We start from the raw sequence: 49,503 nt of genomic DNA, 5'->3' as shown, positions 1-49,503 counted from the left end.
GTGGGAGGTAAAAAGAAACGGAGAAGCAATGCCTCTCCGTTTATCCTAATTTAAAATTGAAGTATCTATAAATTCACTTTACAAATATACAACATTGCAAAGGCGATGTCAAGAGTTTCGGCAATTATTTTAACGTGAGTTCAATTAAATCTATTTACAGTTCTTCTTCTCTATATAATAGCAAAGAATGTGTGGAAATAGAATAGGTTACTTCATAAATGGTACCCGCTGTTAAAGTCCCTTTATAGTTACTATCTTGTTGCATGAGCTCATTATCGCTATTTGTAGCGGATAGTGAATATTGCAGTTTTGTATTACTGTTTTCTGGCAGTTCGAAATAGGCGGTTTCACCTTCTCTTAATGTTACTGTACGATTGTTTATTTGAGCGGAGAATGTGTAATCGGTGAACCAATTGCTGAAATCTTTGGGCAATATGAATTCCACACCAATATTTATCATAGGTACTTGAATGGAAAGATAATTTACTTTTTCTGCCACAATCGTGAAACTTTGTTCTTTGTAGTAGACAGGTTCACCTTTCTCATCATTCTGCCAGGTAGTTCCATAATTAGGAGAGTATGCTTTGAGTTTGTATTCTCCGGCTTCTAACTCTATTTTTGCGGATGCTTCTGCTGCTCCTGCATCGTATTTGACTACGGGAGTTCCATTGGATTTCACTATCTCGATGGCTAGTTCGGGGGTGACGGTGCGAGTAGATATTTGCGTGATATTCTCTTTCTCTACCTCAATGGAAGAAATCGAGAGATAGCCTTTATCTGATTCTAATGAAAGGATGTAATCTTCTTTCTGACAAGAGGCTAATAAAATGAGAAAAATAATGGTGATATATACTTTTATTAATTTCATATTGTTCTATTTATTTTGTGTATTCCAAATGAAGATCATCAATATAAAGCATACTTCCTATATGGGCATTCCAAGAACCCATTACTGGAAATGTAATAGATTTATTTTTATCAAAATCATCTGTAGAGAAAGATGTTTTTGTTGTAGAAAGAAACTGAATATAAATGGAAGTTGCTTCCTTCTCTATATCAATATAATCAAGTTGAATATTGGCTTGTTTGAACTCGCTATCAGCATTTGAATATGCAGCTGGAATAAATGTTCCTGTGGCTATTATATCATTTTGATTTTTTAGTTCGATATATGCTTTAAATTGATCACTACCTTTAGGCGCATATTTATACCAAAAAGAGAACTCTTGGGGACGTGATGTAAATGCATGTCCGGTGCTGATTGTTTCGCCCTTATCCCATTTGTATGTTCCGATAAATAGGCTTCCTGCAAATGCACCATCAGGGAGTACTAATAATGAGCTAGAAGCATAGGTTCCCCCATGTCCTGAAGTATAAATTAATGCAGCACGGCTACCTTCATGTTTATTATTCTCTGTATAACTGACACAGGCGCTCGAGGTTATTTTTACGCGTGAAACAGAATAATCTCTTGCACGCTCATTGTTTGTAGTCCACCAGATATCGTTATTATCTGAATAGGGTAGGAAATCATAGAATTTCTTACTACCGTCAAGGAATCCTGTTTTGCCAAGTTCTTTTGTTTGCCAGATCTCCATATCAGAATTAGGAATCTGAGTCAAAGGGGCTAGTATAACATCTGCTACATTACTTGCATAGGCGTAATTGCGATAGCATGCTTTTACTTTGTAGTTCCTATTTGTTGGAATAGTGTTGAAAATCTGTTGACGCGTATTGGAACACTCTTGCCAAGTTATGCCATTATCTGCGCTATACAAATAGACCAAAAAAGGTTTCATCTTTTCTATATTGCCGGAAGTGACATTTATTTCGTCAATAGTGAACTCTTTGCACCATATATTCCCTGGTCGTACGGTAACTGTAAATTCTGGCTTCACCACTTTTATTTGATAGTTTTCTCCTTCTTTACTGCTCCAACGATTATTGGCTTTTACTTTAAACTTCAAAGTGTTTGTAACTTCTGTTCCATTATCTGTTAGTAAATTGGCAGTAAGAGCAGATAAGTCAAGTTGTCCTTCTTTGGAAGTATTATCTAATTCAGGCAGTTTGATTCCAATGCTAGACAACGTAGTACGTTCTTCTTTCGTGAGCTTGGAAAGTGTATAAGTCTTATTATACCCAGTATATTGCGGATCTTTAAAATCGAGTGTGAACTCTACATCCTGTACAGGCGATGAAGCTGTATAGTTGATAACAGCCTCTGATGGCGCATCTGCTGTTTCTGTATAATTGAATACTGCGTTTCCACCGAACCCTGTAACTTTAGGTTTCGGTAACCACTCTAATGGAATTGTTTGAGTCACCGTTACTTTTTCAACTTCTACCTTATCGACTTCTAGGATAGTTCCCGATGTAGGCGTGGCAGCAGTGAGTGATAATTTGGTATGAGTACCAGCTGCAAAGGTTTGAGGCAAGCTTTCATTCTCTATCACCATTGAAACGTCTTTTCCGGTTTCTTGCAAGGTGGCGTAGAACGTTAAACCTACTTGGGATTGGGCACGGAAATAGGCACTCTTCTTTGTTTCACTATTTTCAAAGATGAGCGATGAACTGCCTACTTTTACTTTAACTCCATAGGAACTGTATAGTGTAGCAAACTTTTCCGGATTACTGAACTTTATGGAGAGTAATGCATTTGCTACTCTACATGGAATAGTGACAGAAGTAGTCTGATCTGTTTGTACCTCTGCTTCCGTTGTTCCTTCATAATAGGGAGTATCCCATGCCAATTCAGGGTTATCTCCACAGAAAGCTGTTAAAGTGTAGTTACCGGTAGAAGCTTCTATGATGCCTGATTTATATACACCATTGTATATAACGTTGTTCGTTTCTTTTTTAGTTATTTTCAGTTGAAACATATCGGCAACCGGCTTGCCTAATTCTGCGGGAGTGGCACGTGAAGTGATATTCGCTTGTTCCTCTCCCAACGATATAAGAAAGCCACTGTTAGTCATAGTCCATTCTTCATCGCCACGGCAAGCCGTGAAGAAGATCAATGAGAATAGGATGAGAAGGTTAATATATCGTTTCATAAAAATGTGTTATTGGTTCTTTTATTCGTAAATCAGCTCAAAATTATCAATCCATAATTTACTGCCTGTACCTCCGGTGAAGTAGTCACCGTATTTGCTGGCACTTGCTACCACAACAATATACTTAGGTGTACGATTGCTGTAGCGATATTTCAAAGGCAAGTCTATCTGTTGATACGTAGATATTGTCTCTCCTTTTATTAACTCAGCGTATGCTATTACATGCGAATCACTCTTGTCGAACAATTGTCGTTCCGATGGGCGGGTACGGATTTCAAGTGGCTCGTCCCAGTCAGTCAGAGCAATGTAGATGTGACAAGAATCAGGACGCCCTTTCAGATAAGAATAGGCATCTTCGCCCACTTTATCAATGTTCACTGAGGTATATTTATAGTTGATACGCAATTTCGAAGGGAAAGAGGTGAATGGACGACCAAAGCTGAGTACGCCATTCGTTCCTACTGTCTTCAGATAGCTGCCTGTAAAGATATTACCGGCCGCAAACTTCAACACTATATATTTAGATTCTAACAAGGCTGCCTGTCCACTACCCTTGCAAGTTTCGTCAGTCGGTGTGGAGTTACTCTCGCCGACGGTTGTAGCACCACGATTTCCCGTATCCCAAAAAGAGGTACCATTTGTGGTCCATGGATTCCATAGTTTATCGACTTTATGCCAGTTGTCGAAACTGCCGTCAGTCAAAGCTGTAGCGGGGGTAGTATTGAAGGATTGTGTATCTCCTGCACTGCCATTTATACTGATGCGATATTGATAGGATGTACCAGGTGCAAGTCTATCTATAGATGCAGTATAGCTGGTGCCACTGACTTTTATGGCAGATGCAGCTAAAGCTTTCCAATCGTTTTCACTCTCTTTTTTATATTCTACAGTGGGTTGTTTTCCACTTTGAATACTTCCGGAAAGAGTGGCGCGAGTAGCCATAGGGAATACATTGGACGAAGAAGAAGTTTCTTCATCTTTCTGATAGACATAAACAGTCCATTTGTAACTGACTTCTTCCCAAGCTCTTGAAACAAAGAAGATATTCGGCTTTGAGAAGTCAAAGGTTTCGGAAGCAGTAGGGTCGGGCACAACACTGCCACGCACGCCACCTAAATTGAAAGCAGAAACTTTAATCTTATCTAATGGCTGACTTTTTGAAACATAGATAATCACATTTCTATTGACATCGTCTATAACTGTTTTACCAATCTGGTTCTCCAAAACAATGTCGCGTTTGATAATTTGCTCTATTAATACCTTCCATTGATAATCCTGATAAGTTCTTAATGTAACTATTACGGGATCGGAAAAGTTAACACGTGTATCGGAGGATACAGGTATGTTTTCTAATGACTCAAATCCTTTTTTGGGGAATTTAGAGTAATTGTTACAAACAGCAGAATCGAGGACGAGTGAAGCATCGTTGCTTACCGTCAGCTTTTTGATGCGAAGCTTCTCTAAATCAACCGAATCGTCCACATATAAAGTTATGATACGGCTGGTCTTATTAATAGTAGTTTGTGTACTGCTATTCCCTTCGGCGTCACATTGACCTTCTACTTCTAGAGTAAGGATGCTGCCGTCTACAATTGGATAAGGTATATCATTCTCTATTGCACAAGCAGCAAAAGCCAATACACACAACAAACAGTATATAAATTTCTTTATTGTCATTTCATTTACTAATTTGAGACTATTTACAATTTGTTATTTATAAGTAGAATGTCATACCAATATTGATGGAGAACAGGTTTATCTTGAAGTTACCCGAAGAAGTTCTTCTTTTGCCGGATTCGATTTGATTTGTTTTCTGATCCTGCCATTTGAAATTATACCCCATTACTCCAACAGATACTTCTACAGCTGACCAATCAGTAACAAAGGCTGTCATACCCGGAGCAATACCTAACTGCAAGTTATGTGCCCGCTCAAAGGTTCCATCATATTCTGTACCCGATCCGGTAGAATTCTTTCCTTCGCTATAACCGTAAGTCAGTCGCACTTCATTGAAAAGGCCGAATATCTTGCTTCTACCAATAGGCGTATAAGTGCGTAGGAAACCGGAAACTTCATATTTATGTTCCAGATAATAAAGGTTCTTCAAGCTGATATTGAAGTCCTCACCCAGATTCAGATCAAAGTTATCCATATCAAGATAGGTTCGATTATATGCAAAGCGCATACCTGCCGATACATTGTCTTTAAAGAAATAACCCACGTAAGGACTAATACTAAAGGTATATCCTAAACCTTGTACATCTTTTAGAACCAAGAAATTCAAATTATCTTCGTCGTGTTCAGAGTAGGATACCGTTCCCCCTGCCATCCACTGTCCTTTTGGGATAAATACCGATTTCATTATTTCCCGGTCTATACGTTTGGGACGTTGTGCATTGACAGAAACAATTCCTGCAAGTAACAGTAGTATGGATAATACTATTTTAATCTTCATAAATAAAAATGTGTGTACCCGGTAGAAAATTCGCATGAAAGGAATAATCTTCCGGGGTAAAGTTATAATTTTCTTATTATATTACTTGATAGTAGGAGTAGTACCATATATTAATTCAAAGTCATCTAAATACATAATACTATTCTTGCTTCCTGTAAAATAATCACCATACTTACTGGATGAGCAGACGATAATAATATGTGTAGGTTTAGTCGTAATACTATGATATTTGAGCTCTATGTTGAATTCTTTCCACTCTCCGTTGGTTGAACCACATTCAGATAGTGGGAGCTCTCCATAAGCAACAATGCCAGGATCGTTTTCAAAGTCTATAAATGTACTTGTGTTTGTATTATCAACGAGGTATGTTTGTGTTGATAATGCAATGTAAATTGAGCATATGTCAGTACTTTGATCTTTTACTATACCAGCACTTGCCGGAGTATTGCTACCTACATATTGAATTGTTCCAGGTGCATATTGGAAAAATCCATGTAACTGGGTCGGGCGCGAAGTAAACGGTTGTCCAAAGTTTATTTTAGCACCTTTAGTTGATACCAATCCGGCAAATGAACCTGTATATAAACTTGCAGCAGCAAATTTTACTACAACATATTGTGATACTAATTGGGCTGACTGACCTCCTGCACTATGAATAGTTCCGGAATTACCTGTAGTTGGATTTATTCCAAAAGATCCTGTACCGCCATTACTCGAGTCCCAAAAACTACCCTTTTCAACTCCTTCTTTAGTATCTGCATACCATGTGGATCCGGATTTATACCAATTATCAAAATTACCATTGTATAATTCAGTAACAGCTTCAGTTGTGAAAGATGCAATATCGCTAGAGTATGTATCATTGTCTTTTTTATATACTAAACGATAATCATATTTTGTATTAGGTGTCAAACCAGTCAATGTTGTTTTAAATTTCTTTTCTTCCTGTGTCGCAGATTCGGATATCCATGTTTCGGTTGTGGATAGTTTGTATTCAAAAAACATGTGGGTTTCATCAAGGTCTCCTTTTGAAGAACCAACTGTTCCTTCCAAGTATGCAAAACTACTCCATGCATTAGCTGGTTGAACTTCTAATCGGGTAGTTGTTTCGGTAGAAACATTAAAAGTAAATGTATAAATAGTTTCTGTATCATCTACTGTAACATCTACACCACCTACTGAACCTGATTCTGCAATCTTGTAATTCAATATATAATGGTCACGAGCTTTAACGTTATTAATCTCATTTGTCTGTGAAAATTGTTTCCCGGATTTGTTAGTTACATTAATGGTTGCTGAAAGATTGCCTACAGGGAAATAGGCGGATTTATTAGCTTTCCCCATAATGAAGTTTAGAGAACCAACATTGGTTAGTTTTGATGTAATAGTTGATGAAGCAGATCGAAAAGCATCAATAAATGTTGGGTCAAAATTGACTGTTACTTTTACATTAGCTAATGTACAAGTGATATTCACAGTCTTTTCTTTTCCGCTTTCAATCGTGATTTGCTCTTCTCCACTGTAATAGGGTATATCAAAGCCTGACTCTGAACCGTCAAAACCATTGGACGATGCTTGGATTGTATAAATTCCTGGCTTTAGTCTTAGCTGTTTACCTGACCAAGTTTCCCAATCATCAGTTTCTTCAACAATGTTTCTTTTAGCATCAAGTATTTGAACTGCAATTTGCTTTGGATTATAGCTGTCAGCAATTCTTGTTTGTGGTTTTGTATAAGAATTTGTCCCAATTTCCAATCGTAAATAGCCTGTACTATTTACGGTTTCTTCATTTTGGCATGAAATTATAGATGTCGAAATTAGGAAAATAAATATTAGGTAATATAATTTTCTCATTGCGATTATTCTGTAATTGTTACTTTAAATACTCCCTTAGTTTCGTTATTATTATTGTCAACCACTGTTATTGCAAACTCATGTGGATTTTCTGAAGAACCTGTAATTGTTAGAAGGCTAAAGAATGCACCTATTGGAAATGAATATTCAATATCATTTGAAACAGGTGTTTTGACTTCTTTATTCAAACTGGTGAATAAATCATCAATCTTAGTATTATTAACTAAATTAACACCATTGATGAAATCAATAGCACCACCATCTTCATCACTTCTAGTTTGGAATTCTTTTAAAGCTTCATAAAAGCCTTCGTTTCCTGCTGTGATTTTCACAAACATCTCTTTGATACCAGCTGAAGTTGTAATTAGTGCATCAGCAGAGGGTAAATCAGACATTTCATAAGCTTTCAAGATAACATCTTTGGGTAATTTCAATGTAGGTCCATCTCCTGGATTTTCTCCAGGGTTATCACCACCGCCTTCTTCTCCACCGCCGGGTTCTTCTTCTCCTCCTACCGGAATCTCTACCGATTCACTTTCATTTTCAAAAGTAATGAATGCCTTAATCGTAATTCCAGATACACTGCCTGTTGATGAAGATACAGTTCCCATATTGATATCTAAGGCATCACCACCATTGAAGAACTCGTTTTCATCTTCATACTTGTTAGAAGCATCACTTTTCTTGAAAGTGCGACTTTCACTAACAGTGTTCCCTTCGGTAGTTACTGCTCTGATATTAACAGTAATAGCAGTAACCGAACTATCATCAAAATTCCAGTATATGGCAGATGGAGCTACTTCAGTTTCGTCAAAAGACAAGGCTGTATTGGAACCGTCGTCAACTGTGATAGTCCAGGATTTGAATGAAGACTGAAAGTCGTCGCCATACTTAATTTGAATTCTGCTGTTCTGCATCTTACATACAACGGAGGTCGAAGTTGTAATGCCCTTAGTGATAGACATGGTAGTACTTCCACCATAATAAGGAGCACCCATTTTCTTTTCGAGCTTTCCAGGAGTATGCGACGTTACTGTATACTTTCCTACCGGCAGTGATACGCTTGATGGCATATCTTCAACAGTAGCATATTCTTTCTTTACATCGGAAACTTCAGTGCTTGCACCTGTTATGATAACAGGGAAACTATTGGTTACTACACCGGCACGTGTCTGTGAAACAGGTTGTTTAACAGAAACACCTAATTCTAAAATACCCATTTCCGTTTTTGGAGATGTATTTCCCGTCAATTCGTTCTTCATCTCACAAGATGCTAAACTTAAAATTGCCAAGATTCCTATGGATGTGATATTGAATAGTTTCATGTCTGTACTTCTTTATTTGTTTTTTATGTAAGATTAGAGCCACTCTGATGGAACTACAATGTCAATTTCATGATCATTGGTAGATTCATCAATTGTTATTGTAATACCCAGATTACCATTGTTATCTTGCGGGGCGATGTTTAATGTCCAGGACTTGTTGGGAGATAATGCATAAGTCTTTTCAACAGAGCTTGATTTGTTGTCGGATTTTCTAGTGACATGGATGGTCGCTTTTACTGTTTCACCTTTCTTGTTAACTTTCAGATACCAAGGTTCCGTATCCATTTTGTTCCAAGTGGCGGTAGAACCGCTTGCAGTAAGAGCTACAGTCTCATAAACTACAGAATAATCGCTGAAATAGGTAGCCATTTCTTCGGCAAAGTTAACTACAGCCTTACCGTGAATCGGCGTACAATCTACTGATATACTTTTGTCATTACCTTCTACAGCAAAAGTAGTAGTACCTTCTACATAGAAAGACTTTCTTGATGCATTGCTATCTTCACCATAAAAAGCTTTCAAGGTATAAGAACCATTGTTGAGATTGATTTTTTCAGGAACTTCATTATATATAAACTCTTTTTCTATATTGCCTGAACTATTTATAATCTGAACAGTGTAGTTATTCACATCCGCATAACTATTTTCATTCACAGCGCGTGTGTTGGGCTTGAACTTTGCGTCCGTTGTAACTGCTAAATGAATAGAACCTTCATTGGTATTAGTAGACACCTCATTCTCTGATGAGCATGATGTTGCGATAAAGGTTGTGCCTATTATGCAACTTAACAAAAATGTTTTCATATTTGTCATATTGATACTTTGAAATAGTTTATTTGAATTCTCTCGAATTAGATTGATAGAAATATCTGCCGTTGCAGAAAATACTATCTATTGACAATACTTATTATCTTTTTAACCTTGCTAATTTTTAAAACCGAATGCAAAAATATAGTTTTTGTCCAATAATAGATGTATATTCTATGCTGTTTATTGCCATAAATGAAAAATGGGACATAAATAGTCCCATTTTAAACAAAAAAAGAATATGCTTTAAGTATCTGTTTTGTATTATATTAACTGTTTCTTTATGGTTCAGGTAATAAAACCACTCCCTGTTTTTTCTTTCCGTCCATCTTCACAACAATAGGCTGATTGAAGTGTACATGACGCAGATATTTAGTTTCATGGACAGCAGGTTGAGTATTTAGAAATTCCTGATTATACACTCCATCATTCATAAAAGCATTGATTGTAAAGTAGCCTACACCAAAAGATGTTAGGTTCTGGAAGAAATGAGTTCCTTGGCTGGGATCGACACGATAATTGGTTAATCCGGCTTCTACAATAACACGGGCGGCACTGATATGCGGCCATTTCACAGGGATACCTAACCATGTGTCGCTACTTCCCCAACGTCCGGGACCGACTAATACGTAATTCTTTCCTTCATTCAGAAATTGTTGGTTCAACTTTTCAATCTCCCAAGCAATATCTTGATTGTGGGAAGCACTGTAATCATCTGTTTTTACGTAGATAATATCGTGAATATCGTTCATGATGCCATGTCCTAATGAGTTGTTAGAACGTAGCAAAAGCTTCTCGTCAGGAATAGTGGTAAGATCTTCGTCCAACATTTCTTTGGTGTCGACAATAGGACGAATTTGCAGTAAATAGAAAGTGCCTGTCTTATCTTTCTCCCGACTCATGGTAGCAGCAAACTCTATTTCTATGGGACGACGCATCTCTTGTTGTCCGTATTTCAATACTAATTGCAAAATCTTGGATAATGGGAATACATCGTGCTGTAGGATATTAGCAAACGTGATAACTTTACGACCTCCCGGATATAAACCATCTCGGATAACCTGATCGTATGGATCGTATGTAGAAGCTATATAGTTTAAAGAACCGTCTTTTTCCGCCTCTTTGACGTGAAGTTTTAATAGGTTAAAACCATCATCGATGGAAAAATCCTGTCCTACATTCCTTAAATCAAGGGCATAGAAACGAGTTTGCGTTTCTTTAAGTGCAATATCCAATTCGCTGGTTTGCAAAATCTGATTCGGGTGATAGGGAGAGAATCGAAGAGTCATTCCGCCATCCACAATGTATTTGCCTAAGCCTAGAGCCAGGTTTACAATACCTTCTTCAGCTTTCTCATCGCCAAGAGGATAATAGTTCAGCGAACGTGCTACGCCGGACATAGACGGATAGTAGCGGTCGCCATATTGGTTGCCGACTACTTCTTGCAGGATAACTGCCATCTTCTCTTGGTCTATGACATTGCTGGTAGCTTGCATATATGCTTTAGAATCCCGGAAAAAGACCGAAGCGTATACACCTTTGATGGCGTCGCTAAGCATACGCAGCATTTCGTATTTGTCATCCAGATACGGAATCATATAGGTGTTATATATGCCGGCAAATGGTTGGTAGTGCGAGTCTTCTAATAAAGATGACGAACGGATGGCGATAGGAGACTTCACTACATCGAAGAAAGTGAAGAAGTCCTCCACCAGACTGTCTGGTAGCTTGGCTTTTAGAAAATATCGCAGGATAATATCATCATCTGCATCCGAAAGAGCAATCTGATACAGGTTATTAGTATCCATGAACTCATCGAATACATCTGTACAAAGCACCACGGTCTTAGGAATGGCAACACGGGCATTCTCAAACTCGTCAAATTCGGGATGGTGTTTTACCATATTATCAATAAATGCTAGGCCACGGCCTTTTCCTCCTAACGAGCCATCGCCGATACGGGCAAAGTTGGAGTAGCGGTCAAAGCGATCGCGCTTGAATACTGCTACCACACCTTGATTTTTCATCTTACGATACTTCACGATAGCCTCGAAGATAATCCTCCGATGAGCATCCACATCCTGTAAACTGTTCCAGGTGATGGGTTTTAGGAACTCAGCTACCGGGAACATGGCACGTGAATATAACCAGCGGCTTACGTGATTGCGGCTAATATGGTAAAGGAATGATTCTGCCGGTACGGCAAAAAGAATATTCTGCAATTCTTTCAGGTTCTTTACGCGGGCAATCTCTTCTAAGGTGTTAGGATTGCGGAAGATGAAATCACCGAATCCAAAGTTATCAGATACGATACGCCGCAAATCCACATCCATCTTCTTGGAGTTCTTGTCGATAAAAGCAGCATCGTATTTAGCTGCATACGCTACGTTATCCGACTCGGAAGACTGAATAATAAGAGGCACAAACGGATCTTCTTTACGTATGGCTGCACATAGCTTGATTCCTGCTAATCCATCTTTTTCTCCACGTTCCACTCGTGGAAAGCGGACATCGGTAATGACACCTAATATATTATTCTTGTATTTCTCGTAGATATTGATGGCTTCTTCATATGTACGTGCCAGCACAATTTTAGGACGACCTCTCATACGAAGTGTACGCTGATGTGCATTCAACGCTTCCGTAGAGAATTCCTGGCTTTGCTTCAACACAAATTTATAGAGATTCGGGAGGATGGAAGAATAGAATCGAATACCATCTTCTACCAACAATATAAGTTGTACACCCACTTCGTTGACATCATGTTCCAGATTCATCTTGTCCTCTATCAACTTGATGATGGAAAGCAATAAATCGGTATTTCCCAACCAACAAAATACATATTCAAAAGGACTTAGATCTTCATTAGCTATCCGTTTGGTAATGCCGTGGCTGAAAGGAGTCAATATCACCATGGGAATGTGCTCGTATTGGCTTTTAATATTTCGCGCTACATCAAAACCTTCATTGTCTCCTGTTCCCGGCATGCAGATAATAAGGTCATAGGGCATGGCGGATAGTTGCGCTAATGCTTCCTCACAGGTTGAAACCTGAGCGAAACGGGGAGGATAACGTAGAGAAAGAGAAGTGTATTCGTTGAATATCTTTTCATCAATACGACCATCATCTTCGAGCATGAAGGCATCGTAAGGATTCGCTATCAAGAGCACGTTAAAAATGCGTCGCGTCATGAGGTTGGCGAACTGTGTATCCTTGAAATAGAGCTGATTTAATTTATACTTGCTGAGCATTGCTTCTCCTGATTTGTTGATTCTGGTAGCAAAAGTAATAGAAATCAAACCTATTCGGATATTTTTTCGACCACTTTTTTTATATTTGTGTGTAATATTGCATGCATGAAACTTGTGCCAGTATTGAAACTTGCAGATAAATCCCAATTATGACAAAATATATTTTAATTTACTTGTTGCTTTTTCTTCAGTGCCTGAATTCGTTTGCAGGTTCTTTTCGCTCACTGAGTTTAAGAGAAGGATTGAGCAGCCGACAAGTATTTCAGATAAATAAAGACTCCGTAGGTTTTATATGGGCTTACACTCATTTCGGTATTGACCGTTATGATGGAAATGAAATAAAGCATTATCGGCTGGATGATACGGTTGAATCTAAAGATCATATTTTATCTTCTACGATAATGACTTGCGATAAGTTGGGTAATCTTTGGATTGCATTAAAGAATGGGAAGATTTATACATACGATTATAAAACAGATTCATTCTTGTTGCGTATTGATTTATCTGTTTCCACTCCATCTGCCGTTATTTACAATATTTTATTGGATGATGACAATCATCTTTGGATTTGTATGTCAACCGGAATATATAGTTGGGAAGAAAAAATCGGGTTGACTTTTGCCGGACTTAAAGACCGGACTGTAACCTGCCTTATTCAAGCAGATAAAACAACGTATTTTGCCGGAACGAATAAGGGTGTCTTTCAATTAAATAGAAATACAACAAGTAACTCTTTTACCGAGAAAGCTATTCGGCTCCCGATGGAGATGCATATTGAAGCGCTGTATGAATTTGCCGATAAGCTGTTTGTTGGTACTTTCTCTGACGGAGTTTATGTCATTGACAGATCAACTGGTCAAATTCGATCATTAGATGCATTTGTTCCTCATGTTCCTATCCGTACATTTGAGAAAACACACGATAATACCTTATTGATAGGTGCGGATGGTGCCGGAGTTTTACAAATTGATGGTAAAGCTGAGCAGTTGTTACATCATTATATGACTGACGAAGATGATGAGCGTAGCTTGAACGGCAATACCGTCTCCGACATCTGTGTAGATGAACATAACGGTATTTGGATCAGTACATCTACTAATGGTATAAGTTATCTGGACCCGAATATGCCTGATATCAGAAGAATCAAGCATGAACGGAATAATACTAATTCTTTAAAATCAGATCATATAAATGTCATCTATCAGGATTCTGAAGGCGATTGTTGGTATGGCACTAATAATGGTATCAGCCTTTATCAATCCAAACAGAATAAGTGGACACATTTTCTTGACGATGCAGGCCATAGTGGGAAGGTGGTATTGGCTCTTGCTGAAGATTCTAAAGGAAGTGTCTGGGTAGGAGGCTATGGAATTGGACTTTATCGTATCAATAAGAAGACCGGTAGTGTACAGAAAATAGCGAAAAGATCTGCGCAATCGGATAAAGGTGTAGCTACAGATTACATTTACGCTATTTATGCCGAGGGGGATAATCTTTGGTTTGGAGGTATAGAAGGAGAGTTTACGCGCTATAATATGCAGACTGATACTTATGCCTATTATCCTATTGATTGTGTTGGAGATATCAAAGCGGGAGATAAAAGTACATTACTACTTGCCGGTTGCGATGGATTGGCGATATTTGATAAAGTGACCGGGAAAACACAATGGCATCAACAGTTTGGTAGTTTTACTTTGCATTATCCTATTCGTTGTCTTTTGCAAGCTTCGTCCGGAGATATTTGGATGGCTACAGATGGTGAAGGGCTTATCCGCTTTAACTCGGTTAAAAAACAAACTCGTGTTTATACCACAAGTGATGGGCTAGCGTCTAATTCAGTGAACAGCTTATTGGAAGATAATGCCGGACATATTTGGGTAAGTACGGAGAAAGAGCTTTATTATTTAGATTCCTCGAGAGATATTTTAGTAAGCGCCAATGACTTTTTGGATATAACATGGGGATTCTATAATCCTAATGCTGCTTTGAAGCTGGCAAATGGATCTTTGGCTTTTGGTACGGCAGAAGGTATTATCACTTTTTCTCCTTCGTTGGACTTCAATCAACATGCTCCTATTCATTTGATATTAACTGATTTCAAGTTACTTTACGAATCCGTAAAAGCTGGTATGAAAGGTTCTTTGCTGAAGACCAATATCAATGATACACAGAAGTTGAAACTAAAATACAACCAAAATTCATTCTCCATATCTTTTTCTGCCATTAATTTTATAGCTCCCCACCGTATCAGGTATGAGTATATGTTGACGAACTATAATGAGCAATGGGAACATTCTAATTCAGTGCAGAGTGTGAATTATATGAACCTTTCTCCCGGTAAGTATACTTTCCGTTTACGTGCTTTTGATAAATATACCGGGCAGCAGATAGGAGAGCGCGATTTGGAGATCATTGTAAATGCTCCGTATTGGATATCGTGGTGGGCATTGTTAATTTATTTCGTCTTTTTGTCTGTTTTTATCTATATGTTTATACAATATAGAAAGCATAAAGCTAATGAAGACAAGATAAAAGAGAAGATACGTTCGTTTATCAGTATAGCCCATGATATACGTACTCCTATTACTCTGATAAAGGCTCCTTTGAGTGAACTGGAAGTACAGGAAGGACTCCCGGAAAACAGTAAGCGAACGGTTGGAGTGGCTGTGAAGAATGTAGAGAAACTACTGACTATGGTTACCCAATTGCTGGATTTGCAGAAAGCAGAGCTACATGCCGAATATCTGAAAGTATCTCAATATGATATTAAAAACTATCTGGAGGAGAAAATAGCAGAGTTTCATCTGGCGGCTATGCAAAAAGGCGTAGAGATGCAACTGGAAGTTGAGCCGGATATGCCTAAAGTATGGATTGACAGGGAAAAAATGGATCATATCATTGATAACCTACTTTCTAACGCATTGAAATATACGGAGAAGGGGATCATACACATTCTTGTAAAAACAAATAAGAAAAAGTGGGCAATCGAAGTAAGAGATACGGGTATCGGTATCCCTGAAGAAGAACAAAGTAATATTTTCCATGAATATTATCGCGCACAAAATGCGATGAATTATGAAGAGACCGGTTCAGGTATTGGATTGATGATAACCCGCCGGATTGTTAAACAACATCATGGTAGTATTTCGTTCAGTAGCGTAGAGGGAAAGGGCACTACTTTTACAGTTGTTTTTCCACAAAAGATAAAATCGAGTGTAGTTGTTGAACAACAAGAAGATAACCAGGAGGCACAAATCTCTACTGACGCTGCATTTGAACACTCCGAAGATGCTGGTAAAAATGTACTTTTGTTGGCAGAGGATGATCCTGATATGCGGGAATATCTGGTGAATAGTCTCTCTTCTGAATATAAAGTAATAGGTGTGCCCGATGGAGGAAAAGCTTTGGAAATGGCGAGAGAAATTAATCCGGATCTTATCATCTCAGATATAGTCATGCCGGTATTGGAAGGGGATGAGCTATGCCGCATCTTGAAGTCTTCGGTAGATACGAGTCATATCCCGATTATTTTGCTTACTGCACTTAGTGAGCGGGAGAATATAATCTTCGGGTTGCAAGCCGGCGCAAATGACTATATTATCAAACCTTTTGATTTGTCAGTATTGAAGGTGCGAATACGGAACATTCTTCAAAACAGGCAACGGTTACGTGATACCGTCTTATCTATGGAGTCCCAACCAGAAGAGATTGATTATACCAGTCAACTGGATAAAGAGTTTTTAGATAAAGTAATGGAGGTAGTTAATGATGAATTAGCTAATTCAGAACTTTCTATCAATGATTTCTGCCGAAAGTTGGGTATGAGCCGTACTTCTGTTTTTAATAAGATGAAGACATTGACCGGTCAAGGACCTAATGATTTTATCAGAATTGTACGTCTGAACAAGGCAAAAGAATTGTTGGCTTCACGGAAATATTCGATTGCCGATGTAGCAGGTATGGTTGGTTTTGCTGATCCTAAATATTTCAGTACATGCTTTAAAAAGCAGTTTAATATTAGTCCGAGCAAAATTTAAAGCTATAAAAACAGCTTTTCGACTCTTGCGGACAAGTATCGAACCTTTTTTGTTAAAAAATAAACCCTTGTTTCCTTGATAGTGCGTAATATTGTGAACAGAAAACAATATTAAAAAACGCATATAAAATGGAAACTTATTTAGCTCTTGATTTAGGTGGTACCAAGCTCTTGATTGGCGAGGTAGATAGTAACGGTAATATTTTGAAATATAAGAAATATGATTCCGGTTACTTTAATCAGCAGGCCGCACTGGAAATTATTAAATCATCACTTGATGATTATATCAGAACTGTAGGTTGGTATGACAAGAAACCATTAGGAATGGGTGTCGGTTTGATAGGCCGTGTCGATCCTAATAAAGGTATCTGGTTGCAAATTGATCCTAGTCGTACACAACCGATAGCATTGGCAAAGGAATTATCAGAGATATACGATATTCCTTGCCATATTGATAATGATGTAAAGAGTGCTACAAGAGCCGAGCGCGTTTGGGGCTTCGGACAGATCTCCAAGAATTTCATCTACGTAAATGTAGGTACCGGTATTGCGGTAGGTACGGTAATAAATGGCAGACAGATACGAGGAAGTCATTTTAATGCCGGTGAAGTAGGGCATGTACGTGTAGGCGTGAATATCGGTATCAAGTGTGGATGTGGAAGAATGGATTGCGTAGAAGCTATTGCAGCAGGTATCGGATTTGATAACTGTGCACGTTTGTTGCGTAATCAATATGAAACGAACTTGCATATACCTGCAGAAAAGGGAGAACGGGTGCTTGTCAGCGAAGTATTTACGCTTAGTCAGAAGGGCGATCCACTTTGTAAAGTTCTGGTAGATAATGCTGCTGAAGCTATTGCTAATCTTATAATGAACTTGGTGCGTGTAATTGATCCTGATACAGTAGTACTGGGCGGTGGTATCGTAGCCGATGGCTATATGCACGAAAAGATTTTGGAAAAGCTTCATCCCACTACTATGCGATTTGTGAGCAACGGAGTAGTTATTACAAAACTGAACCCCGGTTTTATTGGTTTGTTGGGTGCAGGTGCAGTAGCCATGAATATGTAAAACAGTAATCTTAATACCTTATATATAGTATGAAAATAACCGTCGCAAATAGCGAGAGAGAATTCGATTGTACTGCTGCTTGGCGTATTATTGGCGAAATATTGAATAAGCCCGAAAGTGTTATCGGTCTTTCAACCGGACGTACTACAGGAAACTTGCACCGTTTGATTGGAAAAATCTATTCGGAATATCCATTTAATGTTGCATCTACTACCTTCTTCGGACTTGATGAAGTAACCAACGTACCGCGTGAATATGTAGGAGCATGCTATACGATGCTTAAAACCGAATTAATGGATAGCCTGGGTATTAAAGAAGAAAACTTCTTGATGCTGCCTACTGTCTCCGATGACTTTGACAAAGCTTGTAAGGACTTTCAGCAAGAGATTGCCAACCGTGGAGGTATTGACCTGCTGATTCTGGGATTGGGAGAGAACGGACACTTAGGTTTCAACCAGCCTCAATCTCCTTTTGAAGGAGAAGCTTGGGTAACCAAAATGAATGTTGAATTAGAAACACGTATCCGTAGAGAGACAAACACGCCTGCGGATAAGGAGTTGGGTGGTGCTACCCTAGGAATAAAGAACATCATGCAAGCCCGCAAGATTGTATTGGTAGCCAAAGGTGCAAACAAGGCGGATATAGTTAAAGAAATGCTCGAAGGACCTGTGACAACAGACATTCCTGCTTCTATCTTGCAACTTCATCCGAATTGCGAGTTTCTGTTTGATAACGCAGCTGCTTCCAAACTTTCCTGCTCCTATTAAATTCTTTACAATTGCAAAATATCAGTAGTTAGTAAAGAATGGGGGAATTTTCCGACACCGAGGAACATTGGGCTCGACACCGAGGAACACATTGTTCGACACCGAGGAACGCATGGCTCGGCACCGGGGAACATTATCTGCCTCCTAAAGCAGTTTACGTGCGTAAAAACATTAGTTAATATCTAAATACTTTAAATTAATTATCATGACACAACAAGAAAAACAAATAAACTATATGGGACCATTTATAACAATGGTATTCCTATTCTTTATTGTCGGTTTCCTTACTACTGCCAATACTCAGTTTCAAGGTCCTCTGAAAGAAACATTCCTTGCAGAAGTGGGGGGATTGAAAAATACATTTGCTACTTTAATTACCTTTTCATGGTTTCTGGCTTATCCGGTCTGTGGAGGAGTTGGTTCATCTTGGATCAGCAAACATGGTTACAAGGGTACGTTGATGCGTGGACTGCTGGTAATGATAGTCGGATTAGGATTATTCTTTGCTTCTTCCTACTTTACCGTGCACTTTCCCGGAGCCAATTGGCATGTAGGTGAAAATGTAATTCCCGGTGGCTTTTTGATATTTCTTTTAGGTTCATTTGTGGTTGGAGCATCTGCTACTATTTTGCAGGTTGTTATTAACCCTTATCTTACGGCATGCCATGTGAAAGGGACACAGTCCATTCAACGCTTGGCAATCGGTGGTTCTGCCAATTCTGTAGGAACTACCCTTGCTCCTTATTTTGTAACAGGCGTTGTTTTTGGAGGTTTAGCAATGGAAGATATTCAAATCGATCAACTGATGATTCCATTTTTTGTGTTAATGGTAGTCATATCTTTGATTGTTTTAATATTAATGAAGCTATCTTTGCCCGATATACAAGGAACCAGAGTTGAGAAAGGAGAGAAGCTTGAAAAAAGTGTCTGGTCATTCAGCCACCTTACTTTAGGAGTAGTAGCTATTTTCTTTTATGTAGGAGTTGAAGTCTGTATAGGTGCCAATATAAACCTATACGCTATAGAAATGAATTATGCTTCACCGGCATTGATGGCTACCTTATATTGGGGTGGCATGCTTGTAGGTCGATTAGTTGGTAGCTCCTTGAGCAAGATTTCTCCCCGTGTACAGCTTATGGTTACCACCATATTAGCGGGAATACTTGCCGTTTTGGCTATTCTTTTGAATAATCCGTGGTTGCTAACTGCAGTAGGATTGTTCCATTCTATTATGTGGGGTGCCATATTTACCCTATCTGTAGCACATTTAGGGAAATATACTTCGGTTGCATCCGGTGTGTTTATGATTGGAGTAGTAGGCGGCGCTATCTTGCCTTTATTGCAAGGTGTACTTGCTGATGTGCTCGGAGGTTGGAGATGGTCTTGGTTTATTGTAATTTTTGGTGAAGTATTTATGCTATATTATGCCTTGATAGGTTCACGAGTTCGTCAAACTGCTGATTAAATAGAATGCTTATGAAAAAACTTAAATTGATTTTGGTCACCATCCTGGCTGTATTAGCTTCGAATGGTAGTGCTAAGTCGGGAGAAAATGTTGCGAAACCTTTCGACTCAAAAGTGATAGTTGCATACGTTACTTCTTGGAGTGACGTTATACCCGAACCTCAATACATGACACATATCAACTATGCTTTCGGTCATGTAAACGATACTTTTAATGGCGTCAGAATTGACAATGAAGAACGATTGAAACAAATTGTAGCCTTAAAGAAGCAGAAACACGAATTGAAAGTACTGCTTTCTATCGGTGGTTGGGAAAGTGGACGTTTCAGCGAAATGGCTGCCAGCGATGAGAATAGGTTGGCATTTGCCAAAGACTGCGAACGCGTAGTGAAAGAGTTTGGTTTGGATGGTATAGATATCGATTGGGAATATCCTACCAGTTCTGTGGCAAAGATATCTTCTTCGCCCGATGATACGAAGAACTTCACACTTTTGATGCGTGATATCAGAGCAGCGATAGGTGATAAGAAGGAACTGACACTGGCTACTGCCGCTTCTGCGCAATACATTGATTTTAAAGCTATACTTCCTTATATTGACTTTGTGAATATTATGGCATACGATATGGCAAATGCCCCGAAACATCATTCTGCACTGTATCCTTCGGCAAATAGTGGAGATATTACTTCGGACCAAGCTGTAAATGCCCATCTGAAAGCTGGTGTACCTCCTTCTAAGTTAGTGATGGGGATGCCGTTCTATGGTCGTGGCGGTGCTAACTATCCCAGCTTTCAAGATTTTAATAAAGTGGGGAATACCAGTAAAGACTTTACAGAAAAGTGGGATGATGTAGCACAAGTGCCCTATTTGGTGAATAAGAATGATACACTTGTCTTTGGATTTGAGAATCCTCGTTCGTTGGCAATTAAATGCCAGTATATCGTAAACAGAGATTTGCTAGGAGGTATGTATTGGGATTACAGCGGTGACAACGAAAAAGGTGATTTGCGTCGCACAGTGGCTGAAGTCTTATTAGGCAAGCCAAATAAGACGAAAGTACTTGTATTGACCGAAAGAGGTGGACAACATGGCGGATTTACCGATGCCGGAATGAAATGGTTGGCAGATGAAGGTAGAAACCTGAATTTCAGTATTACGGAGATTAATAATGCAACTCCCATTACAGAGGCTTATTTGTCACAGTTCAGCCTGATTATCCAACTGGACTTTCCGCCATATACGTGGCCAAAGGAAGCGGAAAATGCTTTCATTAACTATATAGAAAAAGGTAAAGGGGGCTGGATTGGTTTCCATCATGCCACATTGCTGGGTGAGTTTGATGGTTATCAGATGTGGCCTTGGTTCTCCGACTTTATGGGCGGTATCCGGTTCAAAGGTTACATAGCTCCGCTGGCAGATGGTACGGTTATCATAGAAAATAAAAAGCATCCTGTAATGAAAGGCGTACCTTCTTCGTTTGTCGTTCCTGATGACGAGTGGTATACATACGATAAGAATCCCCGTCCGAATGTACAAGTGCTGGCTAGAGTAGATGAATCAACTTATACTCCTGCATCGGATATCAAGATGGGTGACCATCCTGTGGTTTGGGTTAATAAGGATAAGAAAGCACGTAATGTTTACTTCCAAATGGGACACAGTAAGAGGCTGTATGATACGAAGGAATTTACGACTATGTTCAGAAATGCCATAAATTGGACTTTGGATAAATAGTACTAAAGTCTCTGATTTGCTAATTAGGTATATAGCGGTTACACACCAGTGTAGCCGCTTTTTTTTGATAGGTTTAAAATTTATCACCTTAAGTTTAAAATAAAACCTTTTTGATTTGAATGATAGGAAATGAACCTCTTATGAGAAATATTCGACATTGTTCTTCTATGGAATACCTATTTTCGCTTATTGAAAAGTTACACGATTATTAATACTTAATTAATCTTTGGCCTATGCATATATTTTAAATGACTATTCATTAACAAGAATTCAATTAGAGAAATAACCCTTAATTTATCAACTAATACTACTATTTATGAAACGAAAGAAAATCCTAATGCTGCTTTGCGCTATCTTATGTTCCTTGCAGCTGTTTGCCCAACAAATTAATGTACAAGGAGTCGTATATGATCCTACGAATGAAACGGTCCCCGGTGCTAATGTATCAGTAAAATCTAATCCGGCTATAGGTACTGTGACTGATGTTGACGGACGTTTTAGTCTGAAAGCTTCTGTAGGTGATGTGCTCGTCTTCTCCTTTATCGGTTACGAGAATGTAGAACATAAACTTACGGCTGGTGATACTAACCTGAAAGTTCGTTTTGCTGATTCTTCCGAATTGTTGGACGAAGTGATCGTAGTTGGTTATGGTGTACAAAAGAAGAGTGTACTTTCTTCTGCTGTGAGCCGTGTTACCAGCGAAGAACTAGACAGAGGAAATCCTACAAACATTCAGAATGCTATGAAAGGCAAGGTTTCGGGTGTACAGATCATCTCTAACTCGGGTCAACCGGGTGCGGAATCTAAAATCCGTATTCGTGGTACAGGTACGGTGAACGATGCCAATCCGCTTTACATTGTCGATGGTATGCCTTCGGAGAGTGGCATCAATCATCTGAACCCTTCGGACATCGAGTCTATTGAAGTATTGAAAGATGCCGCTTCTGCTGCTATCTATGGTGCTCGTGGTGCTAACGGTGTAATATTGATTACTACTAAGAAAGGTGTTAAGGGTAAAGCAACCTTGAACTATGAGTTTACATACGGTATTCAGAACCCATCCAAGAAGATCGATTTGTTGGGTAGTTCGGATTATCAGATGTTGATGAACGAAATGGCGAAGAATTCAAATAAAGACCCTTACTTCCCAACAACTTCTAATGTGAACACAGACTGGCAGAAAGAACTTCAAAACAAGAATGCACCTATCACTAATCACAAAGTATCTTTGAGTGGTGGTAGTGAGAATTCTACTTACTATGCTTCTTTTGGTTATCTGAAGCAGGAGGGTATTTTTGCCAAAGGACATTCTGACTACGAACGCTATAACGTACGTTTGAATTATAATAATGTATTGCTCGATACAAAGTCACGCAACTGGTTAAATAAAATCAGCTTCGGTGCTATTGCAAGTTACTCAAAGACTATCCAAACGGGTAATACCATTAATAATAGCGAATCTTCAGGTATTATTTCTTCTATGAACATGCTGCCTCCTACAGAGCCTGTTTATCAGACTGACCCTACTAAACTGGCTGAGTACGACATTACTTATCCTAATCGTGTGATTGCCCCCAATGGTCAGTCCTATAACATCATTGAGATGCGCGAAATCACCAATCCGTTGGCTGCCATTCAGGTGAATCATAACCAAAGAACGATGCCCCAAAACTTTGGTGCAAACTTTAATTTAGATGTAGACCTGCTACCGGGCTTGAAGTTCAAGACTACCTACGGAGCCGAATGGGTATTCAACTCTATTAAGAATGTTACTCCGGTTTATGAACTGAATGCCACCAGCAAGAACTCTACTTCTAAAGTAGAAGACAAGAAGCGTGAATCTTCTTACTGGCAATGGGAAAACGTCCTTTCTTATAACAAGTCCTTCGGACGTCATAATGTAGGTGCTTTGCTAGGTACGAGTATGTCTTCCTACCATTATTCCAATTTGGAAGCAGAAGACTATAACCTCTTGATAGTAGACATTGACAAAGGATATATTGATACTGCTACTGCTCCCGAAGAACAATCAAAAGTGTGGGGTGGAGCCGAAGATCATCGTATTGCCTCTGTATTTGGACGTATCAATTACAACTATGACGAGAAGTATTTGCTGGAAGCAGTCGTACGTCGTGACGGTTCATCGAACTTCGGTCGCTCTCATCAATATGCTACATTCCCGTCGGTATCAGTAGGATGGGTACTGACACGCGAGGAGTTTATGGCTAACAAACCGTCTTGGTTTGACTTTGCAAAGATCCGTTTCAGCTGGGGGCAGAATGGTAACGAACGTATCGGTGCATTTGCCTATACAAGTATGATGAGCCAAGGTAAGAATGCCGTAATAGATGGTAAAGTATATACCGGTATGTTGCCAAAGGGCTATGCCAATGCCGATCTTAAATGGGAGACCTCCGAACAGACCGACTTGGGGCTTGACCTGCGCTTCTTCAATAGTGCGTTGACATTCTCCGCCGACTATTTCGTGAAGAAGACCAAGGATATGTTGCTTTCTATGCCGATTCCTTTGTACACCAGTTACAGCAGTATGACCGTCAACCAAGGTACGGTTAAGAATGAAGGTTTGGAGTTGGAAGCATCTTATCGCTTCAAAGCTGGTGATGTGAACTTCGGTATCAGTGGCAATGCCTCTTATGTGAAGAACACTGTAACCAATCAAGGACCCGACCGGGCTGGTCTCGACGGTATCGGCGGCGGTATGGGCGGTCAGGTGACTTATAGAGAGAATGGACGTCCGTTTGGTTTCTTCTATGGCTACATACACGATGGTATCTTCCAGAATCAACAGGAAATAGACAACTATACGTATGTGAATGCCAATGGCGAAACGAAGAAGAAACAACCGGATGCCAAACCAGGTGATATTCGTTTCAAGGATCTGGATGGAAAAGATGGTATCAACGGCGAGGACCGCACTATGATTGGCGATCCGAATCCGGATTGGACTTACGGTCTTACACTGACTGCCGATTGGAAAGGCTTCGACTTCAATGCATTCTTCCAAGGCAGCGTTGGTAATGATATTTACAAACTGTACCGTCGTTCTAACGCTACCTTCGGTAACTACGATAAATCTTGGCTGAACCGCTGGCATGGTGAAGGTACTTCCAACTGGGTACCCCGTATTGTGGAAGGTGATAACAACAACTACCAGATTTCAGACTTCTTCGTAGAAGATGGTTCGTATCTCCGTCTTAAAGTGCTTCAGATTGGTTACCGTCTTCCGTCACAATTGTTGCAGAAGGCAGGTATCAAGGGATTGCGTTTCTTTGTTCAAGGCGAAAATCTGTTCACGATAACTAACTATACCGGTTATGATCCTGAAGTAGGAACACGCAACGGTCTTGACGGAGGTACATATCCGCAGGCACGTACTTATACTATCGGTGCGAATATCACTTTTTAATTAACCTAAGATTAAGATACAATGAATAAGATAATAAAAATAATGGCTTTAAGTGCGATGGCATTGTCATCCACAGCTTGCTCCGACTTTTTGGGAGTTGATCCGAGAACTCAAGTGTCAGAAACTGAATTCTATAAGACAGAAGACGATATGATGAAAGGCTTGTATGCCGTGATGAACGAAATGCAAACCCGTATGCCGGAAGTATGGTCGTATTCTTCATTGCTGGGTGATGAATCAGAAACCGGTGGTGGTATCGGTGAAGGTTCTTACAAGACGAAATGGGATACATTTACTTATGGTCCGGGTACCTGCTTCGGTGCATGGGGCTACGGTTCATGGTGGAATGAGTGGGACTTCGGTTTGTTCAACGGCGTCATTGCTGCTAATCTGTTGATTGATAAATTGGCTGGTTGCAGCCTTAGTCCTGAGTTTGTGAACGCTACTTCGGCTGAGGCACGTTTTTATCGTGCGATGTTCTACAATTACTTGTTTATGGGTTATGAACAATTCCCGCTCATAAAGCACTACTTGGCGGCGAGCGAGATGTATAGTGTAGCTAAAGGTACTCGTCAGGAGATCTATGAGTTCATAATGAGTGATTTGGATGATGAAGTCACCAAGTATCTGCCCGAACGTAGCGCTACCAAGCAAGGACGTATCTGCCGTGATGCAGCCAAGTTGCTTCGTGCCAAGCTCATCTTGTTCCATCGTGACGAGTCTAAATATCCGCAGGCGCTGAATGATATGAAAGGTATCATTACCAGTGGAAATTATCAGCTGAATCCTGACTATAAGAATCTGTGGCTGAAAGCTGGTGAATGGGGTTCTGAATCTATCTACGAAGTAGCATACGCCGGTAATAACTCCGGTGAAGGATTCGGGCTTGCACATTCTTTGGGTGGACGTAATATTGTGGATCCCCGAAGTGCGGAAGAAGGTGGATTGTTGGAAGGCTACGGACAGAATACTATGCCGAGCACTGTTTACCGGATGTTTGCCGCAGGTGACTCCCGTCGTGAAGGAACCGTGATAGTATATGCTGATGAAGCTGCCAAGGTTGCCAAAATGGTAGCTGACGGAGAATTGCCTGGGGGAAGTGTGTTCAGCGTGAGTTCGCAACAAGAAAATTACGAAGGATTGGGACATTATAAACTCCATCCTCGTAAGGAGACTACTTCGGCGGTAAATCCGGAAAACAACCATTTCAACTCATGGCGTATTTATCGCTATGCCGATGTATTGCTGCTGGCAGTTGAACTGGATACACGCATCAACGGCACCGTAAGTACAGAGGCTCAGGGTTGGTTTGACAAGATCAGAGACCGTGCTTTCAAAGATGACAAACATCGCATCAGCTTGGCTGGAAAGAGCAAACAAGAGATTTTGGATATTCTCTTTGCTGAACGTGGATATGAATTTATGGATGAAATGCAACGTTGGTTTGATATCCTTCGTTTCGATAAAGGTACAGAGATTTTGGGTAACAAAGGTTGGACAGAGAAGTTCAGATACTTCCCGATTGACCAATCTGAAATGGATAGGGCGAATGGTGGATTGACTCAAAATCCAGGTTGGTTATAAGGTTAGGATTTAGTTTTCTTTGTGAATCCCCGGCATTATAGAAGATAATGCCGGGGATTTGTGTTTAAATTCCTTAGTGTTTCATCTTTGAATGCAGTGGGAATAATATTATTTACAGAAAGAAGGTTGCTAATATTGGGTCGTATACTTAACCTGATTCAGTCGTATACTTAATAGGGTTCAGTATAGGACTGAATCAGGTTAAGCATACGACTGAATCAGGCTTTATTTATATACACTCATAATCAAACAATTACATCTGGTTGCTTGACTAGTAATAAATTATCACAATTTAGCAAGATATTATTTCACTTATTTCTGAAAATATGATGCATCAGTCATTTGATATCGAATTCATTTTTTATAGGCTAAAGCTGAATAGTAGAAAAAAAACATTCTCATGGGAGTTTTCCCATGAGAATGTTAATATGTATTTTAGTAAAATTGCTTTGGAATAGAGCTTTTGATTTCTTTATTTTAAGAACGGATCACCTGCCTTATCTTGGCTAACTACCCAGCGGAAAGCATTCACGAGCAAGAGATTTTGTGTTCCGTCTATAAACTCTTCATCACCGTGTCCCATATTTAGGTAAATCATGCGGTAGTTTTTGTTGGTCCAAACAATGGGGAAATCGCCAAAATTGACCACATCCTTGATACCTAACGGATAATTCTTGGGAGAAATAGAAAGCAGAACTTCCACATCTTTATTCAGGCGCGGACTCGGATTCCATTGATACCATTCGCTGGCAGGTGCCACAAACGATGCAGGCAGATTCTTGGTAACAGGATGTTCAGCCTTATCGACTTCAACCAACACAGGCTGAGGAGGCCAGTTGTTGCAATAGAACACTCCTCCACCCAGGAACTTGACTAGCCAGGGCCAATTGGTATTCTTGTCATTGTAGGCTGCGGCATGGAAACCTACCCAGCCTCCGCCATTCTCCATGTATTTCTCGAAGGCATCGCGTTCATTTTTGTTGCTCGGGGTAGTGTTGAGCATGACAACGACATTATATTCTTTCAATTTTTCGTATGGAAATTGAGAAAAGTCAGTGGTGATGTCTAAAATGAAACCATCGCCGTAATTTAGCTTTTTAATGAATTCTACAGCTTGTTGGGCAAATTCTACGTGTGCCTTTTCGGCATGTTGTGTGTAATAAACCAATGCTTTGAAGCGGGGAGCTCGGGCATAGTTTGCAGGATAGCCTTCAGGGGCTTGTGCATGTACCAGCAATGCACATGCGGTAAATAGCAGAACAAAATAAAGTTTAATGTTTCTCATGGCATATATGTTTTTATGAAGTTAAATGTTTCTTACTTAATATTCGGCAATCAATGATAGCCATTTTCCTGCTGAAGTTACCCACACCTCTTTGTAACAAGCATTATTGGTTTGAGGCCAATAGGGAATGTCCTCATTTCCTAACGTACGGATACCTACGGGCATTTCTCCCGTCATCTCTCCGGAAGAGAAAGTGTTCAGTTGCGGATAATTATGTCCTTCTCCGTAAATCAGGGATTGACCGAAAGGATTCTTACCTACCGTCCAGTACAATTGTTCCAGACCGATGTCGAGTAGTTCCTTATCTTTCAGGAAGTTTCCACAGATGGCGGCCGACTTTCCGGTGGAAAGATGGATCGCTGTATTACCGTTGAATATGTTGAACCAAACGGGGAAGCGCTTCACGTAGTGCTCTTTGTCCAGTTTGACGCCATTTTTAATTTGCTCCGTATACAACTCCTTCGCATTGGTGGGCGGGAAGAGGTGGAGAGCATAAAAGCCGGTGGTGTCTTTGTACTCTTCGGCATGATATACGCCGCTTGGCAACATTCCGTAAGGGCGGGTGTAGTGCATCAGCCCTTTCAGATAGTTGCCATACAGGCGTATGGAACGTGCCCACTGGGGGTAATCGGGGTGTTCCGGTTGCGTCTCGCAAAGCAAGTTCATGGCTTGCATGTAAACCTGTTCGCGTGACTGGTGTATATAATGAACTATTGACTGTTTGTTTTTGTCGCGGTAGAAGAATCCGCATGTTCCGGTTTTGTCTTTCAGTGGTTCGGTACGTTGGCATTCAAGCGTGTAACGAATATACTCTGCGGCTATATTAGCATAATAAGATTTCTTCGTTAAGCGGTAAAGTTGGCTGGCCGACCAGGATATTGTAGCCATATATTGACTTCGTGAAGTGTTGTAACTATGCTCGTAAGGCTGAATAAACTTATCGAATCCATCCTTCTTGAATTTATCCATAGCGAAAGTGAAATCTTCTTCGGCTGTTTTAAGCAGATATTCCTGTAACATCGGGTCGCCCGTCAACGTCATCGAAGCATACGCCTCATATCCGGCATAGAGGAAATTGTCGAATGCCATGTTTTGCACGCGTACGGAGGAGATGTCGTCCAACGTATTGAATACTCCATCTTGCCAAATAAGCAATCCCATACTGCTGGCACGGTAACCATCACCGTAGCGGTTTTTCAGTACGAATTCCAATCCCCATTCGGCTTCTTCACGCAGACGGGCGGCGAGAGCAGGGTTCTTATCTTTCAGCTTGTTGTAAGCTTCGAGCAGGGAGAAGGTTACATCTCCTGTCTGAAGTGTTTGTTGTGAAAGGTCGCCTGCATCGTGCCATCCACCGGCATAGGAGATACTGCGTCCGTCATGCTTGGACATCAGGTCCACATGGCAAGTAGCGTGTTTGCCGGGAACGGGGTATCCACAACGTTGGCAGAAAAGGAAATTGAGAACCTTCCATCCCGAATCTTCCCAGATTCTTTCACCGATTCGGAAGGTGGGGGTTAGAGACTCATTTACTTTCAGCTGATATACACCGGGGCGGTTGAAACTAGTGAAATCAAGAAGGCCGAATTTACCGAGGGTTGTAGTTTCCTCTTTTATTTCTCCTTCGTAAACGGTTTGTCCGCTGGCGGGATCTAATAGCTGAAAACGCTTATCATTATATGTTGAGGTGTTTGTGTTTACAATAGCTGTCTTAGGACTGTTCACGGTATATCCCGTAGTCGAATAGATAATTTTTCCGTCGGCAGGACTCCAGCCACTTACGTTTTCGGGATTCTTTACGGTCTGTAGTTCCAGGTTATCTAGGTAGTAGACGGCAGAATCGCCCGTAGTTCGGTCTTTACCTTTCAGGGCTGTACTGAAACTGATACTCATTACTTTATCCCGTTGGTATTCATCGATTTCAAGAAAGCATTGATTCCACTCTTTATTAACCAGATTGATAAGATGAGAACCCGAAGGCTGATTATAGCCTTTCTTGACAGGCGTATCGGCGTTTATAAACGTAAGGTTCATATTGACGATGCGTGCACCGTCACAATCGGGATAGATAGAAAACGTAATCCGGTTGTACTTTTCCAGATTAGCACCATTTAAGTTATAGGCAACGCCACTGTTTCCGTATGTGGCATAGTCCGGATCGGAAGGCGATCCGGTGGCTCTTTTCCCGGTGAATGTAGGGAATTGTAGTTTGATGCTTCCTTTTCCCGAAATCGTCTTCTCAGTGCTGAAAGACATTGAGCCAGCACCGGAATGTTTCCAGCCTTCGGTACTTGCCGATTGGGTAAGAGGAATGCTTTCTAAAACCTCTTTCTTCCATCCGTTGGTTTCAAAAGAATTAGCCGTATTCAGGGGGAGGGGTTGATGTATCAATCCGCTTTCGTGCAGTTGCTTCTCCAACTGATCGTCCTGCGTCAGGCGAACTTGCCCGTAAATACTGATACTACTTGCAGATAGAAGAAATAGGGTAAATAGTGTCTTTCTCATTTGTAATGTTAACCTTTGGTTTCTGTGTTGCAAGGTTAGCCATTATTTGCCAAAAATAGGTTTGATAACTGTCCTAAATGCTTTAAAAACTATCTAAATACAGGGAAATGATAGAATCTGAACTTTGGGAGATAGATTTTAAACCAGCATAATTTGCTTTCTTTCTAAATTTTATTTAATTTTAAGCCGTTATACCTGATTGTTGATGTAGGAAATGAAGAATACGATGAATGTGATGCTTGTTAATATGAAATTATTAGCTAGTCTTTTTGACGTTTTATTATTATTTAATCAAAATATAACCATAAAATATAGCTGATTTGAAAAGTTTTCCTATATTTGCAGTGTTGTTCGCTGACATTTTGCTCGAATGACGTTTAGTCAACAAGGTAAGAACCTTTAAAAAGTAATATTATGAATATCGAACGTATCATGGCCTCTTTAGAGGCAAAGCATCCCGGCGAGTCTGAGTATCTTCAAGCCGTAAAGGAAGTTCTTCTTTCTATCGAAGATATCTATAATCAACATCCTGAGTTCGAGAAAGCAAAAATTATAGAGCGATTGGTAGAACCTGATCGTATCTTTACCTTCCGTGTTACCTGGGTGGATGATAAAGGTGATGTTCAGACAAACCTCGGCTATCGTGTACAGTTCAACAACGCCATCGGCCCGTATAAAGGCGGTATTCGTTTCCATGCATCCGTAAACTTATCAATCCTTAAGTTCTTAGGCTTTGAACAAACCTTCAAAAATGCTTTGACTACCTTACCAATGGGTGGTGGCAAGGGTGGTTCCGACTTCTCTCCACGCGGAAAGAGTGATGCTGAAGTTATGCGCTTCTGCCAGGCTTTCATGCTGGAATTGTGGCGTCATCTTGGTCCGGATATGGACGTACCTGCCGGCGATATCGGTGTGGGCGGTCGTGAAGTAGGCTATATGTTCGGTATGTATAAGAAGTTGACTCGTGAATTTACAGGTACTTTCACAGGTAAAGGCTTGGAATTCGGCGGTTCTCTGATTCGTCCTGAAGCTACCGGTTTCGGTGGTTTGTACTTCGTACATCAGATGTTAGAAACAAAAGGCATTGATATCAAGGGCAAGACTGTTGCTATCTCCGGTTTTGGAAATGTGGCATGGGGGGCAGCAACCAAGGCAACCGAACTCGGTGCTAAAGTAGTTACTATCTCCGGTCCCGATGGTTACATCTATGATCCGAATGGTATCAGTGGCGAAAAGATAGATTATATGTTGGAACTTCGTGCAACGGGCAACGATATCGTAGCTCCGTATGCCGACGAATTCCCGGGCTCTACTTTCGTTGCGGGCAAACGTCCATGGGAAGTAAAAGCCGATATTGCTCTTCCTTGTGCCACTCAGAACGAGTTGAACGGCGAAGATGCTAAACAACTTATTAATAATAAGGTTACTTGCGTAGGCGAAATCTCTAACATGGGATGTACACCCGAAGCAATCGACCTCTTTATAGAGCATAAAGTAATGTATGCACCGGGCAAGGCTGTTAATGCCGGCGGTGTGGCTACCAGTGGACTGGAAATGTCACAGAATGCCATGCACCTCAGCTGGAGTGCTGCCGAAGTGGACGAAAAACTCCATGCCATCATGCACGGAATTCATGCTCAATGTGTAAAATATGGGACAGAACCTGACGGCTACATCAACTACGTGAAAGGTGCCAATATTGCCGGTTTTATGAAAGTTGCTCACGCTATGATGGGTCAGGGAATTATCTAAAAGTAAAACTTTGTTTAGTTGTATTTGTATTTGTGGTTTGTGCTGCCCTACGCCTGCGAAGGTAAAGGGCAGTACTTTTTTAGTGATTAGTGTTTAGTGATCACTGTTTTTCCCTATCTTTGCATTTCGAAAATTATAAATAGCAAAGGGATGTTACAACCAGAATTGAAACGGAGACGCGATAAGATACGCGTACTCATGGCTCAACAATCGATTGATGCCGCTCTTATCACTTGCAATGTAAATTTGATCTATACGTATGGACGCGTTGTCAGCGGATATTTATATTTGCCGTTGAATGCTCCGGCACGTTTGTTTTTAAAGCGCCCTAATAATATTGAAGGGGAACATGTTCATCCTATTCGTAAGCCCGAACAGTTACCGGAGTTGATTAAGGAGTGTGGCTTGCCTGCGCCGGTTAAGTTGATGCTGGAAGGTGACGAGTTATCTTTCACGGAATACAATCGCTTGGCTGCTTGCTTTCCGGAGACCGAAGTAGTACCGTGTGGTACTTCTCTTATCCGTCAGGCGCGTAGTGTGAAGACAGAAGTGGAGATAGGCATGCTCCGTCGTTCGGGTGCGGCACATACCAAGGCATACGAACAGATTCCTGCTGTTTATCAGCCTGGAATGACCGACCGTCAGCTTTCTATTGAGGTAGAACGTTTGATGCGTTTGGAAGGTTGTCTGGGTATTTTCCGCGTATTTGGTCAGAGCATGGAAATTTTTATGGGTAGCCTTTTGTCAGGAGACAATGCTGCTGCCGCTTCTCCGTATGACTTTGCCTTGGGAGGCGAAGGGCTTGATCCTTCATTACCCGGTGGGGCTAACGGAACTTTACTTCGCGCCGGACAAAGTGTTATGGTAGATATGGGCGGAAACTTTAACGGATATATGGGCGATATGAGTCGTGTATTCTCTATTGGTAAGTTGCCCGAAAACGCATACGCTGCTCACCAAACTTGTTTGGAAATACAAGAGGCCATTGTCGCCAAAGCGAAACCGGGAGCAGTATGTGAGGAACTTTATAATACCGCTATCGATATGGTGACCAAAGCCGGTTTTGCCGATTACTTCATGGGAGTAGGGCAGAAAGCCAAATTCATAGGACATGGCATTGGCTTGGAGATTAACGAAATGCCTGTACTGGCACCCCGTATGAAGCAAGAACTGGAACCGGGCATGGTCTTTGCCTTAGAACCGAAGATAGTACTGCCGGGCGTTGGTCCTGTAGGTATCGAAAACTCTTGGGCAGTAACAGCAGAAGGTTTGGAAAAACTGACGCTGTGTGGAGAAGAAATTGTAGAACTGTGAAATAGTGATTAATCACTATTTCACCCTTCTATTCAACTGGTTATTTGCCTTTGCCGGTTTTGATTTCCCAATCCGTTTTCCGGTTGACTTGGGTTTGTTGCTCGGCTTGGGGCGTGCGGTTGTACTTTTATTCCCCTTCATAATATTCGCATAAATAATAACGGGCGATGAAATCCCAATAGTTTTGCAATACCTCTTTACCTTTGAAGAAAGGTAGTTGCAAATCGGGTAAGAGTTCTTTCTGCATACCATATTTTATCAGGTCGAACGGACAAACTTCAGGATGGCAGAATATTTTGTAACCTTCTGCAGCTGCACGTTCGGCATTGTACATCGGATTATGTTTGTCGCAGAAGTAGGCTGCTACATTATGTGCAATGAGTAGTCCTTTGGCATTGACATATACTACGAACTCTTTCTTGTATTGCAAATCGGGCAGTAAAGAAGACGGTTTATCCTCCCATTTCAATACTTCAACAAAGAATGTTTTGAGTTCCTGATAAGTGGCAAAATACAATAATGGGGAGCCTTTGCTATATGCTAAGGAAAGTTCGACATCTTTCTTTAATGGTGTCTCCGGGGTTATTTCGGGAAGGGGGGCTGAAGGCATTTCCAATAAATCGGGTCCCATCACCCAAAGGAAAGATGAAGGCTCTTCACAGATTGGAGCATCTTCAAAATTGGCATCTACCATTTCGTAGGCAATTTGGCTTAATTTCAATAAATCTTCGTCGTAAGGGCTGAATAAATCGTAATTTCGATCCCAGATGGTAGGATGAGATTTTAGAGTCCATAAAATAAAAGCAATATCTTCTTGATTAACTTCATCGACAACGTATTCGTCCGTTAAAGAGTAGAATGGTAGATGGTTTCCATATAATTCAAAATACATCTCAGAGAATGTTTTCCAGCCTCCGCTTTGGGCGATAGCATCCTGAAAATATAGGGTGATCGAATTGGCGGCATCTCTTAGTGCACGGTAATCATCATTTTCGAACATTGGAGATTGTTTGACAATAGGGAGGAGCTTGTTGGCAAAGTCGAGATACCATTTGTCGGTTGGTAAGACGTGAGAGCGCTCGTTGGCTCCCAGCCATTCTTTCATACTAATTGTGGCCATATTTTGTTTGCTTTTTGGCAAAGATACCCTTTCTTAATATATAATCATAAAAGATTGACAAGAATATTGCTGTATAATGAGCTTTTATAGCCTTTTTAGGGCTAATTTTATTACTTGTTCTACAGGAGAGTCAGGTTCTTCCTTTAAAATGGCAAGTACCACTTTCTGCGAGGGAGCTTGTGCGAAGCCCAACATTGTAAGGGCGGCGATGGCTTCTTCTTGTACTTGGGCATTGGCAGCAGACATAATAGTTCCTAAAGTTCCTGTAGCATTTGCTGCTATATTTCCTGTTTTTATTTTATCTTTTAAATCAACAATAACTCGTTGTGCCGTCTTTAGTCCGATACCTTTTACGGTTTTCAGCAGATTGGCATTCTCGGTACTGATGACGTTTACCAGTTCTGCCGGCGAGAGAGCCGACAATATCATACGCGCAGTGTTGCCTCCTATACCTGATACGGATATAAGTAATAGAAACAGTTCGCGTTCCTGTTTGTCTGCAAAGCCATAAAGGATGTAAGCATCTTCGCGGATTGCTTCGTAGATATACAGTTTGCATTCTTTTTTGCCTTGGATGGCAGCGTATGTATTCAGTGAAATATTAACGGCATATCCTAAACCGTTACAGTCAATAACTGCGGTTGCCGGACTGAGTTCGGCAATTCCGCCTTTTATGTATTCTATCATCTTAATTTATTTCTTCTGCGAATGTATGAATAATTATTGAACTTTCAGTCACTAAAAAAAGAAAAACTGTGTGAAACTCCGTGCGCTTCTTAGATGATATATAAATGAAAATGCTTACTTTTGTGCCGATAATATAGAAAACTGATAACTAAATTCGATAAAAGTATGAAAAAAGTAAGAGCGGCCATCGTAGGTTATGGCAATATCGGACATTATGTACTCGAAGCATTGCAAGCAGCTCCCGACTTTGAAATCGCTGGGGTAGTGCGTCGTGCCGGAGCCGAGAACCGTCCCGAAGAGTTGAGTAATTATCCCGTAGTGAAGAGTATCCAGGAATTGGAAGGAGTGGATGTTGCTATCCTTTGTACACCTACTCGTAGCGTAGAAAAATATGCAAAAGAAATATTAGCTTTAGGAATCAATACGGTTGATAGCTTTGATATTCACACGGGTATCACTGATTTGCGCCGTACTTTGGATGCTGAGGCTAAGGCTCATAATTCAGTGTCAATTATTTCGGCAGGTTGGGATCCGGGAAGTGATTCTATTGTTCGTACCCTATTGGAAGCTATTGCTCCGAAAGGTATTACATATACCAATTTCGGTCCGGGTATGAGTATGGGACATACTGTAGCAGTGAAAGCTATAGAGGGAGTGAAAGCTGCCCTATCTATGACTATTCCTACAGGTACGGGTATTCATCGCCGTATGGTATACATTGAGCTGAATGATGGTTATAACTTCGAGCAAGTTGCCGCAGCTATCAAAGCTGATCCGTATTTTGTGAATGATGAAACTCATGTGAAATTGGTTCCGAGTGTGGATGCTCTGCTTGATATGGGACATGGTGTGAACCTGACCCGTAAAGGTGTTTCCGGTAAGACACAAAACCAACTCTTCGAGTTCAATATGCGTATTAATAATCCTGCTCTTACAGCTCAGGTACTGGTATGTGTGGCACGCGCTACTATGCGTCAGCAACCGGGTTGCTATACAATGGTAGAAGTTCCGGTGATTGACCTTCTTCCCGGTGATCGCGAAGAGTGGATTGCCCATTTGGTATAAGATGTACCGATAAAAAACGCATGATCTGTTAAGGCGGAATAGATCATCTGTTTGCCCTCAACAGACCATGCGTTTATATAAAACAGACCATCTGTTTCATTGAAGCAGATGGTCTGTTTTCTTTTTGAGGGCTTATTAGAAGAAGTACCTCAATATATCATTGAAATTCGCCCAAATCAGTAGCCCGAACAGCAGGAACATACCTACCATTTGTGCGCGCTCCATAAACTTATCGCTTGGTTTACGACGAGCCACGATTTCATAAATTAGGAATAATACATGTCCACCGTCCAATGCCGGAATGGGGAGAATGTTCATAAAGGCAAGGATGATTGATAGGAATGCTGTCATATACCAGAACTGATGCCAATCCCAGGTTGCAGGGAAGATGCTACCGATAGTTCCGAAGCCACCCAATTGTTTGACTCCTTCTTTAGAGAATAAGTATTTCATTTGGCTGACATAACCTTTTAGTGTCTGTACTCCTAAAGAAGCACCGGCAGGGAATGAAGCAAAGAAGCTATAATCCTGACGTTCTATTGGTAACAATTTACTAGTGTTAGCAAGTGCTGCAATTCCGATTTCGTATTGAGGATCAGCTGTTATAGTAATTGTGTCGGTTACACCGGCTCTGACGTATGTCAATGTAATGCGATGCGGATCAGCAGGTGAAGCTATTCCTGCAATGATATCAGCGGTATCTTGGGTAACCTCATATCCAGCATCTTTTGCCGCTTTGGCACGACTAATCATTTCTTCTTTAAAGTCGAAATAAGAAATCGACTTTCCATTCATGTGCGTAATACTATCACCTACTTGCAGTCCGGCTAAGGCAGCGGGACGTCCGGGGATAATGCTGTCAATGACAAACGGATAACGGAAAGAAGCAAAGCGTACACTATCCCCTAATAACTGTTCCATCATGTTTTCGGGGATGTAGACGGAGGCTTCTTGTCCACCACGTAATACAGTTACCTGACGGGCATCGACCACACTTGTCAACATGTCGCTATTATAACGCTCGAAAGGAACGCCGTCAGCCGAAATCAACACGTCACCATCTTGAAAACCGATAGATTTGGCTGTTTCATTAAAGTCCATACCCAATGGAGCTTTTTGTACCGGAACGTATTCATCACCCCAGGTAAAGAGTATCATGGAGTAGATGAACAATGCCAGTATAAAGTTGAACAGTACGCCACCTACCATAATCAGCAATCGTTGCCATGCCGGCTTGGCGCGAAATTCCCACGGTTGCATGGGTTGTTTCATTTGCTCGGTATCCATAGATTCATCTATCATACCTGCAATTTTGACATAGCCGCCTAAAGGCAACCAACCGATACCATATTCAGTTTCACTGTTTTTAGGCTTGAATTTGAAGAGCGTGAACCAAGGGTCGAAGAATAAGCAGAATTTTTCTACTCGCGTCTTGAATAAACGAGCGAATAGGAAGTGTCCTCCCTCATGTACGATTACGAGTAACGAAAGACTCATGATGAGTTGTAGGGCACGAATTAAGAATGTTTCCATCTAGTTATTTACAGTTTTATAATTTACAATTTTCTATTTACTATTTAATCAGCGAAGTGGCTACCTTTCTTGCTTCTGCATCCGTTGCTACATAATCCTCGTAGGTAGGCTTTTGTATAAAGGATACGCGTGACATTGTTTTTTCAATCACATCACTCATGCCGAGAAATGATATTTCATCTTTTAAGAAAGCGGCTACTACCACCTCGTTGGCTGCATTTACGATGCAAGGCATATTGCCGGCACGATGCAGAGCTTCGTAGGCTAATGCCAGATTGCGGAAGCGGGTAGTGTCCGGCTGCTCGAATGTCAGTTCGGTGCACATCTTGAAATCCAGACGTGGGAAGGAAGCTTTGAGACGTTCGGGATATGAAAACGCATATTGGATAGGCAGACGCATATCGGGCATACCCAGTTGGGCTTTCACTGCTCCGTCTTCAAATTGCACCATGGAATGAATCACCGATTGCGGATGTACCACTACCTCTATCTGGTCAGGACGTACACCGAATAACCATTTGGCTTCAATCACTTCGAACCCTTTGTTCATCATGGAAGCGGAGTCAATGGTGATTTTGGCACCCATGTCCCAGTTGGGATGTTTCAAAGCTTGCGCCTTGGTTACAGTTGCCAGCTGCTCCATGCTGCAAGTACGGAAGGGACCACCGGAAGCAGTCAGTATAACTTTCTCTATCTGGTTACCGATTTCTCCTGCTAAACACTGGAATACAGCAGAATGTTCAGAATCGACCGGCAAGACGGGAGTGCCGCTGATACGTGCCAGATCGTTTACAAGTTCGCCGGCAACAACGAGTGTTTCCTTGTTGGCAAGGGCTATCGGCTTGCGGGCACGAATGGCATTCATGGTAGGCTTTAATCCGGCATAACCCACCATAGCGGTCAGTACTATGTCGATAGGTGCTTCTGCTACAATTTGGCAGAGAGCATCTTCGCCTGCATATACTTTGATAGGCAGATCGGCAAGTGCTTCCTTGAGTTGCGGATATTTTGATTCGTTGGCTATGACCACTGCTTCAGGCTTAAACTTACGTGCTTGGGCAATAAGGTCGTCTACACGATTGTTGGCAGTCAACACATACGCTTCGTATTGTTCAGGATGTTCTTCAATGACCTGCAACGCTTGTGTGCCGATAGAACCGGTAGAACCAAGAATGGCTATTTGTTTCTTCATAACTTAAAATACGATATATAGTTCCGGATTCACCGACCTGCCCTTATGCCATAATTCAAAGTGCAGATGCGGCCCGGTAGTTAATTGTCCGGTGTTTCCTACTAATGCAATGGCTTCGCCACCTTTTACCGTGTCACCTTCGCGCTTCAACAGGGAACCGCAATGTTTATAGACGGACACAAAATCTTGATTGTGCTGTACTTGTATCACGTAGCCGGTTTCGGCTGTATAGGCACTTAATATGACAGTCCCATCCAATGTTGCCAATACGCTTTCACCCGGACTGGCGGCAATATCTGTACCGAAGTGCTTTTTATCAGGATTGAAAGTGGACGAAATCAAACCACGGGTAGGGCGATAGAAGATCAACCCGTCTACTTCGGGGCGGGAGGTAATACTTGTCAGATTATACTTTTCTGTTTCTTCGTATTGTTTACGGAACTCAGCTTCACGGCCTGTACGCTCCATCAGAGAGTCTTCGCGCATGTTAGTCAAGGAGTCCATAGACTGAATCGTGTCTGCTTTTATCTTTCCCTGAAATATATCCTGGATATTGATAATGTAGAGGTTCTGCCTGTTCACTAATTGTTGGAGTGAATCTACGCGTAGCGCATTTTCAACCACTTGGGTACGAATCTCACTATTCATATATCCGGGCAGATAGTTGCGGAGGGGAGTATAAGCAATAATGACAGCTGCTATCAGGAATAGTACAGTCAGTACGGAGAGTAGCACGGAAATTCCGTTCAGTTTAGATACACGCAGTCCAACTACCTCTTCAAGAGTATTCTCATTGATGATAGTCAGCTTATATTTGAACTTGATATTGTTCCAAAAAGCTTTACTGCGTTTCTTATTCTTTTTCTTTTTTGTCTCCAATACACCTTATTTTATAAACCAATCAATTATAACTAATCACACTTCCTCCGTATCTTCCAGCGACAACAGTCCTTCCGGCAGATCTACCGTGATAACTTTGTGCTTCTGGTCAATATCGACAATGAAGTCTTCCTGTGCGGGAATCAGTAATTCTTCTCCATTATAATCCACGACGAACAGAGTGTTAATGGTGGACGTATCTACGTCTGTCACTTCACCTAGCTTACCGTGATGTATTTCTTCCATGCGGAATCCTACGAAGAAATCCCAGCTCAGTTCGTCCGGTTCCGCATCTTCCGCATGCTTGGCAGGGAAGTAGACTTCAATATTGGTGAACATGCGGGCACGTTCTGCTGTATCTACTCCTTCGAGCTTGACGAGTGCGGTGGTATCAGAACGAAAGCGATATTCTTCCAAAAAGAAGGGGACCAAAATTCCATCTAACAGGCAGATCAGGTATTCAGCTTCCACCCGGTCGAAGATATCATCCGTAAAAGTGAACGATAACTCTCCGTGTATGCCGTGCGGCTTGTTGAATATACCTATTTTATATACTTCCTCTTTTCTTATCATTTTATTATATTCTCGTAATTCTTGCACCAAGCGCATTCAAACGTCCTTCAATATTTTGATAGCCCCGGTCTATCTGTTCTATGTTGTGTATGCGGCTTATGCCGTCAGCACTCATAGCAGCTATCAGTAGGGCAATACCGGCACGGATATCGGGTGAAGTCATGTTGCCGCCACGCAGTTTGAATCCGTGGTTATGACCTATTACAACAGCCCGGTGCGGATCGCAAAGAATGATTTGCGCTCCCATGTCTATCAGTTTATCCACAAAGAACAGACGGCTCTCGAACATCTTCTGATGAATCAGTACGCTACCCTTCGCTTGGGTGGCAACCACTAGCAGCACACTCAGCAAGTCGGGAGTCAGTCCCGGCCATGGAGCATCTGCAATGGTCATGATGGAACCGTCGATGAAGGATTCTATCTGATAACTATCTTGTGCCGGAATATAAATATCATCTTCCCGTTGCTCCATCTTAATGCCGAGGCGTCGGAAGCTATCAGGGATGATTCCCAAGTTCTCGTATGAAACATTCTTGATGGTCAGTTCGCTACGAGTCATTGCTGCCATACCGATGAAACTACCCACTTCAATCATGTCGGGTAGGATGGTATGGTCGGTACCATGCAACTCGTTCACACCTTCTATGGTAAGAAGGTTGGAGGCGATGCCTTCTATCTTGGCGCCCATGCGGTTCAACATTTTGCAGAGTTGCTGCACGTAGGGTTCACAAGCGGCGTTGTAAATGGTCGTTTTACCTTTTGCTAGCACAGCTGCCATAACAATGTTGGCGGTTCCGGTTACGGATGCTTCGTCCAGCAACATGTAAGTACCATGAAGCTTGTCTGCTGATATTTCGTAGACTTCACGCGTTTCATTATACGAGAAGTCAGCTCCGAGATTCTGAATACCGATAAAGTGGGTGTCCAAACGACGGCGTCCTATTTTGTCTCCGCCCGGCTTGGATATCATTGCCTTGCCGAAGCGTGCCACCATTGGACCTACCAGCATGACGGAACCACGCAGACTGGAACATTTCTTCAAGAACGCATCACTTTCCAGATAGTCAAAGTCGACATTCGAAGCTTGAAAACTGTAAGTGTCGATGCCTTTCTTCGATACACTAACTCCCATATCCCGCATCAATTGGATGAGGTTGTTGACGTCCAGTATATCCGGAATATTATGCACAGTTACCTCTTCGCCAGTGAGTAGCGTGGCGCAGATAATCTGCAATACCTCGTTCTTCGCTCCTTGGGGGTAGATGTCACCGGAAAGGCTGTGTCCTCCTTCAATTACAAATGATGCCATGAATTTAGTTATTAGTTGTTAGTGATTTGTTGGTGATGCTTTGCGGCGTATAACGCATGTTTTATAAGCAAATCACTAATCATTAATCACTGATTTAGTATTTTCTCTTGTTGTTCCGGTTATTATTGTCTCTCCGGTTATTTTGATTATTCAACTTCGGGCGATAGTTCATTTCAATCCGTTCTGCCATGAGGCGAATAATGCTGTCAGTCATCTGAAGCTTGCCTTGAGATAGCTCATCGAGATCGTCTGCAATCTTGCGATCGTCTACGGTGTCTTTGTTCCATGCCATGTAGTCTTTCTTCATGTGGTTGCAGATGAGGGCTGTCAGGTTTTGTTTTTCTTCTCCTTCGGGGAACTCGATAGCTTTCTTTATCAGTACTTCCAAAGTACGACCATAGTGACGATAACGAATCTTGGTACTGGGGTACGGAACATTTTCCGGTTTAGTGTTAAGATTGTCTTTACGGATTATTTCATATGGGTAGTCTATGTCCAGTGTAAAGTTGGACATGATAGCAAGATGATCCCACAATTTATGCTTGAAGTCGGGTACATCACGCAAATGGGGGAACATGTTTCCCATGATGTTGATAATCGTGTTAGCGCAACGTTGGCGTTCGGCACGATCTTCAATTGTCAGTGCGTGGTCTACCATGTTTTGAATGCTACGGCCATACTCAGGCAGAGGCATTCGCTTTTGTTGGGTGTTATATTGCATATTGATTAATCATTTAATTATTATTATAATAGTTTTTTTGGTTGGCTGGCTACAAACTCTTTCAAGTAGAAGGGCTCAAAATAAGCTACATCCTTGAAGTCTTCTTCGGCGATAGCCTTTTCTGCCAAGGGGAACATCATCTTGGCGAGCGGGCGGATATTATCAATGAAGTGTGCGTTTGGATGCGTAATCTTATCCTTGCATTTGGCTGCACCGTCACCAAAGAAGTAAATAGGCTGCTTGTCTAGGAATTCAAGATAAGTATTCTCATCTACAATGTCGGCCGCAATATCGCGTACTGGTTTCAGAGCACGGTCATATATAGCTGCATACACTTCCATACGGCGGGCATCTATCATTGGGCAGAGTAGGGCGTCTTCGGGTATTTCTTCATGATAAAGCAGTACCGGTACGCACTGTACCTTTAACGTCGGCAGTCCGATGAGGGGAAGGTTACGACCGTAACAAACCCCCTTTGCCATAGAAACACCAATACGCAGACCGGTATACGAACCGGGTCCGCAACTTACGGCTACCGCATCTATCGGCATTGCATGGCTGTCGGCAAATGACAACGCTTCATCCACAAATACTCCCAATGAAACGGCGTGGGAGGGACCATTCAGGTCTTCTTTTGAAAATACATTTTGTCCATCTTCGCTCACGGCAACGGAGCATGCGGAAGTGGAAGTCTCAATGTGCAAGATACACGACATAGTCTTTTCTGAATTAAATTGTCGCAAATTTACAGGTTTATTTTCAGTTATAAAAATATTCGTGTACTTTTGCACAAAACTCAATAAGCATTATGATACAATCCATGACTGGGTATGGCAAAGCTACCGCCGAACTACCCGATAAGAAAATCAACGTTGAAATTAAGTCTCTAAATAGTAAGGCAATGGACTTGTCGACACGCATCGCTCCCCTTTATAGGGAAAAAGAAATTGAAATCCGTAATGAAGTAGCAAAGGTGCTGGAGCGTGGTAAGGTAGATTTCAGTCTGTGGATCGATAAGAAAGATGCTGATCAATTGATAACTCCCATCAATCAGGAGGTAGTGGAAGCTTATTATAAGCGGGTGAAAGAAATTTCTGCTACTATCGGGATTCCCGAACCGGAGGATTGGTTCTCTACTCTGCTGCGTATGCCGGATGTGATGTCCAAGAATGAAATACAGGAATTGGGTGACGAAGAATGGGCAATGGTTCGCGTTGCTGTAGAAGAGGCTATCCAACATTTGGTGGATTTCCGCAAACAGGAAGGTGCTGCCTTGGAGAAGAAGTTCCGTGAGAAAATTGCTAATATCGGTCGTTTGTTGGAAGCTGTCGCTCCATTCGAGAAAGAACGCGTTGACAAGGTAAAAGAGCGCATAACCGATGCTTTGGAAAAGACTCTGAGTGTAGATTATGATAAGAATCGCTTGGAGCAGGAAATTATTTACTATATAGAAAAGTTGGATGTCAACGAAGAGAAACAACGCCTTAGTAACCACTTGAAATACTTTATCAACACGCTTGAGAGTGGAAACGGTCAAGGAAAGAAACTTGGATTCATCGCTCAGGAGATGGGACGTGAAATCAATACTTTGGGTAGTAAATCCAATCATGCCGAAATGCAAAAGATTGTAGTTCAGATGAAGGATGAACTGGAACAGATCAAAGAACAGGTATTGAACGTAATGTAATCTATATAATGAGTAAACTTATCATTTTCTCAGCGCCTTCAGGTTCGGGTAAGTCGACGATCATTAACTATCTGTTGACTCAAAACCTGAACTTGGCTTTCTCCATTTCAGCCACCAGCCGCCCACCGCGCGGCACGGAGAAGGATGGAGTGGAATATTTCTTTTTGACTCCCGAAGAATTCCGCAGCCGGATAGCTAATGATGAATTTCTTGAATATGAAGAAGTCTATCAAGATCGTTTCTATGGTACATTGAAGTCGCAGGTGGAGAAGCAATTGGCTGCCGGACAAAATGTTATATTCGACGTCGATGTAGTAGGCGGTTGCAATATCAAGAAATTCTATGGTGAACGTGCATTATCTGTTTTCGTTCAGCCCCCTTCTGTTGAAGAGTTGCGCAAGCGACTTGTGGGTCGTGGTACGGATGCTCCGGAAATTATAGAAAGTCGTGTGGCGAAAGCTGAATACGAGTTGACCTTTGCACCGAAGTTTGACAAAGTGATTGTTAACGACGATTTGGAAACAGCCAAAGCGGAAGTCTTCAAGGTAATCAGTCAATTCTTGGAATTATGAGCAGTATTGGACGTAAACCATTCTTTCAGGTAAAAAACCGCTCTAAAGCCAATAAAATACTATTGGTTGTCAACGTAGTTCTGTTTTTCGCCGCTTTGGTTATTTCGATATTCGATGTTAATGCCAAGGAATATATTGCAGCGGTAGCTATGATATTTGTTATGTTCCTGACTGGAGCTAACGCTTATGGATGCTGGAAACGTTTAAAGTTGCTTTGATATCATCTTAAATATATAATTCTTAAATTATCATTTATAATTGAACATCGGTCTTTTCAGCGGCTCGTTTAATCCGATACACATCGGACACTTGGCTCTTGCAAACTATCTTTGTGAATACGAGGGCTTGGATGAAGTATGGTTTATGGTCAGTCCGCACAATCCGCTGAAGTCGGAAGAACAATTGATGGACGATGAATTCCGACTGGAGCTGGTGAAACTGGCTATTGAGGGTTATTCCAAGTTTCGTGCATCCGATTTTGAGTTTCGCTTGCCCCGCCCGTCCTATACAGTCAATACTTTGGATGAATTGAGAAGAAGTTATCCGGAGTACACTTTCCATCTTATTATTGGCTCTGATAATTGGGCACTTTTCCCTCGTTGGTACGAGTCGGAACGTATTCTTGCTGAAAACCGGATTCTTGTTTACCCGCGTCCCGGGTATCCGGTAGATGCAGCTTCTTTACCGGAGAATGTAAAATTGACATCCTCGCCTGTCTTTGAAATCAGTTCCACCTTTATTCGTGAAGCGTTGAATGCAGGGAAGAACATCTGCTATTTCCTCCATCCTGCCGTTTATGCAAGATTAAAAGAACATGCTGCCTACCTTGGCGGGTAGCAAAATAAATATAATATGAAATCATTCGATTATTCGCAAGTGCCATACGGATTTGGCGTATGCGCATCTTCCGATTGTTCCAAAGCTTCTACTTGTTTGCGACATATAGCTTTGGAACATGCTCCTTTGAAATATTCATTTCTGCCTACTTTGACTCCCCAAAAACTAGAAGCCATGAAAGGGAATTGTGAATATTATTGTCCCGAGACTACCGTACGTTATGCCAAAGGCTTTACCCGTGCTATGGAATTGTTGACTGTTCGTGATTATGGTACGTTCCGTTCACGCCTCATGTCTTACTTCGGACGTAAGAATTACTATCTTGCCCGTCGGGGTGAATGGCTGATTCGTCCTGTGGATCAGGAATATATCATCCGCTTAGCAAAAAGCTACGGCGTGGAGTTGGATGATTATTTCGATGATTATGTGGATGGGTATGATTGGAATATTTAATACCTCTCTTATTGTATTTTACTACTTTGCAATGCTTTGATTAGTAGTGTGTTGTCGTGACCTATGGGTAGGACACGTTCGTAACCAGCTGTGGATACAAGCGTACCTGCCTCTGGAAACGTTCGTATCCTATTAGTAGAAACGCTCGTATCCTATTACTGGGAACGACTGTATCCGCTAGTGGGAATGGGCGTATCGACTAATGGGGACGACTGTATCTGCTAGCGGAAACGGGTGTTTCCCCTTGTAGAAACGGAAGTTCCCCTACGTGGAAAAGAGAAAGGAAGTTGACAATGAGCATACAAGCGCTATCTTTAGAAATAGATGAAAAAATTGACTTTATCGCTAAATATAGTAGAATATTCGTTTTAATTTTATACTTTTACTATTGATAACCTGAGTTGTGAAAAACAATTTCTAATATCTACTATGAATCTAAAAGAAGAACAAGAATTAAAGAATGAAAACCAGCGACTGAAAGATGAATTGAGTGCGTTGAGAAAAAAAAATGAGTTGCTCAATATGGCTCAGCCACCCAATAAGTTGTCTCAGTTCTTGATGGATAAAATGGGTGCGATAATCTTTATAAAAGATGTCGCAAATGACTTCCGTTACTATAAAGTTAATAAAAACTTTTGCATTTTGCAGCATCTTTCGCAAAAGGACATTATAGGAAAGAATGATTACGAAATGTTTCCTTTAGATATTGCAGACAAGTATCGTCGGGATGACGAAGCTGCCGTAGCCAAAGGAGGAGAGTATTTGTTTCAAGAAGAAATTAACTTTTCGGGTCAAGAACGAATAATTTTACAAACCACCAAGTCTTATGTTGTAACTTCCGAAGGAAACAGACTGCTAGTTTGCATTGCGCATGACGTAACGAAAACAGTGCAAAAAGAAGAGATGTTGAAAAAGGCTATCAGGGATGAAAAAGCGGCGCATCAGATGATGAAAGCTATTTTTCACGAACTGCCTTCGGCTATTCTTATCAAAGATATAGAAAATGATTATCGCTTTTATATTATCAACAAAAAGTTCGAGCAAATGTGCAATTTGCCCAAAGAATTATTGATAGGTAAGACAGACTATGAGATTTTTCCGAAGGAAGAAGCGGACAAATATCGGAGAGATGATACGGAAGCCTCTACTTATACAGAAGAGGCTCCGATGCTAATCCATGAAATTGTGACTTCTCCAGATCGTGATGTAAGTACTCATCTGCAAACCGTCAAATTCTCATTTAGTTTTAAGGGGAAAAGACTCCTGGTTTGTGTGGGCGACGACGTTACGTTGCAACATCAGATGATGGATCAACTGAAAGAAGCGCGAGACAAAGCGGAACAGGCCGACAGGCTGAAATCGCAATTCATAGCCAATATGAGCCACGAAATACGGACACCACTGAACTCTATTGTCGGGTTTTCGCAACTTATTATTGAAGCGGAAAGCAGGGCGGAGCGGGAAGAGTACAATCGCATTGTCATGCTCAATAATAGTCTGCTACTGACGCTCTTTGATGATATTCTGAACCTTTCAGTCTTGGATTCCGGTAAAATGACTTTTAGAAATGTGAGATTTAACTTCTCTGCGATGTTCAATGATCTTGCACTTCAGATGCACGAGAAGGTAAGCAATCCTGAAGTGGAATTTATCAGCGAGAATCCGCTTAAACAATTAATGGTCGAGGCAGATCGTGATCGTTTGAGTCAAATTGTCAATAACTTGATTACCAATGCCGTGAAGTTTACTAAATGTGGATATATCAAGATGGGGTATGATTGTAGGGATAACGGGCTGGATATCTATGTAGAGGATACGGGTATGGGTATTGAGAAGCAGAATCAATCGAAAATATTCGAACGTTTCAAAAAACTGAATTCTTTTATACAAGGTACAGGATTAGGATTACCTATCTGTAAGACTATTGCCGAGCAAATGGGAGGCACCATCCGGGTAGAATCCGAATACGGCAAAGGTTCCGTTTTCCATGTGTGGATTCCTTGTCTTTGCAATTAACTGACTGAAATCTGATAGATACAACAAAAGCGGAAAACTTTATAGTGTCCCGCCTTTGCTTCTTTTTTATAATATTCTATGGCTTACAGAATACCACCTTTATGGCTTATAAAATGCCTTGTGCCATCATTGCTTTTGCTACCTTCATGAATCCGGCAACATTAGCACCCTTCACGTAGTTTACATAACCGTCTGCTTCAGTACCATATTGTACGCAAGCTGCGTGAATGTTCTTCATGATGCTTTTCAGCTTTTCATCTACCTCTTCTGAGCTCCAACCCAGTTTGATAGAGTTCTGAGTCATTTCAAGACCTGATACGGATACACCACCTGCATTGGCAGCTTTACCCGGAGCATACAGAATCTTGGCATCTTGGAATACTTTGATGGCTTCCGGAGTAGAGGGCATGTTAGCGCCTTCTGAAACAGCCATTACACCATTGGCAACTAACTGACGTGCATGATCACCGTTTAGTTCGTTCTGAGTAGCAGAAGGAAGAGCGATGTCTGCTTTTTCACCCCAAGGTTTAGCTCCTTCTACATACTTAACGCCCGGATATTGCTCGGCATATTCGCGGATACGGCCACGGTAGTTGTTCTTCAAATCCATGATGTAATCCAACTTCTCGCGGTCTATACCAGCGGGGTCGTAAACATAACCGTCTGAATCGGACATTGTCAAAACCTTACCACCCAGTTCCAATACTTTTTCAGCTGTATATTGAGCTACGTTACCCGAACCTGAGATTAAGCAAGTTTTGCCTTTCAAGTCAGTACCTTTAGCAGCAAGCATTTCCATCAAGAAATAGATGTTACCGTAACCGGTAGCTTCCGGGCGAATCAGTGAACCACCAAATTCGCGGCCTTTACCGGTGAAAGTACCTGTAAATTCGTGAGTCAGCTTCTTATACATACCAAACATGAAACCTACTTCACGACCACCTACACCGATATCACCGGCAGGAACGTCGGTCTCAGGACCGATGTGACGCCACAGTTCCAGCATGAAAGACTGAACGAAATGCATTACTTCAGCATTTGATTTGCCACGCGGAGAGAAGTCTGCACCACCTTTACCACCACCCATAGGTAGAGTAGTCAGTGAGTTTTTGAAAGTTTGCTCAAAAGCAAGGAACTTCAAAATACCTAAGTTTACAGAAGCGTGAAAACGGATA

At 41.2% G+C, this 49,503-nt stretch carries 36 protein-coding genes; 16 read left to right on the top strand and 20 right to left on the bottom strand.

Annotated features, from left to right (window positions below; translation table 11 throughout):
* Positions 1 to 154: 154 nt before the first annotated feature.
* The 8 genes from Q1W14_RS07970 to Q1W14_RS07935 all read right to left on the bottom strand — a co-directional run bounded on the left by Q1W14_RS07970 (position 155) and on the right by Q1W14_RS07935 (position 12,745).
* Positions 155 to 868: a DUF4493 domain-containing protein gene (locus Q1W14_RS07970; protein WP_300700487.1), complete on the bottom strand. Its 714-nt coding sequence runs from the start codon at positions 866 to 868 to the stop codon at positions 155 to 157.
* Positions 869 to 878: 10 nt separating this feature from the next.
* Positions 879 to 3,053 carry a DUF4493 domain-containing protein gene (locus Q1W14_RS07965; protein ID WP_300700485.1) on the bottom strand — a complete coding sequence of 725 codons (2,175 nt, stop codon included), beginning with the start codon at positions 3,051 to 3,053 and terminating at the stop codon, positions 879 to 881.
* Between the two features lie 21 nt (positions 3,054 to 3,074).
* Positions 3,075 to 4,730: a PCMD domain-containing protein gene (locus Q1W14_RS07960; RefSeq protein WP_300700483.1), complete on the bottom strand. Its 1,656-nt coding sequence runs from the start codon at positions 4,728 to 4,730 to the stop codon at positions 3,075 to 3,077.
* A 37-nt stretch (positions 4,731 to 4,767) separates the two neighbouring features.
* Positions 4,768 to 5,508: a hypothetical protein gene (locus Q1W14_RS07955; protein ID WP_300700481.1), complete on the bottom strand. Its 741-nt coding sequence runs from the start codon at positions 5,506 to 5,508 to the stop codon at positions 4,768 to 4,770.
* A gap of 81 nt (positions 5,509 to 5,589) precedes the next feature.
* The gene (locus Q1W14_RS07950; protein ID WP_300700480.1) at positions 5,590 to 7,362 is read right to left on the bottom strand and encodes a DUF4493 domain-containing protein; all 1,773 of its coding nucleotides are present in this window, start codon (positions 7,360 to 7,362) and stop codon (positions 5,590 to 5,592) included.
* 5 nt (positions 7,363 to 7,367) lie between these two features.
* Complete coding sequence (locus Q1W14_RS07945; protein WP_300700478.1) at positions 7,368 to 8,687, bottom strand: DUF4493 domain-containing protein; 1,320 nt, start codon at positions 8,685 to 8,687, stop codon at positions 7,368 to 7,370.
* Between the two features lie 33 nt (positions 8,688 to 8,720).
* A complete protein-coding gene (locus Q1W14_RS07940; protein WP_300700476.1) occupies positions 8,721 to 9,491 on the bottom strand; it encodes a DUF4493 domain-containing protein in 771 nt (256 codons plus the stop codon).
* 284 nt (positions 9,492 to 9,775) lie between these two features.
* Positions 9,776 to 12,745, bottom strand: coding sequence for a PEP/pyruvate-binding domain-containing protein (locus tag Q1W14_RS07935; RefSeq protein WP_300700474.1), 2,970 nt, complete (start codon positions 12,743 to 12,745; stop codon positions 9,776 to 9,778).
* A 149-nt stretch (positions 12,746 to 12,894) separates the two neighbouring features.
* Here Q1W14_RS07935 and Q1W14_RS07930 point away from each other — a divergent pair, with 149 nt between their 5' ends.
* From Q1W14_RS07930 to Q1W14_RS07900, 7 genes are all read left to right on the top strand, one after another.
* Positions 12,895 to 16,782 (top strand): hybrid sensor histidine kinase/response regulator transcription factor, encoded by a 3,888-nt coding sequence (locus Q1W14_RS07930; RefSeq protein WP_300700473.1) that lies wholly within the window; start codon positions 12,895 to 12,897, stop codon positions 16,780 to 16,782.
* Between the two features lie 128 nt (positions 16,783 to 16,910).
* Positions 16,911 to 17,852: an ROK family protein gene (locus Q1W14_RS07925; RefSeq protein ID WP_300700471.1), complete on the top strand. Its 942-nt coding sequence runs from the start codon at positions 16,911 to 16,913 to the stop codon at positions 17,850 to 17,852.
* A 29-nt stretch (positions 17,853 to 17,881) separates the two neighbouring features.
* Entirely contained in the window at positions 17,882 to 18,619 is a 738-nt protein-coding gene (locus tag Q1W14_RS07920) for a 6-phosphogluconolactonase (RefSeq protein WP_300700469.1), read from the top strand.
* A 205-nt stretch (positions 18,620 to 18,824) separates the two neighbouring features.
* Positions 18,825 to 20,084, top strand: coding sequence for an MFS transporter (locus Q1W14_RS07915; RefSeq protein ID WP_300700468.1), 1,260 nt, complete (start codon positions 18,825 to 18,827; stop codon positions 20,082 to 20,084).
* Between the two features lie 11 nt (positions 20,085 to 20,095).
* A complete protein-coding gene (locus Q1W14_RS07910; protein ID WP_300700466.1) occupies positions 20,096 to 21,817 on the top strand; it encodes a glycosyl hydrolase family 18 protein in 1,722 nt (573 codons plus the stop codon).
* A 316-nt stretch (positions 21,818 to 22,133) separates the two neighbouring features.
* Positions 22,134 to 25,244: a TonB-dependent receptor gene (locus Q1W14_RS07905; RefSeq protein ID WP_300700465.1), complete on the top strand. Its 3,111-nt coding sequence runs from the start codon at positions 22,134 to 22,136 to the stop codon at positions 25,242 to 25,244.
* A 21-nt stretch (positions 25,245 to 25,265) separates the two neighbouring features.
* Entirely contained in the window at positions 25,266 to 26,828 is a 1,563-nt protein-coding gene (locus Q1W14_RS07900) for a RagB/SusD family nutrient uptake outer membrane protein (RefSeq protein WP_300700463.1), read from the top strand.
* A 472-nt stretch (positions 26,829 to 27,300) separates the two neighbouring features.
* Here the strand turns inward: Q1W14_RS07900 and Q1W14_RS07895 are convergent, their stop codons facing one another.
* A complete protein-coding gene (locus Q1W14_RS07895) occupies positions 27,301 to 28,113 on the bottom strand; it encodes a ThuA domain-containing protein (RefSeq protein ID WP_300700461.1) in 813 nt (270 codons plus the stop codon).
* 36 nt (positions 28,114 to 28,149) lie between these two features.
* On the bottom strand, positions 28,150 to 30,618 hold the full coding sequence (locus Q1W14_RS07890) for a glycoside hydrolase family 9 protein (protein ID WP_300700459.1): 2,469 nt from the start codon (positions 30,616 to 30,618) through the stop codon (positions 28,150 to 28,152).
* A 414-nt stretch (positions 30,619 to 31,032) separates the two neighbouring features.
* Here Q1W14_RS07890 and gdhA (Q1W14_RS07885) point away from each other — a divergent pair, with 414 nt between their 5' ends.
* On the top strand, positions 31,033 to 32,370 hold the full coding sequence (gdhA, locus tag Q1W14_RS07885; RefSeq protein WP_300700458.1) for an NADP-specific glutamate dehydrogenase: 1,338 nt from the start codon (positions 31,033 to 31,035) through the stop codon (positions 32,368 to 32,370).
* A gap of 150 nt (positions 32,371 to 32,520) precedes the next feature.
* Positions 32,521 to 33,684 carry a Xaa-Pro peptidase family protein gene (locus Q1W14_RS07880; protein WP_300700457.1) on the top strand — a complete coding sequence of 388 codons (1,164 nt, stop codon included), beginning with the start codon at positions 32,521 to 32,523 and terminating at the stop codon, positions 33,682 to 33,684.
* Positions 33,685 to 33,811: 127 nt separating this feature from the next.
* On the opposite strand, the gene Q1W14_RS07875 is transcribed toward Q1W14_RS07880, so the two are convergent.
* Both Q1W14_RS07875 and ruvA read right to left on the bottom strand, forming a co-directional pair.
* Positions 33,812 to 34,804 carry a DUF3843 family protein gene (locus Q1W14_RS07875; RefSeq protein WP_300700456.1) on the bottom strand — a complete coding sequence of 331 codons (993 nt, stop codon included), beginning with the start codon at positions 34,802 to 34,804 and terminating at the stop codon, positions 33,812 to 33,814.
* An 84-nt stretch (positions 34,805 to 34,888) separates the two neighbouring features.
* Positions 34,889 to 35,491 carry a Holliday junction branch migration protein RuvA gene (gene ruvA, locus Q1W14_RS07870; RefSeq protein WP_300700455.1) on the bottom strand — a complete coding sequence of 201 codons (603 nt, stop codon included), beginning with the start codon at positions 35,489 to 35,491 and terminating at the stop codon, positions 34,889 to 34,891.
* 165 nt (positions 35,492 to 35,656) lie between these two features.
* On the opposite strand from ruvA, the gene Q1W14_RS07865 reads away from it, so the two are divergent.
* A complete protein-coding gene (locus tag Q1W14_RS07865) occupies positions 35,657 to 36,556 on the top strand; it encodes a diaminopimelate dehydrogenase (protein WP_300700454.1) in 900 nt (299 codons plus the stop codon).
* A gap of 135 nt (positions 36,557 to 36,691) precedes the next feature.
* On the opposite strand, the gene rseP is transcribed toward Q1W14_RS07865, so the two are convergent.
* The 7 genes from rseP to tsaB all read right to left on the bottom strand — a co-directional run bounded on the left by rseP (position 36,692) and on the right by tsaB (position 43,479).
* Positions 36,692 to 38,089 (bottom strand): RIP metalloprotease RseP, encoded by a 1,398-nt coding sequence (gene rseP, locus Q1W14_RS07860; protein ID WP_300700453.1) that lies wholly within the window; start codon positions 38,087 to 38,089, stop codon positions 36,692 to 36,694.
* Positions 38,090 to 38,129: 40 nt separating this feature from the next.
* On the bottom strand, positions 38,130 to 39,281 hold the full coding sequence (locus Q1W14_RS07855) for a 1-deoxy-D-xylulose-5-phosphate reductoisomerase (protein ID WP_300700452.1): 1,152 nt from the start codon (positions 39,279 to 39,281) through the stop codon (positions 38,130 to 38,132).
* Positions 39,282 to 39,284: 3 nt separating this feature from the next.
* Positions 39,285 to 40,160 (bottom strand): M23 family metallopeptidase, encoded by an 876-nt coding sequence (locus tag Q1W14_RS07850; RefSeq protein WP_300700451.1) that lies wholly within the window; start codon positions 40,158 to 40,160, stop codon positions 39,285 to 39,287.
* A gap of 36 nt (positions 40,161 to 40,196) precedes the next feature.
* Positions 40,197 to 40,733, bottom strand: coding sequence for a ribosome maturation factor RimM (gene rimM, locus Q1W14_RS07845; protein WP_300700450.1), 537 nt, complete (start codon positions 40,731 to 40,733; stop codon positions 40,197 to 40,199).
* 4 nt (positions 40,734 to 40,737) lie between these two features.
* Positions 40,738 to 42,042 (bottom strand): UDP-N-acetylglucosamine 1-carboxyvinyltransferase, encoded by a 1,305-nt coding sequence (murA, locus tag Q1W14_RS07840; RefSeq protein ID WP_300700449.1) that lies wholly within the window; start codon positions 42,040 to 42,042, stop codon positions 40,738 to 40,740.
* Positions 42,043 to 42,136: 94 nt separating this feature from the next.
* Positions 42,137 to 42,763 (bottom strand): DUF4290 domain-containing protein, encoded by a 627-nt coding sequence (locus Q1W14_RS07835; protein ID WP_300700448.1) that lies wholly within the window; start codon positions 42,761 to 42,763, stop codon positions 42,137 to 42,139.
* A gap of 23 nt (positions 42,764 to 42,786) precedes the next feature.
* Positions 42,787 to 43,479 carry a tRNA (adenosine(37)-N6)-threonylcarbamoyltransferase complex dimerization subunit type 1 TsaB gene (gene tsaB / locus Q1W14_RS07830; RefSeq protein ID WP_300700446.1) on the bottom strand — a complete coding sequence of 231 codons (693 nt, stop codon included), beginning with the start codon at positions 43,477 to 43,479 and terminating at the stop codon, positions 42,787 to 42,789.
* A 92-nt stretch (positions 43,480 to 43,571) separates the two neighbouring features.
* Between tsaB and Q1W14_RS07825 the strand changes: the two genes are divergently transcribed.
* From Q1W14_RS07825 to Q1W14_RS07800, 6 genes are all read left to right on the top strand, one after another.
* On the top strand, positions 43,572 to 44,450 hold the full coding sequence (locus Q1W14_RS07825) for a YicC/YloC family endoribonuclease (protein ID WP_300700444.1): 879 nt from the start codon (positions 43,572 to 43,574) through the stop codon (positions 44,448 to 44,450).
* Between the two features lie 8 nt (positions 44,451 to 44,458).
* Positions 44,459 to 45,022, top strand: coding sequence for a guanylate kinase (gene gmk, locus Q1W14_RS07820; protein ID WP_300700443.1), 564 nt, complete (start codon positions 44,459 to 44,461; stop codon positions 45,020 to 45,022).
* Positions 45,019 to 45,240, top strand: coding sequence for a hypothetical protein (locus tag Q1W14_RS07815; protein WP_300700442.1), 222 nt, complete (start codon positions 45,019 to 45,021; stop codon positions 45,238 to 45,240). Before gmk ends, Q1W14_RS07815 begins: the two co-directional genes overlap by 4 nt.
* Positions 45,241 to 45,280: 40 nt before the next feature.
* The gene (nadD, locus tag Q1W14_RS07810) at positions 45,281 to 45,859 is read left to right on the top strand and encodes a nicotinate (nicotinamide) nucleotide adenylyltransferase (RefSeq protein ID WP_300700440.1); all 579 of its coding nucleotides are present in this window, start codon (positions 45,281 to 45,283) and stop codon (positions 45,857 to 45,859) included.
* 15 nt (positions 45,860 to 45,874) lie between these two features.
* Positions 45,875 to 46,312, top strand: coding sequence for a DUF6078 family protein (locus Q1W14_RS07805; RefSeq protein WP_300700438.1), 438 nt, complete (start codon positions 45,875 to 45,877; stop codon positions 46,310 to 46,312).
* A gap of 429 nt (positions 46,313 to 46,741) precedes the next feature.
* A complete protein-coding gene (locus Q1W14_RS07800) occupies positions 46,742 to 48,328 on the top strand; it encodes an ATP-binding protein (RefSeq protein ID WP_300700437.1) in 1,587 nt (528 codons plus the stop codon).
* Positions 48,329 to 48,434: 106 nt separating this feature from the next.
* On the opposite strand, the gene gdhA (Q1W14_RS07795) is transcribed toward Q1W14_RS07800, so the two are convergent.
* The coding region (gene gdhA, locus Q1W14_RS07795; protein ID WP_300700436.1) for an NADP-specific glutamate dehydrogenase at positions 48,435 to 49,503 on the bottom strand (1,069 nt) is incomplete at its 5' end.

The sequence above is a fragment of the Bacteroides sp. genome (assembly GCF_030151085.1).
Lineage (GTDB): Bacteria > Bacteroidota > Bacteroidia > Bacteroidales > Bacteroidaceae > Bacteroides.
The sequence above is the reverse complement of the archived record's forward strand: the minus strand, read 5'-3'. Positions and strand labels throughout refer to the sequence as shown.

Coding starts and splice junctions, on each gene's coding strand:
- Q1W14_RS07970 (WP_300700487.1), bottom strand. CDS start 868: ATGAAATTAATAAAAGTATATATCACCATTATTTTTCTCATTTTATTA.
- Q1W14_RS07965 (WP_300700485.1), bottom strand. CDS start 3,053: ATGAAACGATATATTAACCTTCTCATCCTATTCTCATTGATCTTCTTC.
- Q1W14_RS07960 (WP_300700483.1), bottom strand. CDS start 4,730: ATGACAATAAAGAAATTTATATACTGTTTGTTGTGTGTATTGGCTTTT.
- Q1W14_RS07955 (WP_300700481.1), bottom strand. CDS start 5,508: ATGAAGATTAAAATAGTATTATCCATACTACTGTTACTTGCAGGAATT.
- Q1W14_RS07950 (WP_300700480.1), bottom strand. CDS start 7,362: ATGAGAAAATTATATTACCTAATATTTATTTTCCTAATTTCGACATCT.
- Q1W14_RS07945 (WP_300700478.1), bottom strand. CDS start 8,687: ATGAAACTATTCAATATCACATCCATAGGAATCTTGGCAATTTTAAGT.
- Q1W14_RS07940 (WP_300700476.1), bottom strand. CDS start 9,491: ATGAAAACATTTTTGTTAAGTTGCATAATAGGCACAACCTTTATCGCA.
- Q1W14_RS07935 (WP_300700474.1), bottom strand. CDS start 12,745: ATGCTCAGCAAGTATAAATTAAATCAGCTCTATTTCAAGGATACACAG.
- Q1W14_RS07930 (WP_300700473.1), top strand. CDS start 12,895: ATGACAAAATATATTTTAATTTACTTGTTGCTTTTTCTTCAGTGCCTG.
- Q1W14_RS07925 (WP_300700471.1), top strand. CDS start 16,911: ATGGAAACTTATTTAGCTCTTGATTTAGGTGGTACCAAGCTCTTGATT.
- Q1W14_RS07920 (WP_300700469.1), top strand. CDS start 17,882: ATGAAAATAACCGTCGCAAATAGCGAGAGAGAATTCGATTGTACTGCT.
- Q1W14_RS07915 (WP_300700468.1), top strand. CDS start 18,825: ATGACACAACAAGAAAAACAAATAAACTATATGGGACCATTTATAACA.
- Q1W14_RS07910 (WP_300700466.1), top strand. CDS start 20,096: ATGAAAAAACTTAAATTGATTTTGGTCACCATCCTGGCTGTATTAGCT.
- Q1W14_RS07905 (WP_300700465.1), top strand. CDS start 22,134: ATGAAACGAAAGAAAATCCTAATGCTGCTTTGCGCTATCTTATGTTCC.
- Q1W14_RS07900 (WP_300700463.1), top strand. CDS start 25,266: ATGAATAAGATAATAAAAATAATGGCTTTAAGTGCGATGGCATTGTCA.
- Q1W14_RS07895 (WP_300700461.1), bottom strand. CDS start 28,113: ATGAGAAACATTAAACTTTATTTTGTTCTGCTATTTACCGCATGTGCA.
- Q1W14_RS07890 (WP_300700459.1), bottom strand. CDS start 30,618: ATGAGAAAGACACTATTTACCCTATTTCTTCTATCTGCAAGTAGTATC.
- gdhA (WP_300700458.1), top strand. CDS start 31,033: ATGAATATCGAACGTATCATGGCCTCTTTAGAGGCAAAGCATCCCGGC.
- Q1W14_RS07880 (WP_300700457.1), top strand. CDS start 32,521: ATGTTACAACCAGAATTGAAACGGAGACGCGATAAGATACGCGTACTC.
- Q1W14_RS07875 (WP_300700456.1), bottom strand. CDS start 34,804: ATGGCCACAATTAGTATGAAAGAATGGCTGGGAGCCAACGAGCGCTCT.
- ruvA (WP_300700455.1), bottom strand. CDS start 35,491: ATGATAGAATACATAAAAGGCGGAATTGCCGAACTCAGTCCGGCAACC.
- Q1W14_RS07865 (WP_300700454.1), top strand. CDS start 35,657: ATGAAAAAAGTAAGAGCGGCCATCGTAGGTTATGGCAATATCGGACAT.
- rseP (WP_300700453.1), bottom strand. CDS start 38,089: ATGGAAACATTCTTAATTCGTGCCCTACAACTCATCATGAGTCTTTCG.
- Q1W14_RS07855 (WP_300700452.1), bottom strand. CDS start 39,281: ATGAAGAAACAAATAGCCATTCTTGGTTCTACCGGTTCTATCGGCACA.
- rimM (WP_300700450.1), bottom strand. CDS start 40,733: ATGATAAGAAAAGAGGAAGTATATAAAATAGGTATATTCAACAAGCCG.
- murA (WP_300700449.1), bottom strand. CDS start 42,042: ATGGCATCATTTGTAATTGAAGGAGGACACAGCCTTTCCGGTGACATC.
- Q1W14_RS07835 (WP_300700448.1), bottom strand. CDS start 42,763: ATGCAATATAACACCCAACAAAAGCGAATGCCTCTGCCTGAGTATGGC.
- tsaB (WP_300700446.1), bottom strand. CDS start 43,479: ATGTCGTGTATCTTGCACATTGAGACTTCCACTTCCGCATGCTCCGTT.
- Q1W14_RS07825 (WP_300700444.1), top strand. CDS start 43,572: ATGATACAATCCATGACTGGGTATGGCAAAGCTACCGCCGAACTACCC.
- gmk (WP_300700443.1), top strand. CDS start 44,459: ATGAGTAAACTTATCATTTTCTCAGCGCCTTCAGGTTCGGGTAAGTCG.
- Q1W14_RS07815 (WP_300700442.1), top strand. CDS start 45,019: ATGAGCAGTATTGGACGTAAACCATTCTTTCAGGTAAAAAACCGCTCT.
- Q1W14_RS07805 (WP_300700438.1), top strand. CDS start 45,875: ATGAAATCATTCGATTATTCGCAAGTGCCATACGGATTTGGCGTATGC.
- Q1W14_RS07800 (WP_300700437.1), top strand. CDS start 46,742: ATGAATCTAAAAGAAGAACAAGAATTAAAGAATGAAAACCAGCGACTG.